The following is a 50,002-nucleotide window of genomic DNA, read 5'->3' as shown; positions in this document are numbered from 1 at the left end:
ACACCCCTCCCTGACGGTCGACCGCCCCGCCTTGGTGGGGCGGCGTCACCATTCGGTGACGAACTAACCGAATCTGGTATAACACCCAGCGTTCCCCGCTAAAAATCGATCCCCAGTTTGTACCGCCCGCTCCTGCCCTCCTGGTCGAGCTCGAGCTTGAAGCTCAGGTTGTTGCGCTGGTAGCGGGCCTCGATCTTGGTGGCCTGGTTCTTGCGCTCCAGGGTCCAGCGGCTCCAGCCGGCTTTGGAGAGGAAGTCGTGGAAGTAGGCGTAGATGCGGTCGAGGTCGGCAGTGCTCTCGAACTGGACCTCGCTCGAGCCACCGCTCTTTTCCTCTCTTTTGAGAATGCGGCTGCCGGGGTAAGCCGGCAGGCCGAGCCGGCTGTTGAGCAGGGTGGGGGATCTGTCGGGTTCGGGTGCGGGCGTGGGCTGCACCATCAGCACGCACGACGAGAGTAAAAGCAGCAAAGGCACAAACAAAAGTCTCATGAGCTCGAGTCTAAGCGGCGAAGATAAACGCTTGCTGAGCTATGGCTTTGAAGGCACGTCTCCGACGCTTCGGAGCGAATTGGCCCAAAGCACGATAGACTTTGGGGCATGGAACTGGCGATGATCGGCCTGGGACGAATGGGCGGCAACATGGCCCGTCGCCTGCTGCGGGCGGGCTTTGACGTGGTGGGCTACGACCAGGCCCCCGAAGCGTCGCGGGGGCTGGAGGCCGAGGGCCTCACCGTCGCTCCCTCGCTTTCGGCCCTGCCTACCCTGCTCCGTTCCCCGCGCACGCTATGGCTGATGCTCCCGGCGGGGGACGTCACCGAGGCGGCGCTGAAAGAGCTGGCGGGTGCGCTCGAGCCCGGCGACCTGGTGGTCGACGGCGGCAACGCCTACTACAAGGACTCGCAGCGGCGCGCGGCCTGGCTGGCCGAGCGGGGTATCCTCTTCGCCGACGTGGGGGTCTCGGGCGGGGTGTGGGGCCTCGAGAACGGCTACGGCCTGATGCTCGGCGGTGCGCCGGAGGTGGCGCGGCGGCTCGAGCCGGTACTGCGGGCTTTGGCCCCCTCCCCCGACCTCGGCTGGGTCCACGCCGGACCGGTGGGGGCCGGACACTTCGCCAAGATGGTCCACAACGGCATCGAGTACGGCATGATGCAGGCTTTGGCCGAGGGGCTCAACCTGCTGCGCAGGAAGCGGGAGTTCGGCTTCGACTTAGCCCGTCTCACCGAGGCCTGGCGGCACGGGACGGTGATCAGGAGCTGGCTCCTCGACCTCACGGCGCAGTATCTTGCCGGCGACCAAGACCTCGCCGACATCGCTCCGGTGGTGGCCGACTCGGGCGAGGGGCGTTGGACGGTGCTCGAGGCCGTCGAGCTGGGCGTGCCCATCCCGGTGATCACCCAGTCGCTCTACACCCGCTTCGAAAGCCAGGACGAGGAAGACTACGACGAGCGCTTGCTGGCGGTGATGCGTAAGATGTTCGGTGGGCACGGGGTGAGGAAAGCCCAAGCTGAAGGGGAGCACGGACAATGGTGAGACTTATGGCGTTTGGTCTTCGGCTTTCGGCCCTCGAGGCGCTCAGGGGGCGCTCATGATCGATCTGGTGATCTTCGGCGCAACCGGCGACCTGGCCGCGCGCAAGCTATTTCCGGCGATCTACGAACTCGAGGCCGCGGGCTACCTGCCCGAGGAGCTGCGCATCGTGGGGGTGGGCCGCAAGCCCTGGAGCGAGCACGAGTTCGAAAAGAGCGTGCGTGAAGCCCTCGCCGAGTTCCAGCAGAACCCCGAGGCCGAGGTGGTGGAGCGCTTCATCCGCCGCACCACCTACCGCCAGATGGACTTCTCGCCCCAGAGCTTTGAAGCCCTGGCCAAAGACAGCGCTCCCTCGAGCATCTTCTACCTTTCCCTCCCCCCCGACGCCTTCCCCGTGGTGGGTACCGGGCTGGGCGAGGCCGGGCTGGCCCGTGAGAAGGGCAACCACTTCCGTCGCCTGGTCATCGAGAAGCCCTTTGGCCACGACCTCCAGAGCGCCCTCGAGCTGCAGGCCACCCTGACGAAGTACTGGGACGAGAGCCAGATCCTGCGCATCGACCACTTCCTGGGCAAGGAGACGGTGCAGAACATCCTGGTCTTCCGCTTCGCCAACTCCTGGCTCGAGCCCTTGTGGAACGCCCAGCACATCGCCCAGGTGCAGATCACCGCCGCCGAGAGCATCGGCATCGAAGGACGGGGGGCTTTCTACGACAAGGTGGGGGCGGTGCGCGACATGATGCAAAACCACATGATGCAGCTGCTCACCCTCTCCGCCCTCGAACCCCCGCCCCGCCTCGAGGCCGACCTGCTGCGCAATGAGAAGAACAAGGTCTTGCGCTCGGCCCGTCCCCTCTCCTCCGGCGACATCGTGCGCGGCCAGTACACGGGCTACCTGGAGGAGGCCGGGGTGAGGAGCTCCAACACCGAGACCTTCGCGGCGCTGCGGCTATACCTCGACAACTGGCGTTGGAAGGGCGTGCCCTTCTATCTGCGCACGGGCAAGGCGATGAGCAAGAAGCGCACCACCATCGCCGTGCAGTTCCGCGAGCCGCCTACCCAGCTCTTCACCGACACCCACTGCGACCCCGGCTCGAGCTGGGTGGTGCTCGAGCTTCAGCCCAACGAGTCGCTGCACCTGGAGATGCAGGTCAAGACTCCCGGCTTGCAATTCGGCTCCAGGCCCGTGGTGCTCTCCACCCCCTACAGCAACGGTGACGCTCACGAGCTCTCGGCCTACGCTACGCTGATTTTGGACGCGCTGGAGGGTGACGCCAGCTTGTTCATCCGCTTCGACGAGGTGGAGTGGGCTTGGCGCCTGATCGAGCCCGTGCTCGAGGCCAACCAGCCCGTCGAGCGCTACTCCGTGGGCTCCGATGGCCCTGCCGGACAGCACTACCTGATGGAAGATCACCACCGCTGGCGTAACCTCTGAGTACCCGCAGCTATGAGCATCCACGTCCAGACCTTTCCCACCCCCCAGGCCGCCTCCGAGGCGCTCGCCCGCCTGCTGGCCGAGCGCCTGTCGGCCGGGGGCCGCGCGGTGCTGGGCGGGGGCAACACCCCGCTGGCCGCCTACCGAGCCTTCGGCCAGGCCGACCTTTTGTGGAACCGCCTTCAGCTCATTGCCTCCGACGAGCGCTGCCTGAGCGAGGGCCACCCCGAGCGCAACGACGTGCAGATCGCCAAGGCTATCGGCACGACGGTTCTACCTTACACGCTGCACTCCTTCCAGGCCGAACTGGGGCCCGAGCGCTCCGCCGAGCTGAGCGAGGGACTGGTAGAGTCCTTGCTGCCCTTTGACCTGGTGACGCTGGGCCTGGGGGAAGATGCCCACACCGCCAGCCTGTGGCCGCACGTGGACCTGGGCAGCGAGCGCCTGGTGCTGCCGGTTCATGGCGCCCCCAAGCCTCCGCCCGAGCGGGTCTCGCTGAGCCCCAAGGCCCTTTCGCAGACGCAATTGGTGGTGTACTTGGTGACCGGGGCGAGCAAGCGCGAGGCCCTGGCGCGCTTCCTGCGCGGTGAGGACGTGCCTCCGAGCCGGATTCGAGCGCCCGAAGTGCTGGTCTTCGCCGACGAGGCCGCGTATCCTGGCGAAGTATGAACCTTGTGGTTTTGTGCACCGTTCCCGATGAGGACTCCGCCCACCGCATCAGCCATACGCTGGTGGCGGAGGGGCTCGCCGCCTGCGTGAACGTGCTGCCCCGCCTGACCTCGGTCTACCGCTGGGAGGGTGAGGTGACGAGCGGCGAGGAGCTGCTGCTGATCATCAAGACCCGCCAGGAGCGCTACGCCGCCCTCGAGGCGCGCGTGAAGGAACTCCACCCCTACACCGTACCCGAGGTCATCGCCCTGCCCATCCAGCACGGCTCCAAGGACTACCTGGACTGGCTGCTCCAGAGCACCCGGTAACCACCTACCCGGCGAGTATGCTGTTCTCGCGCTCGACCTCCCCATGATTCGCGCCAAACAACTCGCCAACGGCATGACCTGCGGTCCCCTCCAGGCGCAGGTTTGGGTAGATGTCGAGACGCCAACCCCGGAAGAGGTGGCCTTTCTCACCGCGCAGTACCCCATCAACCCCCTCGCCCTCGAGGACGCCCAGGAGATCGGGCACTGGAGCCGCTTCGAGCAGTACCCCAAGCACCTGTTCCTCATCTTCCGCACCCTCGAGACTCCCCACACCGCCAAGAGCCGCACCGAGCGGGTGAGCTACTTCTACTTCCCCCAAAGCCAGGTCCTGCTCACCTACCGCAACGAACCCGTGGAGTACATCGAGAGGGCCTGGGAAAGCTTCCGGGGCGGGAGCTGCTTATGGTTGTGGCAACAGCTCCTCGACCGGGGGGTAGAGACCTTCTTCGCCTACGTCGAAGCCCTCACCGACCGCCTCGAAGACCTCGAGGAACTCGCGCTCGACGGCAACGACACCAACCAGATTCCGCGCCAGGTCTTCGCCAACCGGCGGGAGGTGCTGCGCATAAGGCGGCTGGTGTCGCAGGCCCGCGAAGCCCTGCTGCACCTCGAGCGCCTCCCCGAACTCGGCAGCGATGCCTACCTCTTCCGTGACCTCACCGATCGCATGGGCCGAGTCTACGAGGGCCTCGATGCCGCTCGAGACGAACTTTCCAACGTGCTCGAGGTCTACCTCTCCGCCCAGAGCAACCGCCTGAACAAGGTCGTGCAGGCCCTCACGGTCATCTCGGTGCTCTTCCTGCCCATGACCTTGTGGGCCGGGATTTACGGCACCAACTTCGACAGCTTCAGCGAGTACCACTGGCCCTATGGCCGGCTGTTCTTCTGGGGCGGGCTGGTGGTGATCGCGGGTTTGCTGGCTTGGTGGATGAAGCGCCGGGGCTGGTGGTAGCTGCTCACCCCTCGCTCTTCCAGGGTCGTTTGCTCCTGGCTTCCTGTGCTAGACTCTTTCGGTGCGGCCACACGGGGATGGCAAAACCCAGCCGACTACACCCGAGCGCGACCCGCAGGCGGTGAGGGCGATGTTCAGCCAGATCGCCCCGCGCTACGACCTGCTCAACCGCCTCCTCTCCGCCGGGGTGGACCAGAGCTGGCGGCGGGCTGCCGTGCGTGAAGCCCTGAAGCACTCCCCCAAACGGGTGCTCGACCTGGCTTGCGGCACCGGCGACTTGACGCTGCTGCTCAAGAAAAGCGCCCCCGAGGCCGAGGTGGTGGGCGGGGACTTCGCACCGCCCATGCTCGAGCTCGCCCGCGCCAAAGCCCAAAAAAGCGGGTTGCAGGTGCGCTTCCAGGAAGCCGACGCGCTGAACCTGAACTTCCCTGACGAGCACTTCGACGCTATCACCATCGCCTTTGGCTTTCGCAACTTCGCCGACTACGAGCGCGCCCTGGCCGAGCTCTACCGGGTGCTGCGGCAGGGTGGGCGGCTGTGCATCCTCGAGTTCCCCCCGCCCCCCAAAAGCGGGCTGGGCGTGCTTTACCGCTTCTACTTCACCCGCGTGCTGCCCTATGTCGGTGGCTTGATCTCGGGTAACGCCGCCGCCTACCGCTACCTGCCCGCTTCGGTAGAGCGCTTTCCGGCTCCCGAGGTGCTGCGAGGGATGATGGAAAAAGCCGGTTTCAGGGTGCGATACAGGTTGTTCACCGGCGGAATTGCCGCGCTGCACGTGGGAGAGAAGTGAGGATGGCAAGGAGTAAAATGGCCCTGCGTTCAAACAAGAGTAAAACCCGCACCAAACCCAACATCCCCACCCCGAGCGGCTTGGTGATCGATCCCCAGCGACTGTTGTTCGAGGGCCTCGAGGCCGGTTCCTTCCCCAACCTCGAGCACCTCAGCCTGGCCCGCGAGTTCGCCCGCGAGAGCGCCGAGGGCCGCTGCTACGAGAACGGCCTGATCCGGCTGTGGCACGGTCCTCAGGGGCTTTACTACGAGTTCAAGGAGTTCCCCGTGGCCTTCTACGGCAGGCTGGGGGTGGTGAGTGGGGAATACCTGAGCGAGGCCGAGGCCCAGGAAATCTTCTGGGAAGACATCAGCAAGGCCACCAAGGGCTACGGTGAGACCGTGGTGTTCTACACCGAGCGCCTGATGCAAAGCGAGCAGGACTTCTACATGGCCTATACCTACGAGAACTTCCGCATCGAGCGCGGTGAGGCCCGTTTCAGCCTGCCCCTGTTCATGCGCTTCGAAACCGAAGAGGGCCTGCGGCTGCTGATGCGGCTCGAGCAGGAGTACCTTTGCTTCTGGTTGCCCAAGGGCCAGCCACTGCCCAGGGGCCTGCTGGCTTGAGCAAACGCCGAACCCCGATGTAGACCTATCGTGTTCATCACGCTGCACCGCCAGCGTAAATTACCGCCTACGGCAAGCGGCAGCCATAGGCGGTATTCGTGGGAAGCACTCTAGTGCATGTGGCCTTCAGGAGCGTGCACGTGGCCGTGCTCGAGCTCTTCCTGGGTGGCGGCGCGGATGCTGGAGATGGTCACGTCGAAGTTGAGGGTTTCGCCCGCGAGGGGGTGGTTGAAGTCGATGGTGACCTCGTCCCCCTCCACCTCCATGATCCAGAAGGGCAGCACCTGGCCGTTTTCGTCCTGGGCAAAGAGCTGCACGCCGGGCTCGAGGGGAGCGTCCGGGGGGAATTGGTCGCGGGGGATCACCCGCACGCCCTCGGGGTCTTCCAGGCCATAGGCCTTCTCCGGGGGAACGCTGACCTGGAGCGAGTCGCCGACCTTTTTGCCCTCGAGGGCCTCCTCGAGGCCGGGGATGATGTTGCCATACCCATGCAGATAGGGCAGCTCGCCCTGGTCGATGATCTCCCCCTCGACCCTGAGGACGTAACGAATGGTCACCACGTGGTCTTGCGTTGCAATCATCAGCACACCCATCCTGCCCGGCGGCAACGGAATCTTCCGCGGGCATTCAAACGCCTGAGTTTACCACCCTGGCGCAACGTAAATGGTCGCCGCCTCGCTTTTGGGTTTTGTGCCTGCCTGCACGCCATTTGACCGCCGCGGCCGTATGCTGGGGGACATGTTTGTCGAGCACGTCATCGGCAAGACGCCTCTGGTCAGGCTGCATAGGGTCGTCGAGCCCGGCATGGCCGAGGTTTTTGTGAAGCTCGAGGGCTCCAACCCCGGCGGTTCCATCAAGGACCGCCCCGCTTGGTACATGGTGCGTGACGCCGAAGAGCGCGGCATCCTCAAACCCGGCTCGGGACAGGTCATCGTCGAACCCACCAGCGGCAACACGGGTATCGGCCTGGCGATGGTCGCCGCCAGCCGGGGCTACCGGCTCATCCTGTGCATGCCCGCGCAGATGTCCGACGAGCGTAAGCGCACGCTGCGGGCTTATGGAGCCGAGCTGGTGCTCACCGACCCCGAACGACGCATGCTGGCCGCGCGCGAAAAGGCCCAGGAGATCGCCATCGAGACCGGGGGTTTCATGCCCGACCAGTTCGCCAACCCCGCCAATATCCGCGCCCACTACGAGACTACCGGCCCCGAACTCTTCGCTCAGATGGAAGGCCGCATCGACGCCTTCGTCTACGGTTCGGGCACCGGGGGAACCATCATGGGCGTGGGGCGCTACCTGCGCGAGCGCATTCCCGGCATACAGATCATCGCCTGCGAGCCGGCCCGCTCCAACGTGCTCTCCGGCGGCCAGATGGGGCAGCACCAGTTTCAGGGCATGGGGCCGGGGTTCATCCCGCCCAACCTCGACGTGCGGATGCTCGACCGGGTGATCCAGGTTTGGGAGGAGGAAGCCTTCCCGCTGGCCAGGCGCCTGGCCAGGGAGGAGGGGCTCTTCCTGGGCATGAGCAGCGGCGGTATCGTCTGGGCCGCCCTTCAGGTGGCCAGGGAGCTGGGCGAGGGCAAGCGGGTAGTCTGCATCAGCCCGGACTCCGGCTCCAAATACCTCACCACGGCGCTTTACGCCGAGGAGGACTCGAGTGTGGCCAGGCCATCGGTGGCGGAGGAGCAAGGACGTTAAGGGTCGGTCGTACGCAAGCTGCCCTCCCCGAAATCCAAACTCCTCCCACTGCCCGTACAGCAGGGTGGAACCAAATGGCGCGCCAGGTTCTCGAAACAGGAGGACAGACATGAAGCGTTGGATTGGCGTTCTGGCGGTGCTTGCCGCCCTTGGTATCGGTGTGGTGCTGGCCCAAAGCGTCATGAAAGCCCCACCCAATGACCCTTACGTCAACGTCAGTGAGGCCCTCAAGGGTGCGCTGCCCAACTTCATCCCTGGCTTGGGCACACTCTACGTAGACCCCAAAAATCTGCCCGAAGGGCCCTTCCTGGCCTACGACAAGTCAGGACGTCTGGTGAAGGTGGTGTTCATGGTGCCGCTGGAAGAGCTGGGCAAAAAGAAGTACATAGACATCGGCACGGCTGCGCTCAAGGGGCTTGGCGTGACGGCCAAGGTTGATCATGTCAACATCATCCCCTCCGGTGCCCACCCCGGCGTGGAGAAGCCCCACGTGCACATCGAGCTGGTGCTGGTGAGCCTCGAGCAGGAAAAGAAGCTTCTCGAGGGCGAGCCCTACTGAACCCATCCTCTCTCAGGCCCCTCCTCGTTGCGGGGAGGGGTTCGATCAGGTGCCCTCCTGCCAGGAAGCCAGGTAGCGCTCCTGCTCGGGGGTGAGCCGGTCGATGCGAACGCCCATGGCCTCGAGCTTGAGCTGGGCGATTTCCTGGTCGATGGCCTCGGGAACGGGATGGACGCCCACCTCGAGCTTCCCCCCCTTGAGCATGTACTCCACCGAGAGGGCCTGGTTGGCGAAGGACATGTCCATCACCGCGCTGGGGTGACCCTCGGCAGCGGCCAGGTTGACCAGGCGGCCCTCGGCCAGCAAGTTGATGCTGCGCCCGCCCTCCACGGTGTACTGCTCGATGAAGGGGCGGCCCACACGCTTCTCGCGGGCGGCGGCCTCGAGCGCGGGAATGTTGATCTCGACGTTGAAGTGGCCTGAGTTACAGAGGATGACCCCGTCCTTCATCAGCGCGAAATGCTGCGCGTCGAGCACGTTGATGTTGCCGGTGACGGTGATGAAAATATCGCCGATGCGGGCGGCCTCGAGCATGGGCATGACCACGTAGCCGTCCATGGTGGCCTCGAGGGCCTTGAGCGGGTCGACCTCGGTCACCACCACGTGCGCTCCCATGCCCCGTGCGCGCGAAGCCACGCCCCGCCCGCACCAGCCGTAGCCCGCCACCACCACGGTCTTACCCGCCAGAAGCACGTTGGTGGCGCGGATGATGGCGTCCAGGGTGCTCTGACCGGTGCCGTAGCGGTTGTCGAACATATGCTTGGTCTGGGCGTCGTTGACGGCGATGACCGGGTAGGAGAGCACCCCCTCGGCGGCCATGGCCCGTAGCCGGATCACGCCGGTGGTGGTCTCTTCGGTGCCGCCAAAGATGCCCGGCAGCAGGCCGCGGCGCTCCTTGTGGATGAGGCTCACCAGGTCGCACCCATCGTCCATGGTGAAGTGGGGCTCGTGGGCCAGGGTGGCCTCGAGGTGGGCGTAATACGTCTTGGTGTCCTCACCCTTGATGGCGTAGACCGGGATCTCATCGTGGACCACCAGCGAAGCCGCCACGTCGTCCTGGGTCGAGAGCGGGTTGGAGGCGCACAGAGCCACCTGGGCTCCGCCCGCCTTCAGGGCCCGCACGAGGTTAGCGGTCTCGGTGGTCACGTGCAGGCAAGCCGCGATGCGAACGCCCTCGAGCGGCTTCTCCCGGGCGAAGCGCTCGGCGATCTGCCGCAGCACCGGCATCTCCTGCGCGGCCCAGTCGATGCGATCCCGCCCCATTTGGGCGAGTTCCAGGTCCCGAACGTCGTAGTCCTTGACGGCCACGGTTTCCTCCTTAGCATCCCGGTGTGGGTGCCTCCAGTGTACCGGGTCGTAAGGCGTTAAAGACCCCGCCGGTGTCTTGTGTAGGGCGCTACGCGATCTCCACCGTCTCCTGCACGATCACCCCGCGCTCGAGCACCTCTCGGGCCAGTTCGCGGGCGGTGGCCAGGTCGTGGTCGCGCCAGTTGCCGCACTCGAGTTCCGAAACCCCCGGAATGCCCTCGCCGTGGTTGAGCACGTCCTGCAGGCTTTGCTCGAAGGCTTCCCTGACCCGCTCGGGGCCGATCTCACCCAGCGCCACCATGTAGAAGCCGGTGCGGCAGCCCATCGGGGAGATGTCCACGATGCCCTCGAGGTGGGCACGCATGTACCCGGCGAGCAGGTGCTCGAGGGTGTGGATGGCCCCGGTGGGCATGGCCCCCTGGTTGGGCTGGATAAAGCGCAGGTCGTACTTCTCGATGCGGTCACCTCTGGGCGTGAGCTTGACCCCGGCCAGCCGCACGTAGGGCGCGCGCACCTTGGTGTGGTCGAGACGAAAGGATTCGACGCTCACATAATCCGACATGGCCACAAGTTTAGGGCTTCGGGGGTGAGGCAGGGAGCCTCGAGGTCACGTTTGTCGTTGGCAAGGGCAGGCCATGGGTTCAGCTGCGCAGTTTGCGCCACAACTCAGGCGTGAAGAGCGAGAAGACCGCGATCAGTTCGATGCGACCGGCCCACATCTGGAAGATCATCGTCAGCTTGGACAAAGGGTGCAGCTCGCCGTAGTGGGCCATTGGTCCCACCGTACCCAGCCCCGGCCCGATGTTGCCCACAGCGGCGGCGGAAGCCGTGAAGGCCACGACGAAATCTTCCTCGAGCATCCCCAGCACCACCGCCCCGAAACCAAAGAGCATCACATAGAGGGTGATGAAGGCCGCCACCGAGCGCATGGCGTCGTCGGTAAGGCTTTTCTTGCCTACCCGCAGGGGCAGCACCGCTTGGGGGTGCAGCACCCGCATGAACTCACGCCGCACGATGGCCCCCACCACCAGCCAGCGAATGACCTTGATGCTCCCCCCCACGCTCCCAGCGCTCCCCCCCACGAACATCAAAGACACCAAGATGACCTGGGCCGGGACGACCCACCGCGCGAAGTCGGCGCTGGCGAAGCCGGTCCCGGTGATCAGCGAGGTGACCTGGAAGTAGGCGTGGCGCAGGGCAGGCTCTATGTCGTAGTTGTGGCGCAGGTAGAGGGTGAGGGCCAAGGCCAGTCCAGCGAAGAGCACGATCAGGCCATAGGCGCGGAACTCGGGGTCGCGCAAGGGCGCGCGCAGTTCGCGCCCGAAGAGCACCCGGTATTGCAAGAGCAGGTTGACCCCGGTGAGAAACATCGCCCCTGCCGCCACCCACTGGATGAGGGGACTGTAGGCAGAAAAGCTCTGGGGGTTGGGGCTGAAGCCTCCTGCGGATACGGTGGAGAGGGCGTTGGTGATTGCCTCAAAAGGGGACATACCGCACAACAGATAGGCCACCAGGATCACCGCCGTGAGGGTCAGGTAAACCCTTAAGATGGCCTGGGCGGTCTGCCGCAGCTTGGGGGTGAGCTGTTCTTTTTGCACCCCGGTGATCTCGGCAAAAAACATCTGCCGACCGGCCACCGCCAGGTGGGGCAACACCACGATGAACAGCGCCAAAATACCCATGCCGCCAAACCACTGGATCAGGCTACGCCACAAGAACAGCCCATAGCCCCAGGTGCTGAAGTCGGTGAGCACCGTGGCCCCGGTGGTGGTGAAGCCGGACATGGCCTCGAACAGGGCATCGAGGTAGGACATCCCGCCCGAAACCCAGAAGGGCACCGCCCCCAGCACCGGGATCATCAGCCACAAAGCCGCCACCGTGAACAGGGCCTCGGCCCGACTGGGCTCGCCGCGGACGCTTCCCAGACGGCGAAAGAGCAGCCCCGTGCCGATCCCCAGCGCCGCCCCCAGCACAAAACCCAGCGCGTCCTCGCCGTAGAATCCATCCACCACGCCCAGCAGGCCCATGACGGCGCCCAGGCCCAGAAAAGCCGTCCCCGTGACGTAGGTCGCCACCGGGATGGGCAAGAGGGGAGCCTCAGCCGACCTTCGCCAAGACCGCATCGGTGACCTCACGGGCGGAGAGAACGAGAAGCTTATCACCTGGGTTGGCGCTGAGGTTGGGCTCGGGCAAGAAGACCCGGCGCTCGCGCTCGAGGGCTACGGCCACCGCCCCTTGGGGCAGCTCGAGCCGACTCAAGGGCTTGGAGCGGAAGTCAGGGGGGAGCTCGAGCTCCATGAGCTCCACCCGGTCTTCGATCAGGGCCAGGTGGTCGATGTTGTCGGGCAACAGCCAGTCGAGCACCTCGCGCACGGCGGCCAGGCGTGGGGTCATGGGGATGTCGATGCCCACCCGCTCGAAGAGGCGGCGGTTCTCGGTTCGGTTGACGCGGGTGATCACCTTGGGCACACCCTGCTGCTTGGCGATGAGCGACACCAACAGGTTTTTCTCGTCGTTCTCGGTGACGGCCACCAGCACGTCGGTGCGGTCGAGCCCCTCCGACTCTAAGAGCTCGAGGTTGGTACCATCGCCCTCGAGCACCCAGGCTCCGGGCAGGTTCTCGGCCAGCCAGGCGCAGCGCTCGGCGTTGTGGTCGATGATGGTGACCTCGAGGCGGCGCGCCAGGAGCTCCTTGGCCGTCATGTAACCTACGTTCCCCCCGCCCACCACCATCACCCGCCGCACCCCCCGGCTGCGCTTGGAAGCGAAACAAGCCTGGATGGCGTCGAAGCCGGAGTGGGTGGTCATGAAGAACAGGCGATCTTCGGGCTCGAGGAGCAGGGTTTTGAAATCAGGGTCGGTGGAGGCGATGAACTGTTCCTCCCGCAGCACCCCGGCCAGGAACACCCCCTCGGGCCAGTCCAGCAGGGCTATCTCCTTCCCGGCATAAGGGCCGCCCTCCTGCACCCGGTATTCCACGAAGTGCAGGCGACCACCCGCCACGGACTCGGCATCAACGGCGCCGGGTACCTGGATCACCTCGACGATCTCCTTGGCCAGCGAGCGCTGGGGCCACAACACCTTGTCGATGCGCGTGCCCAGGATCTCGACGGCACGGGGGTCATTGAGGATGTCCATGTAACTGGCCTTACCCACGAAGCACAGCGTCTCCTTGCTGCCCAAACCCTTGGCCAGCATACAAGCCAGCAGGTTGACCTCGTCCCAATTGGTTGCGGCCACGAAGACATCGGCCATGTCCACCTTGGCCTCGCGCAGGATCTCGACGTCGGTGGCCGAACCCACCAGCACCTGTACGTCGAGCTGGGCCAGCTTCTCGCGGGTTTCGGCCTCACGGTCGATGACCACGATGTCGTGGACGGTGTGAAGGGCTTTGGCGATCTGGCCGCCGATCTCACCTGCGCCTGCAATGACGATGTGCATAGCTCAGCTCCGCTGAAGGCCCAGGACCAAACGCCAGACGTCGAACGCCCAAGGGGGCGTACGACGCGGGGCGCATGGCGCAGGGCACTGCATCAAAACGACCTCAGCTTACAACCGGATAAGGCTGTCTGCCACGCCCATAACCGGGACATTGGGCTTCCAGGACAGCGCCCGGGTCATCTCCCCGTAGAGGTCGTAGGTCTGGGCCTGGGTGATCCTTACCTCGATGAGGTCGCCAATCTTGACCGTGCCGTCGGTTTGGGCGTAGACCAGCCCGTCGATGCCCGGGGCGTCGTACTTGCTGCGGCCCACCACCTGCCCCGGCAACTCGCCGTACTCATCGACGATGACCTCGAGCACCTGCCCCACCCGCGCGCGGTTCTTCTGGAGGCTCACGCGGCCCTGCAACTCCATGAAGCGGGCCCTGCGCTCCTCCTTGACCTCCTCGGGGACGTGGCCCCCTAAGGCGTTGGCGTCGGCTCCCTCCACCTCGGAGTAGGTGAAGCAACCCACCCGGTCGAGCTTGGCCTCGGCGATGAAGTCGAGGAGCAATTGGAAATCCTCCTCGCTCTCGCCGGGAAAGCCCACGATGAACGTGGAGCGGATGGCCAAGTCGGGGGCAATGGAGCGCCACTCCTGGATGGTCTTGAGGTGGCTCTCGGCCCCGCCGGGGCGGCGCATGGCCCGCAGGATGCGGGGGCTGGCGTGCTGGAGGGGGACGTCGAGGTAAGGCAGCAGCTTGCCCTCAGCCATCAAGGGGATCAGCTCGCGCACGTGGGGGTAGGGGTAGACGTAGTGCAGGCGCACCCAGGCTCCCAATTCGGAGAGTTCGCGCACCAAGTCCACCAGGTGGGCCCGCACCTTCTTACCCGCGTAGTCAGACTCGCGGTGGCGGAGGTCCACGCCGTAGGCCGAGGAGTCCTGAGCGATGACCAAGAGCTCCTTGGTGCCGGTGCTCACCAGCCGGGTGGCCTCGAAGAGCACGTCGGCGGCGTCGCGGGAGACCTGCAGGCCGCGCAGCTTGGGGATGATGCAGAAGCTGCACTTGTGGTTGCAGCCCTCGGCGATCTTGAGGTAGGCGTAGTGGCGTGGGGTGAGCTTGACGACGGGCGGGACGAGCGCGGTGAAGGGGTTGGCGTCGGGCGGGGCGACTTGGTGCACGGCGGCGAGCACCCGCTCCACCTCGCCGGGACCGGTGACCTCGAGCACCTGGGGGTGCGCCGCCTTGACGACCTCGGGCCTGGCCCCCAAGCAGCCGGTGACGATCACCTTGCCGTTTTCAGCCAGGGCCTCCCCGATGGCCGAGAGCGACTCCTCGACGGCCGGGGTGATGAAGCCGCAGGTGTTGACCACCACCACATCGGCCCCCTCGTAGGTGGGGGAGGTCTCGTAGCCCTCCGCGCGCAAGCGCGAGAGGATCTGTTCGGAATCAACCAGCGCCTTGGGACAGCCCAAGCTCACGAAGCCAACCTTACCTGCCATACGCTCCTTCGGGTTCGCCTTGGCGAACCGGCAACTTCCCGAGTATAGCAGGTACCTTCCCAGCCTCGGTGCTTCAGATCCCCGACTCCCGCCAGTCTTCCACCGCCAACCCCACGACCCGCCGATACCCCCGCACGTTCCCCGAAACCACGATCAGCCCATGCACCAACGCGGTTCCCGCTACCAGCGCGTCGTAAGCCCCAATAGGCTGGCCCTGCCGCTCGAGCGCGGCGGTGGCCCGCGCCTCCGCGAGGCCGTAGGGCAAGACCCCAACGGCCTCGAAAAGGGCGGCTACGATCGGCTCCACCCTCGCCCTGCGTTCGGGCTTGCGTTGAAGCCCGAACTCGATCTCCGTGGCGGCGTGGCCTTGAACCGCCCCAACACCGTCGGGTGACGGCGGACGAAGAAGCCGATCGTGTCCGCGTCGAGGAGATAACGCATCAGAACAGCTCCCGCGTTTCGGGGGCTTTGAGGTCGGCCCGGCTCAGCCCGAAGGCCTCGGGGTCATAGGGACCGGAGAGCTCGAGGGTCACCTGCGGCCAGCCTCGCCCTCTTCTTTCCTCACAGGGCACGAGTTGCGCGGCAGGCTTCGCTTTGCGGGCAATGACGACGGTCTCTCCCCGCTCCACGGCCTCGACGAGCCTGGAGAGGTGGGTTTTTGCTTCATGCAAGTTGACCTCCTGCTTAGCTAACCCTCTGGCTCAAGGAACCGCTGGCGAGCAAACGAAGGAAAATCAGTGAGCCTTGGGCCATCGTCCCCGACGCAGATATCCACTATGGGCCATGAGCCGTGGGGCAGGTCATCTGGGCCGCGCCACCAGCGCCCCCGCCACCAGCAGCGCCGCCCCCAGCGCGAACCCCAGCCCCAGCGACTCGCCCAGCAGCGCCCACCCCAGCAGCGCCCCCACTGCGGGCTGGGCGAAGAAGGCGATGCCGCTGAGCACCGAGCCCGCTCGAGCCACCGCGTAGACCCACAGCGTGAAGGCCACCGCCGTAGACACCACGCCCAGGTAGAGCATCCCGGCGGCGATCCCCAGGCTCACCTCCCCTACCGGCTGACGGGCCAGCTCCCCGGGAACCAACGGCAGCAGGGCCAGGCCCCCCACCAGGCTGGCCCAGGCTGAGACCAGCGCGGGGTCGTAGCGGCGCACGGTCTGACCGCCGATGAGGCCCAGGATGCCCCAGGTGAGGGCGGCCAGCAGCAGCCAGAGGATGCCGGGCAGGTTGGCCTCGCCGCTGCCGGAGAGCGCCCAGACCCCCAGCAGGGCGATTCCCAGACCCAGCCAGGCCCGGGCCGTAACCCGCTCGAGGCCCAGCAGCGAGGCCAGGGCCACCGTGACCAAGGGCGAGGCGGTGGTGATCAGCGATCCCAGCGCGGCCCCAGCCAGAGCAGTGCCGATGAACTGCGCGGTGATGGAGAGGGCATAGCCCACCAGCCCCATCGCCAGCACCCGCCCCCACAGCACGCGAGGCAACCGCCAGTCGCGGCCCAGCAGGCGCAGGTATAAAAGCATCGCCATGAAGGCGATCGCCATGCGTATAGCCACCAGGGTGATGGGTGGGACGACCTCGAGCACCACCTTCGACACCACGTACATCCCGCCCCAGATCGCCGATGCCAGCACCCCAGCCACGAATCCCCGCTGTACGTCGCTCATAGTCCCCCAAGAGTCTATCGGGATTGCGACGAAGGGGCATATGTCAGGGGCTCGAACGTGCTACGTTAACCCGGTTATGGCAGACGAAACTGACCCGAAGACCCAACGCCAGTACGAGGAAAAGCCCACCCGGCGCATGGTGGACCTGGATCCCGCCGGGCTCATCAGCCGCAAGGCCCCCGACCAAGCCAAGCGACAGTTCCTCAACTACAGCTTCTACAAGCTCGAGCCCGCCTTCCGCCGCCTGAGCAAGGAAGAGCGCGAGGCGGCCAAGGCCGAGTTCGCCCAGGTGTGCGAGTGCTGGGCCCAGCGCGGCGATGGCTTCATCCTGCGCAGCTACAGCCTGGTGGGGCTGCGCGCCGACGTGGACTTCATGCTCTGGCGCATCTCCTTCGACGTACGCGACTTCCAGGCCATGCAGCGCGAGCTCAACCGGACCGTCCTGGGCGGCTACCTGAGCCAACCCTACTCTTTCCTCTCCATGCAGAAGCGCTCGATCTACGTCGATCGCTTCAACCCCGAGGGCGAGGGGGTCCACCTGCGGCCAGGCGAGGGCAACTACCTCTTCGTCTACCCCTTCGTGAAGACTCGAGCCTGGTACAACCTCTCCCCCCAGGCCCGCCAGGGCATGATGGATGAGCACATCTACGTCTCCGCGCCCTTCACCGGCGTCACGCTCAACACCAGCTACTCCTACGGCATCGACGACCAGGAGTTCGTGGTGGCCTTCGACTCCAACTACCCCCAGGAGTTCGTGGACCTCGTCCAGCGCCTGCGCTTCACCGAGGCCAGCCTCTACACCCTGCGCGATACGCCGATGTTCACCTGCGTGAAGAAGGACATCCGGGAGGCGTTGGACGACTTAGCCTGAGCACCCGGCGACGGTCGATGGCTGCTGAACACAAGGCGTATAGCGTCTTGCCCATCGCGCAAGGCGCATGACATACGAGCCTAAAAGGACCCAAGCATGAACGTACTCCTGATGGCCTACGGCACCCCCTACCGGCGCAGCGAGATCGAAGCCTACTACACCGACATCCGCCGGGGCCGCCCCCCCACGAAGGAGCTGCTGGAGGAACTCGAGCAGCGCTACCGGCTCATCGGGCGCAGCCCCCTCAACGAGATCACCTACGCCCAGGCGGTGCGGCTCGAGGCCGCCCTCAACGCCACGCTGCCCCTCTATCCCGAACCCCTCGGCGCTTCGCCGGGGGCGCGGGTGCGCGGCCCGGCGCGGGTCTACCACGGCACCAAGCACTGGCACCCCTTCATCAAGGAGGCCGTGCAGGCCATGGCCGAGGACGGCGTAACGCGGGCAGTGGGCATCGTGGCCGCTCCCCACTACTCCTCCCGCAGCATCGCCGAGTATCAGGAAAAGGTGGAGCAGGCCCTCGAGGAGCTGGGACGACCCTTCGAGGTGCGCTACGTGGAGCACTACTACGACCACCCCGGCTACGTGCAGGCCGTCGCCGTGCGGGTAGGCGAGCAGCTGTGGCGGCTGGTGGACCCAGAGCACGCCCTCTTCCTCTTCACCGCGCACTCCATCCCCGAGCGGGCCGCGCAGGACGGGCGCTACCAGGCTCAGGTGCAGGCCACCGCCGAGCTGGTGGCGCAGCGGCTGGGCCTGGCGCACTGGGACACCGCCTGGCAGTCGGCAGGACGCACCCCCGAGCCCTGGATCGGGCCCGACGTCAACGAGCGGCTCGAGCAGGCCGCCGCCGAGGGCTATAAGGAGGTGGTGGTGACGGCGGTGGGCTTCCCCAGCGATCACCTCGAGGTCTACTACGACCTCGACTACGAAGCCCAAGCCACCGCCCAGCGCCTGGGGCTGCGCCTGCTGCGCACCCGCAGCCTCAACGCCGACCCCGATTACATCGAGGTGCTGCGCGACATGGTGAGCCGGCGGTGGGCGGAGTTCCGATGAGCCGCCTGGTGATCGTGGGGGGCGGGATGGCCGGGCTGGCCGCGGCCTACTACGCCCACCGGGCCGACCCCAACCTGGAGATCGGCCTGCTCGAGGCCGCCGAGCGGCTGGGGGGCAAGGTCAGCACCGTGGCCGAGGAGGGCTTCTTGCTCGAGGGCGGCCCCGACGCGGTGGTGCGCTACAAGCCCTGGGCGCTGGCCTTGATGAAGGAGCTGGGGCTGGAGGGGCAGGTCGTGGGCACCCTCCCCGCCCGCCCCTCGGCCCTGATCCACGACGGGGAGCGGGCGCTGCCCATCCCCGCCGGGCTGCAGATGGTGGTGCCGGGCGACCTGAGGGCCCTGGCCCTCACGCCCCTGCTCTCCCCCTTCGGCAAGGCCCGCGCCCTGCTCGACCTGCTGCTGCCCAAGGGCTCGCCGGGCGACGAGCCCTTCGGGGCCTTCATCCAGCGGCGCCTGGGGCGTCAGGCCTGGGAACGGCTGGCCGCGCCCCTCTCGGGCGGCATCTACGGCGGCGACCCCTACTCCCTCTCCACCCTGGCGGCCTTCCCCCAGCTCAAGGCCCTCGAGCAGGAGCACGGCAGCCTGGTGCGCGGGGCGCTCCAGCAACGCGGCCAGCGGGGAAGCCGGGAAGCCGGTCAGCTCTTCGCCTCGCTGGAGGGCGGCCTGGGACAGTGGGTGCGGGCGCTGGAGCAGCACCTCAGCGGCGTGACGCTACGGCTGGGCACCGCCGCGACCGGGCTCGAGCGCCGGGGCGAGGGCTGGCGCATCCACACCCCGGAGGGCTGGCTCGAGGCCGACGCCGTGATCCTGGCGACCCCGGCCAGCGCGAGCGCCCGGCTGCTGGAACCCCTCCACCCCTCGGCGGCGGAGGCCCTGCGACAGATCCCCTACGGCGACTCGGCCACGGTCTCGCTGGCCTTCCCCCTCGAGGGCCTGCCCCCGCGCATAGGCCACGGGATGCTGATGGCGGCGGGCCGGGGCTTCGCGGTGCGGGGCTTCACCTGGACCGACCAGAAGTGGAAAGGCCGTGCCCCGGAGGGCTACGGGCTGGTGCGGGCCTACTTCTCGGGGGTGAAGGCCGAAGCGGATGAGCTGATTCGGCTGGCCCTGGCCGACCTGCAGCGGCTGTGGGGCAGGGTGCCCCCGCCTGAGCGCAGCTGGGTCTTCCGCTGGCAGGAGGGCCTGCCGCACTACACCCTGGGGCACCAGCAGCGCGTGGCAGCGGCGATGGAGGCCGAATCCCTGCCGGGGCTCTTCCTGGCCGGAGCTGCCTACTTCGGGGTGGGCCTGCCCGAAGTGGTGCGGATGGGTCAGGAGAAAGCGGCCAGGGCCGTGGAATTTCTGAGGTAGCTATCGCAACCGGTCCCGGCCCAGGCCCTCGCACAGCTCCCCCCGCAAACCCCTTGTAGGGTGGGCTGCTCCGGTAGATTTCCCACAGCAGGTAAGGACTGCAGTTGGTTTACATTGGTCATCCCCCTGAGTCAGCGGTATTAACCCTCCTCCGGCGCAGCGATCTGTCCCGCCACGTAGACTACGTTCATGCTGTACAGCCGTGAAAAACTTCAGCAGCTCGAAGCCACCACCCTCGCCCCCTATGCCTGCACCTCGGCGCACAGCCGGGGGCGCGAGTTTGCGGAGAGCGAATCGGCCTTCCGCACGCCTTTTCAGAAGGACCGCGACCGGGTGATCCACACCACCGCCTTCCGGCGGCTGGAGTACAAGACCCAGGTCTTCGTCAACTACGAGGGAGACTACTACCGCACCCGCCTGACCCATAGCCTCGAGGTCGCCCAGGTCGCCCGCTCCATCGCCCGGGCCCTGGGGCTCAACGAGGACCTCGCCGAGACCATCGCCCTGGCCCACGACCTCGGCCATCCCCCCTTCGGCCACGCAGGCGAGCGGGTCTTGAACGAGTTAATGCGCGATCACGGCGGCTTCGACCACAACCGCCAGTCGCTGCGCATCGTGACTTACCTCGAGGAGCGCTACCCCGGCTTCAGGGGCCTCAACCTGACCTGGGAGACCCGTGAGGGCCTCATGAAGCACGAGACCCTCTACGACAGCCCACAAGAGGGCGTGCGCCTCGAGCGCAGACCCAGCCTCGAGGCCCAGGTCGTGAACCTGGCCGACGAGATCGCCTACAACGCCCACGACCTCGACGATGGACTGCGCTCGGGTCTGCTGCAACCGGCCCAGCTCGGTGAGGTGAGGCTCCTGGCTGAGCTGGCCGAAGAGCTGGGCTTCAGGCTCGAGAGCTTGAGCGAGTTCCAGCGCCGCGTCTTCATCCGCGAGTTGCTGGGCCTGATCATCACCGACTGCGTCAAAGCCACCCACGAAGCCCTGGAAAAGCACGCCATCACCAGCCTCGAGGCCGTGCGGGCTCACCCCTCGCTGTTGGCGCGCTACTCCGAGCAGCTCAAGCCCCGCCTGGCCGAGCTGCGCCGCTTCCTCTTCGCCAACCTCTACCGCCATTACTACGTCGTGCGCCAGGTGAGCAAGTCGAAGCTGGTGCTCGAGCGGCTCTTCGAGAGCTACACCCGCCAGCCCGACCTGCTGCCGCCGGGCGTGCGCAAAGCGCAGGACGGCCAGGGCCTGCACCGGGCGGTGTGTGACTATCTGGCCGGGATGACCGACCGCTATGCCCTAGACGAGTACGCCAAGCTCTTCGAGCCCTATGGGCGATGAGGAGCAACTTGCACGCCAGGCCTGCGGGTTATCCGCGTCCGTTGAGCGCTTCTTCTCCCGGCATCCTCAGCCAGCACCCCTCACCGCATGCTTGCGGTGAGGGGTGCTCGTGGGAATCACGCCTAGCCGCACTTGCTGTAGCCACAGCTATAGCACTTGACGCAGCCCTCCTCACGCACTAAGTTCTCGTCGCCGCACTCCGGGCACTTGCCCGCCCGGTGCACAGCCGCAGGCTGTCCCGATAGGGGATCGTCCGCCCGGTGCACGGGCCCTGCCCGTCCCAACAGGGGATCGTCCGTGGGCTTGGCGGGCTTAGCGCTCAGGATGTAGGCAGGCGGGGTCAGGGGACGCTGGGGGGTTTGGAGGACCACATCCCGATGTACAGCCGCAGGCCGCCCCGATGGGGGATCGCCCTCGCTCGAGGTAGCGCGACGGCTTTCCTCGAGGACCACGGCTGCGCTGGTCTCCAGGGCCACCGCGATGAGGTCGGCCTTGGAAGTCACGAAGCGGCCCTGGTAGTTGCCGTAGAGGCCACCGTTGATGCCGCGCAGGGTCTTGATGAGGGCCTCAGCGGGCACGCCGTACTGCAAGGCGATGGAGATGACCCGGCCCAGCGCCTCACTGTCGGCGTTGGCCTCGTCGCCGGCCTTGCCCGAGGTGAGGATGACCTCCACCGGGTGCTCACCCTGCAGGTTGACCGTCACCAGGAAACCCCGGCGGGTCCCGTCGGCGGCGGTGAGCTTGACCATGTCGGTATAGCCCACCAGGCGGCCCGTGCGCTCAAAGACCGGCTGACCCACCTTGTTCACAGGCGGGCTCGGCACGTCCAGCAGCGCCGGCTGCACCACCGTGCTCCCCTCGGCGTTTTGCGCCTGGCGCTTTTCGTCTTGCGAAGCCTTCTCTTCCTTGCTCACCGAGAGCACCTGGAACTGACGGCTGCCGTCGCGGTAGACCGTGATCCCCTTGCAGCCGGTGAGGTAGGCTTCGGTGTAGGCGGCCTCTACGTCCTCCACGGTAGCGTGGTTGGGGAGGTTAATGGTCTTCGACAGCGAGTTAGCCGCGTAGCCCTCGGCGTCGAAGGCCCGCTGTACCACACCCTGCATGCGCACGTGGTCCAAAGGCGGCACGTCGTGAGCCCCCTCGAACACGGCGGCAATGCCCGCGGGGATACCGCGGAGGCCCTTCACGGTGCCGTGGTTGGCCTGGATGGCCTCGATGAGCCGGTCCCAGTCCCACTTGCCCTCGGGCGTGGCGAAGGCCTCGCTGGCGGGGTACTGCTCCATCAGCTCGACGAACAGTGGGTGCAGCAAAGCCTTGTACTGCCCGCCGATGCGCCGCCACATGAAGGGCGAGAACACGGGTTCGATGCCGCTCGAGACGCCCATGAGCATGCTGGTGGTGCCGGTGGGGGCCACCGTGAGCACCGCCACGTTGCGGCGGGGGCGGATGCCCAGCGCCTCAAAGGCCGCGGGGTTGTCGCGGTAGAGGGGGAACACCCCCCGCTCCTCGCCGAGCTGCTCGGAGGCTTTGATGGCCTCCTCGCGCATGGCGCTCATCATCTCGGCCACCGCCTGGCGCCCGGCCTCCGAGGCGTAAGGCAGGCCCAGCTTGATGAGCGCATCGGCCAGGCCCATCACCCCCAGGCCCAGCCGGCGCAGGGTCTGGCTGGCGACGCGGTTGTCCTCGAGGGCGAAGACGTTCACGTCGAGCACGTTGTCGAGGAAGCGGATGCAGGTGCGCACGTCCTTGCGGAATTCGGCGAAGTTGAACCGCCCACCCTCGACGTAGGCCGCCAGGTTGATCGCGCCCAGGTCGCAGGGCTCACCCACGGTGAGCGGGATTTCCCCGCAGGGGTTTGTGCTTTTTATTACGTACTTTTCCCCTAGGTTCTTCAGCGCCGAGAGCTCGTTGATGCGGTCAACGAAGATCAGGCCCGGCTCACCGGTGGCCCAGGCGTGCCAGGCGATCTCGTGCCACAGCCACTTCGCGGGCACGCCCAGGCCTACAGGGGCACCGGCTTTGTCCTGGAAGGAATCTGCCCCCAGGCGGTAGACGGGGATGGGGCGGGCGCCGTCGGCCTCGCGATCGGGGAGGTCGGGGAGAATGCCCGTGTACTCCCCTTCCACCGCCACAGGGTAGTACTTGCCGGGCACCTCGACCGGCTCAACGTTCCACAGGCCGTCGGCCTGGAGGGTGCTCCAGAAAGCCTCGGTGACCAGGATGGAGATGTTGAAGGTGGAGATGTCGCCCTCGGCGGCCTCGCGGTCGAGGTCCTTGGCGGTGAGGAAGTCGAGCAAGTCGGGGTGGTCGATGGAGAGGGTGGCCATGCCCGCCCCGCGCCGGGTGCCCCCTTGGCGCACCACCCTGAGCACCGGCGAGTACACGTAGCGCAGCGTCGCCACCGGGCCGCTCTTCTCCGCCCCCAGGTTGGCCCACTCCAGGAAGTTGTCGAAGATTTCCACCAGGAAGCTCACCGGACCGCTGCTGGTGCCACCCGAACCCTTGATGGGAGCACCTTCCGGGCGCAGGGCGCTGAAGTCAACGTGGGGTTCGGCGTGGGTAGTGGCCAGTCGAATGGCCTCTCGCGCCGTGTCGATGATGCCGCCCATGTCGTCGGGGATCACCATGGCAGCAGCGGGCTTTTCCCGCACGGTCATAACCCCGTGGCGGCGGGCCAGCGCGGCGAGCTCGGGGCTCACCAACCCGTACACCACGCGGGTCCAGTTACGGATGGTAACGCTCTCCTTCTCGCCATCGGGGTTGATGGGTGGGCGCATCAGCCCGCGGATGAAATCTTCGACGTCGGCGTGGGCGGCGCTCAAATAGGCGAAGCCGCGCACCGTGCCGCGGGAGCCTGCGCTTTTACGGGAGACATAAGGGTCGAGGTTGACCCCGTTACCCCCGCCCACCTTGGTCACCAGGGCGAGCTTCTTGGCCACCTCGAGCACCCCCTCGAAACTCGCGGGCTCGTGCTCGGTGGCCCCCTGCACAAAGCAGTTGAGCACGTTGCCGTGCTGGGTTCCCGCCCCCGCCAGCACCCGCCCGCCAGGGCAGAAGCGCTTGGAAGCCATCAAGCGGTAGAACTGCTCGCTCCAGTAGGCGCGGTTGTGCTCAGACTCCGGGAGGGCCACCCAGTCGGCCACCCGGCGAAACATGCCAAATACGTCCCCGTCACCATCCTGCATATACTGCCGCTTGGCAATTGAGCGGGCGTGATCGTCAAAAACTGCAGGTTCAAAGGCGTCCATGCTCCCTCCAAAAATTCACAACACCACCCCAGGCCCGTTCACACGGCCCTATATATTGGGGTTCCTACTGGCGATACTACTACCTATAGTGGGCAAGCCGCAAGGTGCGATCATTACAATCTTTAGGGGAACGCGCACAGGATACCGTTCACCTCATCGGGAAAGCAAGTGGCGAGGGCCTTCGTCTAAGTACCCGGGTTCGGCCATCCCACATTGCGCTTGCCGTGGGAGCCCTAGCCAAGTCGGCGGGCGGACACTTCGCGGTGCGCGATGGGGCCAGCTCAAAGCCCAGGCTCTGTTGGATACACCCACTCTATTATGTTAACACAGTAAACGCACCTCAGTCTTTGGCTGCAAGCACATTTGATGCAGAAGCCCTAACCCCGAAGCTGCCACACCGCCAGCGAGAAGGGCTCCTGGGTGTAGCCCTGGAGGCTGCCGCCGTGGCAGAGCACCTCATTGCCGCTGAGCAGCTCGAGCGCCACTTCACCTCGAGGCCAGATCCCGTGCAGGGGCACCGTCACCCTCCAAGGCTCATCGGAGGCATTGACCGTAACCACCACGCCCTGCTCCCCCTCCGCGCGGGCAAAGGCCAGGTGGCGATCCTGGGCGTAAAGCCGCAGGTAGCGACCTCGCCGCAGCAGCGGGAGTTGCTGGCGCAGGCGGCTCATGCGCCGGACCGCTTGGTAGATGCCTCTCTCCCATTGCTGCTCGTTCCAAAGCATGCCCCGGCGGTTGTCGGGGTCGTGGTCACCGAGAAGGCCGATCTCGTCGCCGTAGTAGACCGTGGGTGCACCGGGCAGGGTGTAGAGCAAGGCCAAAGCCAAGGCGGCGCGCCGCGCGTCGCCGCGCATGAGGCTGCGCAAGCGGGGAGTGTCGTGGGAGGACATGATGTTCATCTGCGCCAGCACGATCTCCCAGTCGTAGCGCTCGAAGAGGTGTTCCAGGCGGTGGCTGAAGGCCAGGGCCTGCAGCGTCTCCACCCGCCCCAACCCGCTCTTGGCCGCAAGGTCGCGGTCGAGGATTCCATCGCCTACAAAGCCCAAGATGGCCCGCCCCAGCGGGTAGTTCATCACCGCGTCGAACTGGTCGCCCTGGAGCCACCGGCTGGCGTCGTCCCAGATCTCCCCCACGATGTAGGCATCGGGGTTGATGCTTTTGACCCGTCGGCGGAACTCCCGCCAGAAGGAGTCGTCGTCGATCTCGTTGGGCACGTCCAGTCGCCAGCCGTCGATGCCCAGGCGAATCCAGTGCTCGGCCACCGCGAAGAGATACTCACGCACTTCTGGGGTGCCGGTGTTGAACTTGGGCAGCTCGGGGTTGTCCCACCAGGCGGCGTAGTTGGCCTTGCGCTCGTAGGCGTTTAGGGGCCAGCCGTAGATGTGGAACCACCCGAGGTAAGGCGACTTGGGGCCGTTCTCGAGGACGTTCTGAAAAGCGAAGTGCCCACGTGAGCAGTGGTTAAACACCGCGTCGAGCACCACCCGGATTTCGCGCTTGTGGGCCTCCTGGAGCAGGTGGGCAAAGGCGGCGTTGCCCCCCAGCATCGGGTCGACCTGGAAGTAGTCGGTGGTGTGGTAGCGGTGATTGGCGGTGGAGGCGAAGATGGGGCAGAAGTAAATGGCGTTGAAGCCCATGTCCTTGATGTAATCGAGCTTTTCGGCCACGCCCCAGAGGTTGCCCCCCTTGAAACCGCGCAGGGTGGGCGGCGAGTCCCAGCTTTCAAAGTGCGAGGCCAGTGGGGTGGGCATCCCCAGCGGGCCCGCACCCCGTGCGAAGCGGTCCGGGAATATCTGATAGAACACGGCGTCTTTTACCCAGTCGGGTGTCATGCGGCTCCCTCCAGGCCCGCCCGTGCGGGTGGGCGTTTCGGTATACCCGTGTAAGTCTAAGCGATCGGCGCGGCCGCTGCGACGGCTCGAGCGCCCGCGCCGTCAGAGGAGGCCCTCGAGCACCCGCGCGAGTTCGATGTGCAGACGGTGTGATCCGCGGTGCACGCTAAAGTGGCCCAGAAAGGGCGCTCCGGCCAGGTAGAGATCGCCCAGGAAATCCAGGGCCTTGTGGCGCACCGGCTCGTCGGGGAGGCGGGGAGTGTTGAGGCTAGAGGTCTGGCTGTAGACCAAGGTGTTTTCCAGGCTCGCTCCGTGGGCCAATCCCTGGGCCCGCAGGGCCTCGAGGTCCTGTATGAAGCCGAAGGTGCGGGCCTCGGCCACCTCCATCAAACGGCTGGGCGGGCTCTCGAAGCGGCGGTAGCCGATGAGGGGGTGCTTGAAGGTGATGGTCACACTCAGGCGGAACTCGAGGGCGGGCTCGGCCACCAACTGCCCCTGCTGCTCCTGCAGCCGCACGGGACGCGGCAGAGGGCGCGGCGGGAGGGGGGTGGCGGGAAGGGGCTCGAGCGCCTTCAGCCATTCCCGGGCGCTGCCGTCGAGGATGGGAATCTCCGGCCCCTCGACCTCGATCAGCAGGCCCCGCCAAAGCTCCTTGAGCCACAAGGCCCCCAGCAGGTGCTCGACGGTGGCCACTCGAGCAGTTCCCACCCCCAGCGCCGTGCAGCGCAGGGTATCCACCACCGCGCTCGCCCTGGCCGGGATTTCCAGCCCGTTGACCCAAAAGCGCACCGGCCCCTCGGCCTGGTGAAAGCGCACCGTGGCTCTTTGACCGCTATGCAGGCCAACCCCCGAAAGCTCAATCATCCCGTACCCTCAAAAGCGCTCTCAAACGTCGCTCCACCGTTGCCAGCCAGTCCAGCAGGGCCAGCCTGCGCCAGTGCTCGCGTAGGGGCTTAGAAGGAATACCCCCGGCCCAGGTCTCCCCCGCCGGAACATCCTTGCTGATGCCGCTCCCGCCCGCAATGCGAGCCCCACGCCCGATGCGGACGTGATCGGAGACCACCACCTGCCCGCCCATCACCACCCCATCCTCGATCACCACGCTACCGGCGATGCCGCTGAAACCCACCATCACCACACCCCGCCCGATGCGGACGTTGTGGGCGATGTAGCAGCGCCCACCGATCTTGCTGTAAGCCCCTACCACGGTGTCGCCCACCAGGCTGCGCTCGAGGATGGTCCCCGCCCCGATCTCGGCCCCTTCCTCGATGACCACACCCCCGGTGTGGGGCAGGCGCTGGCCGTCCTGGAAGCCAAAGCCCACCGCGCCCAACACCGCGCCGGAGAGGATGCGGCTCTTGGGACCCAAGCGGGTGTTGCGGTGCAGGGTGACGTGGGCCTCGAGCAGCGCCCCCTCTCCCACCCGACAGCCGGGCCCGACATAGCTGTACGGCCCGACCACCGCCCCCGCCGCCACCTCGGCCCCGGCGCAGATGGTGGCGAAGGCCCCCACCCGCGCGGTAGGGTCCACCCGGGCCCCCGCTTCGACGAGGGCGCTCGGGTGAATGCCAGGCGCAGCCCAGAGCTCGGGCGGCTCAAACAAGGCCAGCAGTTTAGGCCAGACCGCCCCTAGCGAAGCCACCCGCACCACACTGCGGCCCTCGAGCGGCGGCAGCTCCTCGGACAGGACCAGCGCGGCCCCGCTCTGAAGGGCCTGGGGCAGGAATTGGGGCTCCCGCACGGCGACGAGCTCGCCAGGCCGGGCCATCTCGGGGGGCGCGAGGTGCGAGACCTCGAGGTCGGGCCCCTCGAGCCGCCCCTCGAGCGCGCGTGCAACTTCCGACAGGCGCATCGTCTCGCGGGATCAGCTCAGCGCCGGAGCACGTTGTCGGAGGAAACCAGCGCATCCTTGAGCACGTGCAGCATGTCCAGCGCCTTACCCGTGCCCACCGCCACCGCCTCCACCGCGTTCTCGGCCACCACCACGGGCACACCCGTGGCGTCTTGCAGCAGCAGGTCGAAGTTTTTGAGCAGTGAACCGCCCCCCGAGAGCAGGATGCCCCGGTCGATGATGTCGGAGATGAGTTCGGGGGGAGTGGTCTCGAGGATACCCTTCACGCCCTGCACGATCTTTTCCAAGGGCTCTTGCAGCGCATCGACGATGTCCTGATCGGCGACCTCGATGGTCTTGGGTAGCCCCGTGATCAGGTCGCGCCCGCGTACCTCGGCCACCAAGCGCTCATCCTCGGGCATGAGCTTGGCCGCCCCGATCTTGATCTTGAGGTCCTCGGCGGTGCGCTCGCCGATGAGCAGGTTGTACTTGTTGCGGATGTGGCGGATGATCGCCTCATCGAACTCGTTGCCCGCGACCCGCAGGCTCGTCGAGTGCACGATGCCCCCCAGGCTGATGACGGCAATGTCGGAGGAGCCACCACCGATGTCGACGACCATGCTCCCGGTGGGTTCGGCAATCTTGATCCCCGCGCCAATCGCCGCCGCCAACGGTTCATCGATGAGGAAAGCCCGCTTGGCCCCGGCTTCCACGATGGCCTGCACCACCGCGCGGCGTTCGACCTCGGTGACACCAGAGGGCACCCCTACCATCACCTGGGGCCGGGAGAAGCGCGGCCCGGTGAGCACCTTGGCCAGGAAGAGCTTGAGCATCTTCTCGGTCAGGGTGTAGTCGGCGATCACCCCATCCTTGAGGGGGCGCGCCGCGACGATGTTACCCGGCGTGCGACCCAACATGCGGTAGGCTTCAGCCCCCACCGCCTTGACTTCCTTACTGCCCTGCACCACTGCGATAACCGAGGGTTCCCGCAGCACAATACCCTTGCCCCGCACATAAATCAGCACCGACGCGGTGCCGAGGTCAATGCCAATGTCCTGTCCGCCCAAGGAGAAGAGTCCAGCCATATCGCCCCATTCTATAGGGATTCAGAGGACACCGTACATCTTCAAGGGCTGGTCGATAAGCGCTTTAGGCAAGGCGCAAGACCCCCCGTTTTGCGTATGGCGGCTGCATTCGGCGTATGCCTACTTCGCGAACTCCACCGCCCGGCTCTCGCGTACCACCGTCACCTGCACCTGACCGGGGTAGTTCATGTCGCGCTCAATGCGCCCGGCGATCTCCCGCGCCAGCAGGGTGGCCTTGGCGTCGGTGATCTTGTCGGGCTTGACGATGACGCGCACCTCGCGCCCGGCCTGCACAGCGAAAGCCTGGTCCACGCCGGGGAAGCTCATGGCGATGCGCTCGAGCTGCTCCAGGCGCTGGATGTACTCCTCGAGGCTCTCGCGCCGAGCTCCAGGACGGGCGGCACTGATGGCATCGGCGGCAGCAGCCAGCACCGAGTAGAGGGTCTCGCCGTTTTCGGGGTCGTGGTGGTGAGCGATGGCGTCGATGACCTCTTTGGGCTCGCCGAAGCGGGAGGCCAGGGTGATGCCGATCTCGACGTGGGTGCCCTCGATCTCGCGGTCTACGGACTTGCCGATGTCGTGCATCAGACCCGCCCGCCTCGCCAGCGCCGCGTCAAGGCCAAGCTCGCTGGCCATGATGCCGGTGAGGTGGGCGACCTGCACGGAGTGCTTGAGCACGTTCTGGCCATAGGAGCTGCGGAAGTGCAGGCGACCGAGCAACTGCACCAACCCCGGCTTGAGGCCGACCACGCCCGCCTCGAGCGCGGCTTCTTCCCCGCGCTCGTAGATGTAGGTCTTCATCTCGTTCTTAGCCTTCTCCACTACCTCCTCGATGCGGCTGGGGTGGATGCGCCCGTCGGCCACGAGCTGCTCGAGGGCCATCTTGGCGATCTCGCGGCGCACCGGGTTGAAGCTGGAGAGCAGCACAGCTTCGGGGGTGTCGTCGATGATGAGGTCTACGCCGGTGAGGGCCTCAAAGGTGCGGATGTTGCGGCCCTCGCGCCCGATGATGCGGCCCTTCATGGCGTCGGAGGGGATGGGCACCACCGACACCGCCAGCGCCGCCGCCGTCTCGGAGGCCTGGCGCTGCATGGCCTGGGCCAGCAGTTTCTGGGCCTCGCGCTTGACCTCGAAGCGGGCCTTCTCCAGGCTGGCCCGCACCCGCTGGGCGCGTTCTTCCTCGAGTTCGGCTTCCAGGCGGGTGAGCAGCAGGTTACGGGCTTCCTCTTGGCTCATGCCCGCAACCTCCTGCAGCTTGAGGTCGATCTGGCGCTCACGGGCAGACAGTTCGGCTTCCCGTGCATAGAGCGCCTTTTCCTGAAGGTCGAGCTTTTCCTCCTGCTCGTCGAGACGGGCGGCGCGGGCGTCGAGCTGCTCGCCGCGGCGGGCCAGCCGCTCACCCTCGCGTTTGAGCTCCTCGCGCTCGGCCCGCACCGCCGTGAGGTCGGACTGCAGGCGCTCGCGCTCGAGCTTCAGCGACTCGCGCTCGGCGGCCAGCGCCGTTTGCAGGCGCTCGCGCTCTTCGGCGATACGGGCACGCACCCGGTTTTCGGCGTCGGCGCGGATGCGCTCGGCCTCGGCCTGAGCCGCCTCACGGGTGGAGCGGGCTTCGTTCTGGGCGGTGGCGGTGAGCTCGCGGGCCTGGGCGCGGGCGTTTTCCAGCAAGGTCTGAGCTTGCGAACGCGCGGTCTCCAGGGTGGTCTGGGCGTCCTTGCGGGCCGCGTCCAGCATGGCCTGGGCCTCCTGACGGGCGGCCTCGAGCGCGCTCTTGTCCAGTTCGGCAATCCGATTCGCACGCTGCCAGAGCATCACCACCGCTACCAGCAGCACCACCACGATCAACATCAACGCAATGTCCAATGGGGTCATTAACAACCTCCTCGAGGAAGCACCAACCGACGTACAGCCGAGAACTACCTCCACCCAAAAGCGTCCGAGCGGCATTGTCCCAACAGGGGATCGTCCGCCCGGTGCACGGGCCCTGCCCGTCCCAACAGGGGATCGTCCACCTGAGAACCAGGTTCAAGCCCGGCCAACCACGAAAAATCCCCCAGGTGCGCCGCAGCGCATCGAGGGGGTTGGGGGGAGTAAAGGGTGAGTAGCGGGCAGTCATGGCGTCAGGTTGGGGAACCCTCGCCCCGACCTGAGCGGCACGATAGGATCAGATTGATTCAATCCAGGCTTGCCAAATGCTTCAATCCAAACCTCAGCGTTCTCAGGTAGGGCTACCCGGCTACTAGGCTTCGGCTTCGGCGGGGGCTGGGGTGGAGGGGGTCTCTTCGTCTTCACCCGCTACCAGGTTGAGCGGGAGGTTGCCAGACTGGGCGAGCACCTTCTCGCGGATTTCCTGAGCCATCTTGGGGTCGCCTTTGAGGTACTCGGCGGCCTTTTCTTTGCCCTGCCCCAGACGAACTTCGCCATAGGACAACCAGGAACCCGACTTCTGAATCACCTCGGCAGCCACCGCCACCGTGACCAGATCGGCCAGGGGGTCAATCCCCTTACCATAGTAAAGCTCAATCTCGGCTTCACGGAAGGGTGGGGCTACTTTGTTCTTGGTTACCTTAACCCGCACCCGGTTGCCTACCGCGTCGTTACCGACCTTGATGGGCTGGCCCTGGCGGCGCACGTCCAAGCGTACCGAGGCGTAGAACTTCAGGGCCCGTCCCCCCGGCGTAGTCTCGGGGTTGCCGTACATCACCCCCACCTTCTCGCGGATCTGGTTGATGAAGATGGCGGCGGTGTTGCTCTTGGAGAGGGCGGCGGTGAGCTTGCGCATGGCCTGGCTCATCATGCGCGCCTGCAGGCCCACGAAAGCGTCGCCCATCTGGCCTTCGATCTCGGCCTGGGGGGTGAGGGCCGCCACCGAGTCGACCACGATCACGTCCACAGCCCCCGAGCGGGTGAGGAGTTCGACGATCTCGAGAGCCTGCTCTCCGGTGTCGGGCTGAGACACCAGCAGGTTTTCCACGTCCACCCCCAGGCTGCGGGCGTAGTTCGGATCGAGGGCGTGCTCGGCGTCTACGAAGGCGGCTACCCCACCGGCCCGCTGGGCCTGGGCCACGATGGAAAGCGAGAGCGTGGTCTTACCGCCCGACTCGGGACCGTAGATCTCGATGATGCGCCCACGGGGAATGCCCCCCACCCCCAGCGCCAGGTCCAGGGCCAAGCTGCCGGTGGAGATCACGTCGATGTGCTGGCGGCTGGCCGCGCCCAGACGCATCACCGCGCCCTTGCCAAAATGCTTCTCGATGGCCTTGAGCGCGTTGTCCAGCGCTTTTTGTTTCTCCTTGTCCATGGTCATGCCTCACGTCCTTTCAGTTCAAACTCACGCAGCACGTGGTAGAGCGAGCCCCTTGGAGAGAGTTCGGATCGCACCAGGCTGATCTTGCGTACCTCAAAGGCCTGGTCCAGCACCACCGGACCGACCCTGGGAGCGGGACCTTTGCGGCGAGCGAGGGTGATGTGGGCCTTAAAGGGTTTCGCGTCGCCCAGGTCGGGCAGGGCTGCCCGCAATCCCACGGCCAGGGGCTCGAGGCCCGCCCCCTCGGCCTTGACGAACCACACCCGAGGGGTGCCGTCGGCGGGGAAATAGCCGGTCCCGCCGATGCGCAGGCTGAAGGGCGCCACCTGCCGGGCTACCGCTTCCCCCACCCTCGCCACCTCGTCCAGGCGTTCCCTGCTCACCTCGCCCAAGAACATCAGGGTCAGGTGCAGTTGCTCGGGGGGGGTGGGCTTCCAGTTCTTGTAGCCTTTGAGCTTACGCTGGGCCTCCTCGAGCAAGGGCCGCAGGTTCCGCGGAACGAAGATGGCGTAGAACAGCCGCAGGGTTCCGGGCCCGGGGGCTATGTCGTGAATCCTCACCGCTGCACCTCGACGCCCAGCAGTTCCTGAGTCAGCATGAACAGCGCGGCATTGGCCGCCCGCTGGCGCACCGCATCGCGCGAAGGAGCGGGCAGGCGATAGGGCCGGGCCGCGGAGCCCGTGGGCCCGGCTAGGCCCACGAAAACCGTTCCGACGGGGTGGCCCTCGAGCTCGTCCGGGCCGGCCACCCCGGTGGTGGCGAGGGCATAGGTGGCCCCCAGGGTATTTCGGACTGTCTCTGCCATGGCGATGGCACAATCCCGAGAAACCGTGCCCCGCTCGACTATTTCCTCGGGTACTCCATAGCGCACCTTAGCCTCCGGGCTGTACGATACCACGCCGCCCAGGTAAACCCGCGAAGCGCCGGGAACCTCGCTCAGCAACGAGCCCAGCAGGCCCCCGGTGAGCGACTCCATGGTGGCGAGGGTTGAGCCCCTTGCCTCGAGCGCCCCCAACAGCACCTGGGCCAGGGTGTCGTCGTCCTCGCCCCACACCGCGCGGCCCAGCCTGGGGCGGATGGCCTGGGCCAACCGCTCGACCTCCGCGGGTTCTCCCCGGATGACCACCTCGACCCCGTGGGGCTTGGCGTAGGTGCCCACCTCGGCCTGGCCCTGCCGCACGAACAGTTCGCCCAGCTCCTCGGTGATGGCCGACTCTCCCAGGCCAAAGGTTTTGAAGACCTTCTGGGCATAAGCCCGAGAAGGCAACCCTAGCTGGGGCAAAACCCGCTGCCACATGGGCCGCCATTCGGCGGGCGGGCCCGGCAGGGCGATGAGGTCGAAACCTTCCTTGCGCACCCACCAGCCCGGCGCGGTGCCGCGCGGATTGGGCAACCAGCTCGCCGAGGGGATCTTCATGGCCTGCTTGCGGTTGGCCTCGGGCATCTTCCAGCCGCGCCGGGCGAAGAGGTCCTCGAGCCAACGCAGCACCTCGGGGTCGAGTTCCATCGGCTCGCCCAGAGCGGCGGCGATGGCCTCGCGGGTCACGTCGTCGGGGGTGGGCCCCAGCCCACCGGAGAGCACGACCAGGCGAGCACGGCTCAGGGCTGAGGCAATTTCGGCGCTGAGGGCCTCCAGGTCGTCGGATACGCGCAGGGTGCGCCGCAGCTCAACGGCGTAGGGGCGTAGGCTACGGGCGATCTCGGCGGTGTTGGTGTCCACCGTTTCGCCGTACAGAAGCTCGCTCCCCACCCCGATGATTTCTGTTAAAAACATAATCAGCTCCTGATAGTATAACTAATACTTAATCGGCTGTCCAGCGCCCAGCCCGATCATACCGCGGCGAAAGCGACGCGCCCAACCGCAGCCCCATCAGGTTGCGGCCTGGGGCGAGGGAGGCCACAGCGCCAGCACCTCCCACTCCTCGCGGCTGAGCTCAACGCCCTCGGGAAACATCTCGCTCACGTGACGGCGCAGTCGAGGAGCGTGCTCGGTCAGGTAGCGGTCGAGGGCGGCGCGGTCGTGGGCCTCGTAGCGGACGCGGTAGCGCCCAGGGGCCGAGCGGCTGAAGCTGGCCCCGGCGAAGGCGCCGGTCTTTAGCAGGTCGGGGATGTGTCGCTCGCACATGTAGCGCTCGTAAGCCGCGCACAAATCCGCACGCACCGTGGCCGTGATCTCGTAAGTCACCATCCCGGTCCTCCGCTTCGCTCATCGCAGGGGCAGCTCGAGCGCCCGCACCGAAGCCTCGCCCACCCACAGCTCTTCACCGGCTTGAACTTCCTTGCGCAGCAGCGCCAGGCCCAGCGGCCCCTCCTGGGGAGAAAGGGCCACCGTGCCCACCCTGCCCACCGCCTTCTCGCCGCGCCGCACCTCGGCTCCTGGCCCGAGCCCCTCCCCTCGCAGGGCCATCAGGCGGTAACGGGTGTTGCCCCGCGCCTCGAGGCGGGCCATGATCTCCTGGCCCAAATAGCAGCCCTTCTGGTAAGAAACCCGCTCCTCCAGGCCCACCTCCTGCGGTAATTCGCCCAAGGCCTCGAGGTTGCCCGCCACCCCCCGCTCGATGCGCCACAGGTCGTAGGCCCCAGAGCCCACCTCGACCCCACCGGCGCTCAATACCCGCTCGCGCAGCGCCTGGAGGCCTTCCAGCGGCACGATGAGCTCGAGGCCGTGGACGTGACGGGCCAGCAGCGCTCCCCCCTGCTCTACGAAGCTTCCCACCCGAGGCGCTTGCAGGACTTCGGCAGCCCGCGGGCCGATCAGCTCGAGCCGTGCGTAGCCCGGTAGCTCGGCGACTTCGACCTGATCGAAGATGATGTAGCGCAAAAAACGCTGGCGCAGCTCGGCGGGGCGATCGGTCGCCAACCACAAGCTCTCGGGGCGGTTAAAGACGCTGCCCAAGAACTCGATCTGACCCCGAGGGTTGAGGAAGAGGGTCTGAAGCCAGCCGCCCTGGGCCAGGCCCTTGACGTGCGAGGTGCACTGGTTGTGCAGGAAGTCCGTGCGGTCGGACCCGCGCAGCTCGAGCAGGCCCCCGTCGTGCCGGATTAGACCCGCCCCCTGACGCAGCGCGTCCAGTTCGGCCTCAGGGGGCATCGTGACGAGGCTTTTCATCCCCTCGAGTCTAGGGATGTGAAGCCACCGGCGGCGTAAGCCCCGGCTCAATCCCAAGCTACAGCGCAGGCCGCAATACCCGCACCCGGATGGCGCTCTCCTCGGCAGGCTCCTGCGGTTTTGCCGCCGGGGCGACACCCCCCGGACACAGCGCCAGCAGGGGCTTGGGGTCCAGGCCCAGCGCGAGGGCGTAGCTGCGCAAGTATCCCCGGGCCAGCACCGGCTCGGGAAGCCGCTCCCAGGCTTCGGCCTCGAGCGCCTCCACCACGGCAGGACGCAACTTCAGCCGACGCGCCAGGTCCCCAATCTCCAAGCCCCTCGCCCTCCGGGCCTCCCGCAGCCGCTCTCCAAACCCGCCCATGTCTACCCCCTTGACCTCCATTATCCACTCAAGCGCGCGGAGCAGCTCCCGTCTGGGCTTCAGCGTAGGATAATTCCATGACCCCTATCTCGACCTTTTCTCTCGTAGCCCGCGACCCTCAAAGCGGCGACCTCGCGGTGGCCGTGGCCAGCAAATTCCTGGCGGTGGGGGCGGTGGTGCCCTGGCTCGAGGCGGGTGTGGGCGCGGTGGCGACCCAGTCCTACGCCAACCCCAGGTTCGGACCCCAGGGGCTGGCGCTGATGAAAGCCGGAGCTGGGATGGAAGAGATCCTGGCGACCCTCCGCAGGACCGACCCGGGCTTGCACACGAGGCAGTTCGGGATGGTCAACGCCCAGGGCGAGAGCCTCTCCTTCACGGGCAACGAGTGCCACGGCTGGGCCGGGGGCAAGTCGGGCGAGAATTTCGCCGCCCAAGGCAATATCCTCAGCGGTCCCGAGGTGATCGACGCGCTGGTAGATACTTTCCTAAGCACCAGTCTGCCCTTCCCCGAGCGCCTGTGCGCCGCGCTGCTGGCCGCCGACCGGGCCGGGGGCGACCGACGCGGGCGACAATCGGCCTCGCTGACGGTGGTGGGGATCGGCAAGGGCTACGGCGGGATGGACCGCTGGATCGACTTACGCGTGGATGACCACCCCGACCCCTGCCTCGAGCTCTCCCGGTTGCTGGAGATCCACCGGCTGCTCTTCGACAGGAGCGAGAAGGCCGAGCCGCTTGGCCAGGAGGACATCGCCTGGATTCAGCGAACCCTCACCCGGCTGGGCCACTACTCGGGTGAGGTAACGGGAAGCTGGGACGAGGCCACAGAAAAAGCCTTCCGGGCGCTGGTGGGCATCGAGAACCTCGAGGAACGCTATGACGGCGGGCCCTACCTCGACCCGGTGGTGCTGCGCTACCTGAGGAACAAGCTAGGAGAGTAGGGTTTTCCGCCTGCCCGCAAGCACTGGATGCGATCCTCAAAGCTGTTGCACCACGGCGACCCCCCGCTCCTTGGCTTTGTACATGCGGCTGTCGGCCAGTTGGAGCAAGGCAGTCTGGTCGGCGGCCTCCTCGGGGAAGGTCGCCACGCCGATGTTGAGTCCCATGCACAGCCCCTCCAGGCAGATGGTTTGCACCAGGTTGGCGTAGCGCTGGGCTGCTGTGATGCTCCCCGGCAAATCGGCGTGGGGCAGAATGGCGGCGAACTCATCGCCACCCCAGCGAAACAGGCTGTCGCCCTTGCGCTGCTCGAGCAGCAGGGCTTGGGCCACGCGCACCAGCGCCTCGTCACCGCGGGCATGGCCCAGGCGGTCGTTGACCTGTTTGAAGCCGCACAAATCCATCACCAGCAGCGACAGCGGATAGCCGTGGCGTCTGGCCCGCTCGAGTTCCTCGCCCAGGCGGCGGTCGAAGGCGCGGCGGTTAGGCAACCCGGTGAGGGCATCGGTGAGTGCGGCTTCCTCGAGCAGCTTGCGGTTTCTGACCTCGTGCAGGATGGCGGCTACGGGAGCGCTGAAGAAGTGAGCCACCCCCTTCGAATAGCTATCGAAGGCTACCGGGTCGTGAAAGTTGTCGAGGTTGAGCAAGGCCAGCACCTCCCCCTGGTAGGGGATGGGCATGGTCAGGTTAGCCTGCAAGCGGTCTATAGCCGCGACCCGCTCGAGGGTGTCGTCGGGGGTGGTGCTGCGGCTGAGCTCAGCGATGGAGAGCCGATCGGTGCTGATGATGCGCGGCTCTCCCCGCTGCCAACCCGACCGGTCCCCGCCATACCAGATCAGGTGATCGGCCTCGGTGAAGTGCAGCCTAGCCAAGGGCGCCAGCTCAAAGCCCACCACGGCCTGAAAGTAGAAATTCTCTCCTTTGCGCACCAAAAGGCTGCCCTTTTCAGCACCCGGTACCAACCGTACCGCGGCCTCCAGCACCTGCTGGTAGACCCGAGCGGGCGGGGCTTCGACGGTATCGCGCGCCAGCTGCAGCAGAGCTTCCAGGCGCTCGTGGGTCAGCGCGGCCTCCAGGGCCAGGCCGATGGTGCGGCAAGCCGCTTGGAGCAACTCACGCTCGGCTTTGCGCCAGGCTCGAGGCTGCGGCTCGCCCAGGTAGAGCAGCACCCGCTGCCTTTGAGCGCCCGGCAGCGGGATGGGGTGGAGCACCAGGCCCTCTAGCCCCTCCAAAAGCGCCTCCAGAGGTGCGCCCTGGTAGGCCGAAGCGCGCTCGATGAACACCGGCTGGCCATCGCGATAAGCCTGCCAGACGAGGCTAGGGCCAAAAGGAATGCCGCTTTGGCTATCGCTGCCGTTCGAACCCTGGCGGGCCACCAGCAGCATTTGCGCGCCTTGCTGCATCAGGACCCCACCGTAGGGCAGGTTGAGGATGGGCATCAGGATTTCCAGCGCGCGCTCGAGGATGGCCCGAGGGGATTTGAGGGGCACCAGCGAGATGACCAGGTGGTTGAGCAGCTCGGTTTCCAGCTGTTCGGCCAGCCGTGAGAGCTGGGCGCTGACCGCGCGGGCGAAGCGCTCCAGGCCCTGGCGTTCGTCCTCGAGGAAGGGCCGGGCGCGCTCGAGGTTGAGCACCGCCACCACCTGATCCCCCTCCCACAGGGGCAGGGCCAGTTCACTGCCCCTGGAGGCGGAGGTGGCTGGAATGTAGTCCGGATCCCTGTTCACATCCCTGACGTACTGGGGCTGAGCGGTAGCGTAGGCCCGCCCAACCACCCCGGTAGCCGCGATGGCGTCGGGCAGGTGGGAAGTACCCGAGAAAGCCAGCCTACGAAAGCCCTCTCCGCTGGGTACCCAGATCGAGGCATGACCCTCTCCCTGGCGCTGTAACAACTCGGGGAGGGCGGCGAGCACTGCCTCGCGGGTGGGGAGCTGACCGAGCTCCTCGAGCACCCCTACCAGCAAAGCGAGCTGACGTTTGCTCCGGGCTTGTCTCCGTAGCACGCTATAGAGCCGCAGTCTTGCACGGCTACCCAGAAAAAGGCCTGTTAACAAGGCCATAGCCAACCAGGGTAAGTTAGATGCCTTAATCACTAGGGCCCCGATCCCTAAAGCGAGCCCGCCGGCAATCACCCCTCCCAACAGGCCATACAGCACGGCCAAAGCCGCCACCCCCATCATCAGGACACCCCATAGCGCTCAGCCGAACGTAGCCAGTACGTTGGGATCCAGGCCAGCACCGACGCCACGCCAGCACAATGACCCAGGCCATGAACACCCTGCCCTGCATTTGGGGCAAGTATACAAGCTTTTGATCAAATTTTTCACAAAACATCAACTTTACCCGCCAATGCCGTAGCTACCCCCCCATGCCGGGGCCTATTTCACGGGTATATGCCACATGGTGTTTTGCATCCAGAATACAAGCAAGCCTCGGTTGGGGTCGGCAGGTCTCCGTACACCCCAATGCATGGCCAATACGGGGGAGAGGCCCTAGTCGTAGCCCCGGGCCCAGCGGGTGAGCAATTCGACGACCTCGAGCGAATTTCCCAATCGGTAGGGGGCCAAGCTCTCCCCACCACCCACCTTGACCGCCGTACCGCCGAGTCTCAACACGGCGGCAAAGCCTTCCTCGTCGGTGCGGTCGTCGCCGATGAACACCGGGTGATGGGAAGGGTGATCCAGCATCAGCTGCTCCACCGCCCAGCCCTTGCCGTAGCCGATGGGCCGGTATTCACACACCTTCTTGCCCGGCATGGCCTCCCAACCCTCGGGCAGCGGCACCGCGGCTAGTAACTCAGCGGCTTTGGATTGCTGGGATTCCGGAGCGTCGCGGTAGTGCACCGCCAGGGTCCAGCCCTTGTCCTCCAGCCACAGCCCCTCGAGCGGCGGCAGCCTCGAGACGATGCGCTGGATGGCCTCGCGGTCGCGGGGCGGCTCGGGTCGCCCCGGCCACTCCAGCCCGTGCAGACCGATCACCCGCAGCCCAGGGAGCTCGAGGAAATCCAGGACTTCCTGCGCCCGACGCCCGGTGAGGACCATGATCTGGTGCTTCGGGTGGTGCTGCAGCGCCCGGAGCGCCTCCCGTGCACCACGCTGGGGGAAGGCCTGGCTGGGGTGGATGGCAATCGGGGCCAAGGTGCCGTCGTAATCGCAGATAACCAGCAGGGGCTGCCGGGCCAGCAGGGCCAGTTCCTCCGGGATCATCGGGCCTCCTCCAGCACGTGCAGGAAAGCCTTGGTCCACGTCGCCAAGTCGGAGCGGTGCAGTCGGGCTTTGAGGCACTCCAGGCGCTGCCGCCGCTCGGCCAGGGGCATGGACAGGGCCTGGCCGATGGCCCGCACCAGCCCGTCGTGGTCGTAGGGGTTGACCGACAAGGCTTCGGGCATCTCGGCGGCGGCCCCGGCGAACTCGGAGAGGATGAGCACCCCCTCCTCGGAGACGGCGGCGAACTCCTTGGCCACCAAATTCAGACCGTCGCGCAGGGGCGTGACCAACATCACGTCGGCAGCCAGGTAGTAGGCCACGAGCTCGAGGCGACCCAAGCCCCGGGTGATGTAGTGCACCGGGGTCCAGCCTGCCTGGCCATAAGCGCCGTTGATGCGGCCCACCAGACGCTCGAGCTGCTCGCGCAACTGCCGGTAGGCGTCCACCTGCTCGCGGCTGGGCACAGCGATCTGCACCAGGGTGAGCTGGCCATGGGCTTCGGGATGGCGTCCGAGGTATTCCCCGAAAGCCTCCAGCCGCTCGGGGATACCCTTGGTGTAGTCCAACCGGTCCACCCCCAAAATGAAGCGGGTGCCCACCTGCCGGCGCAGTTCCTCGGCGGCCTGGCGCACCTCGGGCGTTTGGGAAAGCTCGGCAAAGCTCTGGGCCTCGATCCCGATGGGAAGGGCCTCAACCCTCACCTCGCGTTGGGGCATCTGCACCACGCGGCCATCGTTGTCGTAGCCCAGCACGACGCGGCAGCAGGAGCGGAAGTGGCGGGCATACTCGGGGGTATGCACCCCCACCACGTCCGCACCCAGGATGCCCTCGAGGATCTCCCGATCCCAGGGTAAGGTACGAAAGACCTCGCTCGAGGGCCAGGGAATGTGCCAGAAAAAGCCGATCCTGGCCTCGGGCAGCGCCTCACGCACCAGGCGGGGCACCAGGCAGAGCTGGTAGTCGTGAATCCAAATCAAGTCGCCGGGCCGGTAAACCCGCACCACCGCCTCAGCAAAACGCTTGTTGACCCGCTGGTAGGCCCTCCAGTAGCGTTCCAAGTAGCGCACCCGGTTGAGGAAATAGTGGCTCATAGGCCACAGCGCCCGGTTGGAGAAGCCGTAGTAGTAGTCCTGGAGTTCACTCTCACGCAGGGGGAGGCGCTCGAGGCGGTAGCGCCCCTCCCCCGGTGGCAGTTCCACGCTGCGAATCTCGCTTTCCCCGTCACCCCAGGCGATCCAAATTCCCCCCCGCTCGCGCAGCACCGGGTCGAGCGCAGCGGTGAGGCCCCCTACCGCCGCCTTCCAGTGCAGTTCGTTCCCCTCGCGCACCGGGCTATAGGGTTCGCGGTTGGACAGCACGATCAGGCCCACGCGAGCTCCTCGCCTTCCAGCACGCTCTGATAGACCTCGAGGTAACGCGGCAGGATGTGCTCGGGCCGGAAGTGCTGCACCGCCCGCTCACGCGCTGCCCGCCCCATCTCAGCCTTGCGCTGGGGGTCGGCGAGGATGCCGAGCACGGCCTCGGCCATGGCCTCGGTGTGACCCACCGGGAGCAGGTGGCCGCTCTCGCCTTCCACCACCACCTCGGGCAACCCGCCAGCCTGGCTGGCCACCACCGGCACCCCGCAGCTCATGGCTTCCAGCGCTACCAGCCCAAAGGACTCCTCCTCCGAGGGCAGCAAGAACACGTCGGCCACGGCCATGAATTTCTCGATGGCCGGGGTGAACTCGATGAACTGCACCCGTCCGGCCAGCTCGAGCTCCAACGCCAGCTCCTGGCACTCCTGCCGCAGGGGACCGTTGCCGATCATCAGCAATCGGGCGGGGCGCTGGCTGGCGACAGCGGCGAAGACGCGGATGACATCCTGGGGACGCTTGACCGGACGGAAGTTGGAGACGTGCAGCAGGATGGCCTCTTCGGGCTGGGCGTACTTGAGGCGGCTCGCCGGGTCGGGATCGGGCTTGAAACGCTCGGTGTCCACCCAGTTGTAGATCACGTGGATGGGCCGCTCGATGCCCAGGTTGCGGCGGGTATCCTGCTCCAGCGAGCGCGAAACCGCTGTCACCGCGTCCGATTCCTGCACCGCGTGTTTGGTGGTGTAGGCGAAGGCGGGCTCGAGGCCCAGCAGCGTCACATCGGTGCCGTGCAGGGTGGTCACCACCTTGATGGGCAGGCCCATCTCGCGGGCCATTAGGGCGCTGGTGGCGTGGGGGATGGCGTAGTGGGCGTGGACGATTTCGATGCCGTGGCGCTCGACCACCTGGGCCAGGGCGTTGGAGGCGGTGAGGATGGTCATGGGCTCCTTGAACAGCGGGTAGTCGCCCCCGCTGATCTGGTGGAAGTGCAGGGTGCCCTGGCCCGACTTGCGGCCCATGCGGGTGAGCCAGCCCACCACGCTCTCACGGCTCTTCCTAAGCCACTGGCCCCAGCCCCTGGGGTTCTCTCCCAAGTCGCGGACCTGGGCGGGTGCGTGATCCCCCGCGATGGCCATGCGGTCGTCGGTGAGGCGGAAGGGGCGCTCGGTGGCGACGATGTGGACCTGGTGTCCCAAGCCCGCCAAGGCGATCGCTAGCTCGGTAGCTACCACACCCGAGCCTCCGGCGCTGGTGTGGCACAAAATGGCAATCTTGCGTCGGCTTTGCATAACTCCCTCCCTCCGCCGCAATGATGCCAGATCCAGCGGTTATTGCCCTGAAAGCAGCCTGAAGCCCCTCTGAACACCGGCTGAGGGGAAGCTGAGGATTTGGCTCACGCTGCGGCTTTGTGCCATTAATTGCCCTATGGCCGTACCTGCCGACGGACTGTGGTTCAAGGACGCGGTGTTCTACGAGCTGCACGTGCGTAGCTTCCAGGACTCCAACGCCGACGGGATCGGGGACTTCCCCGGGCTCACCAGCCGCCTGGACTACCTCCAGAAGCTGGGGGTGGACTGCCTGTGGCTCATGCCCTTCTACCCCTCCCCCCTGCGCGACGACGGCTACGACATCGCCGACTACAAGAACGTCAACCCCGACTACGGCACCCTCGACGACTTCCGCCGCTTCCTCGAGGAGGCCCACGCCCGCGGCCTACGGGTGATCGCCGACCTGGTGGTCAACCACACCTCCGACGCCCACTTCTGGTTCCAAGAAGCCCTCAAGGGCCCCGACAACCCCTACCACGACTACTACGTCTGGAGCGACACCCCCGACCGCTACAAGGAAGCGCGCGTCATCTTCATCGACACCGAGCACTCCAACTGGGCCTGGGAGCCGAGGGTGGGCAAGTTCTACTGGCACCGCTTCTTCTCCAGCCAGCCCGACCTCAACTACGACAACCCCCGCGTGCAGGAGGAGATGCTCGACGTGGTGCGCTTCTGGCTCGAGCTAGGCCTGGATGGCTTCCGCGTCGACGCCGTGCCCTACCTCTTCGAGCGCGAGGGCACCAACTGCGAGAACCTGCCCGAGACCCACGCCTTCCTGGCAAGGCTGCGCCGCTTCGTGGACCAGCACTTCCCCGGGCGGCTGCTGCTGGCCGAGGCCAACCAGTGGCCCGAGGACGTCATCCACTACTTCGGCACCGCCGAGAACCCCGAGTTCCACATGTGCTTCAACTTCCCGCTGATGCCGCGCATCTTCATGGCGCTGCGCCGGGAGGAGCGCCGCCCCATCGAGGAAATCGTGGGGCGCCTCCCCCCCATCCGCGAGGACTGCCAGTGGGCCATCTTCCTGCGCAACCACGACGAGCTGACGCTCGAGATGGTCACCGACGAGGAGCGCGACTACATGTACAGCGAGTACGCCAGGGAGCCGCGCATGAAGGTGAACCTGGGCATAAGGCGGCGGCTGGCACCCTTGCTCGAGGGCGGGCGGCGGCAGCTCGAGCTCGTCCACTCGCTGCTGTTCACCCTCCCCGGCAGCCCCATCCTCTACTACGGCGACGAGATCGCCATGGGCGACAACATCTACTTAGGCGACCGCCACGCGGTGCGCACCCCCATGCAGTGGAGCATCGACCGCAACGCCGGCTTCTCCCGCGCCGACGCCAGCCGCCTCTACAGCCCCGTGATCGTCGACCCACCCTACGGCTACCAGGGCGTCAACGTCGAGGCCCAGGAGCGCAGCCCCACCTCCTTCCTCAACTGGATGCGCCGCATCCTGGCCGTGCGCAAGCAGTACCGCGTGTTCGGCCGCGGCGAGATGATCTTCCTCCGCCCGCAAAACCCGAAGGTGCTGGCCTACGTCCTGAGCTACCAGGACCAGGAGGTGCTGGTGGTCAACAACCTCTCCCGCTTCTCCCAGCCCGTCGAGCTCGACCTGCGCCCTTGGGCCGGCAAAGTCCCCGTCGAGATGATCGGCGGCACCCCCTTCCCGCCCATCGGCGAACTGCCCTACTTCGTCACGCTGGGGCCGCATTCGTTCTTCTGGTTCCGGCTGGACGGGCAGTGACGGGGTGGCGTCAGCGGAAGGCCCGTGCAAAACCCGCCCCCGACTATCAACCATCGACATCCACGGGCTGCCGCCCCGTGGCCCACGCCAGGAAGCCTAGCCCCGCCAGCGCTGCTACTACCGAGGCTGAGAGCACGCCGATCTTGGCCTGGTTCAGCAGCGTGGCCGAGCCCTCGAAGGCCAGCGTCGCCACAAAAAGCGACATGGTGAAGCCGATGGCGCCCAGGAAGCCCGCGCCCAGGATCATGGGCCAGGTGACGCCCGCGGGGAGGGCAGCGATGCCGGAGCGCACGGCCAACCAGCAGACGCCGAAGATGCCCAGCGGCTTGCCCAGCAACAGCCCCAGCGAAGCCCCCAGAGCCACCTCGCCAAAGCTGGCTCCGGTGAGGCTCACCCCCGCATTGAAGAAGGCGAACAGCGGCATGATGAAATAGGCCGACCAGGGGTGCAGGGTGCGCTCGAGCCGATGCAGGGGGCTCTGGGCGTGGCGCAGGGTGTCCTCGAGGGAATCCATCTCGGCCTCGAGGTTCTCGGGGTCGCGGCGGGCGGCCTCGTCGAGGGTGGTCCGCAGGTCGGGGAGGGCGACCGCGCGGCGCAGGGGGACGGCGAGGGCGAGGAGCACCGCGGCCACCGTAGGGCTCACGCCGGACTCGAGCATGAAGTACCACATGAATGCCCCCACCAGCAAATAGGCGAAGAGATTGCTCACCCTGGCTCGTCCCATCAACAAAGCCACGCCGAAAAAGCCCAGCGAAACCAGCAGGGCGGCGAAATTGAGACCTTTGGTGTAGAAGAAGGCGATCACCAGCACCGCCCCCAGGTCGTCGACGATGGCAAAGGCAGTGAGGAACACCTTGAGCCCCAGCGGCACCCGCTTGCCCAAGAGCGACAGCACTCCGATGGCAAAGGCGATGTCGGTGGCCATGGGCACCCCCCAACCTGCCAGGCCATCACCCCCTGCGTTGGCGAAGACATAGATCGCCGCTGGCACCAGCATCCCGCCGATGGCCGCCAGAATGGTCAGTAGCGAGCGGCGAGGGTCGGAGAGTTCGCCCTGCACGATCTCGCGTTTGATCTCCAGGCCCACCAGCAAGAAGAAAAAGGCCATCAGCAGGTCCTTGACCCAGCTCGAGAGGGGTTTTTCCAATCCCCCCTCACCAAAGGAGATGCCGATGGGCAGCTCTTTGAGGCCGAAATACCAGCTCGAGGCCGCCGAGTTGGCGATGACGAAGGCAGTCAGCGCAGCCGCAAACAGGATGAAGCCGCCGCGGGCCTCACTGTTCCAGAAGTCGATAAAGGGTCTGACAATCGCGCGCATGGTTCCTCCCATACTAAAAGCGGAGCCCCTTTAACAGTCTCCGCCTTGCAGGCTGCCCTCCCGCTGACGAGCAGCGAAATTTGCCTGGAGTATACCAACAGCTCAGGCGGGTCGCCGAGCAAACTGGGGCCGGGGTTGAAGCGGCAGGCGTACCACGACGGTGGTCCCTTTGCCCGCCTGACTATCCACCTGGACCTCACCCCTGTGCTGCTCGATGATCCAGCGGGCAATCGACAGCCCCAGGCCGCTCCCTCCCTTGTTGCGGCTGCGGGCTGGGTCGGCGCGGTAAAAGCGCTCGAAGATGTGGGGCAGGTCTTCGGCGGGAATGCCGATGCCGGTATCGCTCACCGTGAGGCATATCCATTTCGGCTGCACCTGCAGGGCCAGCCGCACCACTCCCCCTTCAGGGGTGTACTTAATGGCGTTATCCAGCAAGATCAGCACCAGTTGCTTGAGGTGGTCCCTCTCACCCAGCACCCACCCCTCCTCCAGGCTCTGAGCCTCGAGCCGCTGACCCTTGAGCAGATAGCGAGCTTCGGTCAGAGCTTCCTGCGCCACGGCCTTAAGGTCTACGAGCGACTCCCGCAGAGGCAGGCCCGCGTCGTTACGGGCCAGGGTCAACAAGTCGTTGACCAGACGCGACAACCGCACCACCTCGCGCTCGGCCATCTGCAGGGTTTTCTCCCGCTCAGCATCGGGCATGTGAGGATAGCGCCGCAAGAGCTCGAGGTTGCCCTGAATAGCCGCCAGCGGAGCCCGCAGCTCATGGGACGCGTCGGCCACGAAGCGCTTCTGGGCACTGTCAGCCTCCTGAAGGCTGGCAAGCATCTGGTTAAAGGTTGTAGCCAGACGCGAGAGTTCGTCGGCCCCGGCACTGCCTTCGACCCGGCGCGAAAGATCACGCGAGCGGGCAATCTGCTGGGCTGCCTGGTTGAGCCGGTCGATAGGCCGCAGGCCGATGGCGGCCAGGGCCAGGCTCAACCCCAGCACCCCCAGCACCGATAGCACGATCAGGGCCACGAGCAGCAAGCCCAGTCGACGCACCGAGCGGTCCAGGTTGCCCAGGGGGGTCAGCGCCTCGAGGTAGCCCAGCACCTCTCCGTCGCGTTCCAGGCTCCGCACCAGCGTGCGCCAACGCACGCCCTCCGCCTCGATCAAACCAAAGGTCACTCCTTTGGGCGTCATACTGGCTTCTTCCCACCATGGCAGCACGCCCCACAGGCGCTGTGGGACCGGGGGCTGGGCCAGTGCGCGGATGGGGTCGGTGAGCGGCAGGACAGGCGCCTGACGCGAGGTGCGCTTGAGCTGGCCGCCGGGGCCGTAGAGCCGGAAGGCGACCTCGAGTTCGGAGAGGTCGGCCTCGAGCACGTAGGAGTTGCCTGCCGCGCGCCAGCCCGCGGCCACGTGGTTGGCCGAGAGCAGCAAAACCTGGTCGAGCAGGCGGTACTGTCCGCGCACGTAGGCTCCCCAGCCCAACAGCGCCACCAGCGCCACGATGAGGGCGGTGGTGCTGCCATACCACAGGGCCAAGCGCAGGCGGATAGACACGGCTCAACCCCTCCACACTGCCCTACCCTTCGGTAGGTGGGGTGCGCAAGACATACCCTACCCCCCGAATGGTCTGGATCAGGCGTGGCTCACCGCCGGCCTCGAGCTTCTGCCGAAGCTGCTTGATATACACCTCGACCACGTTGGGGTCACCGAAGAAGTCCTCCCCCCAAACGCGGTCGAGGATGCTGCTTTTGGAAAACACCCGCTCGGGGTTTTCCGCCAAGAGTTGCAGCAGGCGGTACTCCAACCCCGTGAGCTGGATCTCCCTGGATCCGCGAAAAGCGGTGTGGGCCAGGGGTTCCATCCTCAAGTCGGCGTAGGTGATCACCTCGGGCTGCCCCTCGTAGCTGCGCATCCGCGCGCGGATGCGCGCCAGCAGGATCTCGAAGCGCACCGGCTTGAGTACGTAATCGTCGGCTCCGGCCTCGAGGCCCATGACCTGATCGTCGGGGGCATCTTTTCCGGTGAGCATGATCACCGGGAGCTTTTCATTGGCCGACTTCAGCCGCCGCAGCACCTCGAGGCCCGAGAGCTCGGGCAACATCCAGTCCAGCACCACCAGATCGGGCATCTGTTCCCGCGCCATCCTCAGGCCCTCCTCCCCGGTGGTCGCGGTGTCCACGGCATAGCCCTCATAAGAGAGCCCGACCTTAAGGAAGTGGGTGATGCCCTCATCATCGTCGATGATGAGAATACGTTTCAGGACGATCACCTCCCCCTTTTTGATGATACACGCAGCCTCACTCAGCTAATCCTCAGCCTGGGCTCAGCCACCCTTTAGCTCCAGGACAGAGCCTATTCAGGAGAACCGCCTAGACTGCCCGCGGGAAGAAGGTGGCCTGCATATGGACTACAAGCGCATCCTCATCCCCGTCTACATCGGAGAAAACAGCCAACAAGTCGCAAGGGAAGGCCTAGAAATCGCACGGCGTTTCCGGGCCAGAGCCTGCTTTTTGTTTGTCAAGGATAGCACCCTGCAACATTACCTCGGCCTCACATCCTACCCTTCTGCCCACCTAGCCCGCCCCAAGGAGGAGGTTGACCGAGCCATGGACGCTATCGGCCAGCGCACCCTCGAGGACAACCTTGCCCTGGCCCGCCGGATGGGAGTAGAAGCCGAGGGTATCCTGCTGGAGGGCGATCCCCTGCAAGCCATCCTGGCCGAGGTATGCCCCGGCGACCTCGTCATAGTGGGCTGCCACGAACGCGGTAGCTTGGATCACCCCAGCCTGGGCTCGCTCGCCCAAGGGCTGCTGGAGCAAGCCCCCGTTCCAGTGCTTACCGTACGTCTGAGCCGGGCTATGGCAAAAGTTTAGGAGCATCGCGGCGGGTTTCGTCAACCCCCGGCTCGCATCTCCCACCACTAGCAGGAGTCAACCGGGCTTTGCGAAGATAGCCCTTGTAGACAAATGCAGAGTATCTTTCTACAAGTTCGACGTGCTGCCGAGCCTCAGTGGCCCAGCACATCCAGCTCTGTCTGCCTGGCGGTGGTGATCTCGATACCCCTGGCGGTGCTATAGACGTTGATTTCGCTGCGCACGCCGTATTCAGGGAAGTAGACCCCTGGTTCGATGGTGAAACCCAGGCCGGGCAGCACCGCTCGCTCATCCAGGGTCTCGAAGTCGTCGAAGTGGGCAGCCTCCCCGTGGACGGCCTGGATGCCCAGGCTGTGCCCGGTACGGTGTTTGAGGTTGGCCTCGTAGCCCGCGCCGATGAGCACCTCGCGCACCACCCGGTCCACCTCGTTACCCCGCACGGCCTGCCCAGCCGACAGGCGGCTGCGCAGCAACTCCACCCCGGCATCGCGCGCAGCCAGAACCGTCTTGAAAGCTCGCAGGAACTCGGGAGTGGGCGAGCCGTAAAAGGCCATCCAGGTGATGTCGGCAAAAGGGTTATCTCCCGGCACCTTGCACCACAAGTCCATCAGAATGGCATCGCCGGGCTCGAGGGTCTTGGAGCGGGTGGCCGAGGGCACGTAGTGCGGGTCGCCTGCGCCCGGCCCGAAACCCACGATGGGTGGGTGATCGGGGTCCATGCCTTGTTCTTTAATGAAGCGGTTCATGTATTGCTGTAGCTGGTATTCGTCGAGGGGCTCCCGACGGGCGATATACTGGCTTATCAAGGCCAAAGCCGCATCCTTACACTGGGCGAGCACCTCGGCGGCCTTGCGGTGATTGGCCAGTTGCCCGGGGGTCCAGCTCAGGAAAAGCTGCAATACGTCCCCCGAGCTCACCACCTCCACCCCCAGCGAACGGATGAGCTCGAGGGTTCCGCCATCGACCCTGGAGACATAGGGGATATTGCCATTGGGAGAATACTCCATGGCCACCCGCTTGGCCCCAGCGAGCAGCTTGCGCAGTTCCTGGGACAGGGTCTGTCGGCTGTTGTACTTGTGCAACGCGTACCCTACCCGCGGGAAGGAGCCAAACTCGATATCGTGCACCAGCACCTGGGGTTCGCCTCGAGCCGGTATCCACAAAAACCAGCGCCGGGTGAGCAGGTTTCCCCCGTAACCGAACACCCTGGCGGCGAAGGGGTTGGTACCCCGGAAGTCGTACAACAGCCAGCCATCGATCCCAGCTTCGCGCAGGAATTCCTGAACCTCAGGGAGTTTCTGTCCAATCATATTGGCTCCTTCACGTTTCAATTCTCAGTGAGCAGCTAAGCCCACTGCAACAAGCCTGAAGGAGCTGGGGTCCTGGCGGGGCTGGGTTTCAATCCTCAGTGAGCAGCTAAGCCCACTGCAACCTTCCCCTGTAGC

At 66.2% G+C, this 50,002-nt stretch carries 45 protein-coding genes and 1 pseudogene; 16 read left to right on the top strand and 30 right to left on the bottom strand.

The annotated features are described in order from the left end of the window. Window positions 1-98: 98 nt before the first annotated feature. Window positions 99-488, bottom strand: a complete 390-nt coding sequence (locus B047_RS0103865) for a hypothetical protein (protein WP_018465640.1) — start codon at window positions 486-488, stop codon at window positions 99-101. Window positions 489-566: 78 nt separating this feature from the next. Between B047_RS0103865 and gnd the strand changes: the two genes are divergently transcribed. From gnd to B047_RS0103830, 7 genes are all read left to right on the top strand, one after another. Further along, a complete protein-coding gene (gene gnd / locus B047_RS0103860; protein ID WP_275052765.1) occupies window positions 567-1,529 on the top strand; it encodes a phosphogluconate dehydrogenase (NAD(+)-dependent, decarboxylating) in 963 nt (320 codons plus the stop codon). Between the two features lie 55 nt (window positions 1,530-1,584). Then, window positions 1,585-2,958 carry a glucose-6-phosphate dehydrogenase gene (zwf, locus tag B047_RS0103855; RefSeq protein ID WP_018465638.1) on the top strand — a complete coding sequence of 458 codons (1,374 nt, stop codon included), beginning with the start codon at window positions 1,585-1,587 and terminating at the stop codon, window positions 2,956-2,958. A 12-nt stretch (window positions 2,959-2,970) separates the two neighbouring features. Further along, window positions 2,971-3,627 (top strand): 6-phosphogluconolactonase, encoded by a 657-nt coding sequence (locus B047_RS0103850; protein WP_018465637.1) that lies wholly within the window; start codon window positions 2,971-2,973, stop codon window positions 3,625-3,627. Beyond that, window positions 3,624-3,935 (top strand): divalent-cation tolerance protein CutA, encoded by a 312-nt coding sequence (gene cutA / locus B047_RS0103845; RefSeq protein ID WP_018465636.1) that lies wholly within the window; start codon window positions 3,624-3,626, stop codon window positions 3,933-3,935. Before B047_RS0103850 ends, cutA begins: the two co-directional genes overlap by 4 nt. Window positions 3,936-3,978: 43 nt before the next feature. Then, window positions 3,979-4,887 (top strand): magnesium transporter CorA family protein, encoded by a 909-nt coding sequence (locus B047_RS0103840; RefSeq protein WP_018465635.1) that lies wholly within the window; start codon window positions 3,979-3,981, stop codon window positions 4,885-4,887. 61 nt (window positions 4,888-4,948) lie between these two features. Further along, entirely contained in the window at window positions 4,949-5,677 is a 729-nt protein-coding gene (gene ubiE / locus B047_RS0103835) for a bifunctional demethylmenaquinone methyltransferase/2-methoxy-6-polyprenyl-1,4-benzoquinol methylase UbiE (protein ID WP_275052678.1), read from the top strand. A gap of 17 nt (window positions 5,678-5,694) precedes the next feature. Continuing rightward, window positions 5,695-6,282, top strand: coding sequence for a hypothetical protein (locus tag B047_RS0103830; protein ID WP_018465633.1), 588 nt, complete (start codon window positions 5,695-5,697; stop codon window positions 6,280-6,282). Window positions 6,283-6,392: 110 nt separating this feature from the next. Here B047_RS0103830 and B047_RS0103825 read toward each other — a convergent pair whose 3' ends face one another. Next, entirely contained in the window at window positions 6,393-6,863 is a 471-nt protein-coding gene (locus tag B047_RS0103825) for an FKBP-type peptidyl-prolyl cis-trans isomerase (RefSeq protein WP_026234556.1), read from the bottom strand. A gap of 157 nt (window positions 6,864-7,020) precedes the next feature. Here B047_RS0103825 and cysK point away from each other — a divergent pair, with 157 nt between their 5' ends. Both cysK and B047_RS0103815 read left to right on the top strand, forming a co-directional pair. After that, on the top strand, window positions 7,021-7,980 hold the full coding sequence (cysK, locus tag B047_RS0103820) for a cysteine synthase A (RefSeq protein ID WP_018465631.1): 960 nt from the start codon (window positions 7,021-7,023) through the stop codon (window positions 7,978-7,980). Between the two features lie 109 nt (window positions 7,981-8,089). After that, window positions 8,090-8,539 (top strand): hypothetical protein, encoded by a 450-nt coding sequence (locus tag B047_RS0103815; RefSeq protein WP_018465630.1) that lies wholly within the window; start codon window positions 8,090-8,092, stop codon window positions 8,537-8,539. 45 nt (window positions 8,540-8,584) lie between these two features. On the opposite strand, the gene ahcY is transcribed toward B047_RS0103815, so the two are convergent. The 8 genes and pseudogenes from ahcY to B047_RS0103775 all read right to left on the bottom strand — a co-directional run bounded on the left by ahcY (window position 8,585) and on the right by B047_RS0103775 (window position 16,428). After that, window positions 8,585-9,847 carry an adenosylhomocysteinase gene (ahcY, locus tag B047_RS0103810; protein WP_018465629.1) on the bottom strand — a complete coding sequence of 421 codons (1,263 nt, stop codon included), beginning with the start codon at window positions 9,845-9,847 and terminating at the stop codon, window positions 8,585-8,587. Window positions 9,848-9,935: 88 nt separating this feature from the next. Then, on the bottom strand, window positions 9,936-10,409 hold the full coding sequence (locus tag B047_RS0103805) for an S-ribosylhomocysteine lyase (RefSeq protein WP_018465628.1): 474 nt from the start codon (window positions 10,407-10,409) through the stop codon (window positions 9,936-9,938). Window positions 10,410-10,488: 79 nt separating this feature from the next. Beyond that, a complete protein-coding gene (locus B047_RS0103800) occupies window positions 10,489-11,970 on the bottom strand; it encodes a TrkH family potassium uptake protein (RefSeq protein WP_026234555.1) in 1,482 nt (493 codons plus the stop codon). Further along, window positions 11,945-13,288, bottom strand: coding sequence for a Trk system potassium transporter TrkA (gene trkA, locus B047_RS0103795; RefSeq protein WP_018465626.1), 1,344 nt, complete (start codon window positions 13,286-13,288; stop codon window positions 11,945-11,947). The genes B047_RS0103800 and trkA overlap by 26 nt, the downstream gene beginning before the upstream one ends. 108 nt (window positions 13,289-13,396) lie before the next feature. Next, window positions 13,397-14,770: a 30S ribosomal protein S12 methylthiotransferase RimO gene (gene rimO / locus B047_RS0103790; RefSeq protein WP_018465625.1), complete on the bottom strand. Its 1,374-nt coding sequence runs from the start codon at window positions 14,768-14,770 to the stop codon at window positions 13,397-13,399. A gap of 73 nt (window positions 14,771-14,843) precedes the next feature. Further along, a pseudogene (locus tag B047_RS17155) lies at window positions 14,844-15,143 on the bottom strand (PIN domain-containing protein); the annotation flags it as partial. A gap of 67 nt (window positions 15,144-15,210) precedes the next feature. Beyond that, complete coding sequence (locus B047_RS17465) at window positions 15,211-15,441, bottom strand: type II toxin-antitoxin system Phd/YefM family antitoxin (protein WP_084784925.1); 231 nt, start codon at window positions 15,439-15,441, stop codon at window positions 15,211-15,213. 129 nt (window positions 15,442-15,570) lie between these two features. Further along, a complete protein-coding gene (locus B047_RS0103775; RefSeq protein WP_018465622.1) occupies window positions 15,571-16,428 on the bottom strand; it encodes a DMT family transporter in 858 nt (285 codons plus the stop codon). Between the two features lie 76 nt (window positions 16,429-16,504). Here B047_RS0103775 and B047_RS0103770 point away from each other — a divergent pair, with 76 nt between their 5' ends. The 4 genes from B047_RS0103770 (at window position 16,505) to B047_RS0103755 (ending at window position 21,033) form a co-directional block, all read left to right on the top strand. Then, a complete protein-coding gene (locus B047_RS0103770; protein ID WP_018465621.1) occupies window positions 16,505-17,299 on the top strand; it encodes a chlorite dismutase family protein in 795 nt (264 codons plus the stop codon). 96 nt (window positions 17,300-17,395) lie between these two features. Continuing rightward, entirely contained in the window at window positions 17,396-18,349 is a 954-nt protein-coding gene (hemH, locus tag B047_RS0103765; protein ID WP_018465620.1) for a ferrochelatase, read from the top strand. Then, a complete protein-coding gene (hemG, locus tag B047_RS0103760; protein WP_018465619.1) occupies window positions 18,346-19,698 on the top strand; it encodes a protoporphyrinogen oxidase in 1,353 nt (450 codons plus the stop codon). Before hemH ends, hemG begins: the two co-directional genes overlap by 4 nt. A gap of 189 nt (window positions 19,699-19,887) precedes the next feature. Beyond that, window positions 19,888-21,033 (top strand): deoxyguanosinetriphosphate triphosphohydrolase, encoded by a 1,146-nt coding sequence (locus B047_RS0103755; protein ID WP_018465618.1) that lies wholly within the window; start codon window positions 19,888-19,890, stop codon window positions 21,031-21,033. Window positions 21,034-21,155: 122 nt separating this feature from the next. Here the strand turns inward: B047_RS0103755 and B047_RS0103750 are convergent, their stop codons facing one another. From B047_RS0103750 to B047_RS0103695, 12 genes are all read right to left on the bottom strand, one after another. After that, a complete protein-coding gene (locus B047_RS0103750) occupies window positions 21,156-24,281 on the bottom strand; it encodes an adenosylcobalamin-dependent ribonucleoside-diphosphate reductase (protein WP_026234554.1) in 3,126 nt (1,041 codons plus the stop codon). Between the two features lie 377 nt (window positions 24,282-24,658). Then, the gene (locus B047_RS0103745) at window positions 24,659-26,113 is read right to left on the bottom strand and encodes a glycoside hydrolase family 13 protein (protein ID WP_040779169.1); all 1,455 of its coding nucleotides are present in this window, start codon (window positions 26,111-26,113) and stop codon (window positions 24,659-24,661) included. Window positions 26,114-26,215: 102 nt separating this feature from the next. Further along, entirely contained in the window at window positions 26,216-26,977 is a 762-nt protein-coding gene (lpxC, locus tag B047_RS0103740; RefSeq protein WP_018465615.1) for a UDP-3-O-acyl-N-acetylglucosamine deacetylase, read from the bottom strand. Continuing rightward, window positions 26,970-27,965 carry a UDP-3-O-(3-hydroxymyristoyl)glucosamine N-acyltransferase gene (locus tag B047_RS0103735; RefSeq protein WP_018465614.1) on the bottom strand — a complete coding sequence of 332 codons (996 nt, stop codon included), beginning with the start codon at window positions 27,963-27,965 and terminating at the stop codon, window positions 26,970-26,972. The genes lpxC and B047_RS0103735 overlap by 8 nt, the downstream gene beginning before the upstream one ends. Window positions 27,966-27,982: 17 nt before the next feature. Then, window positions 27,983-29,029, bottom strand: a complete 1,047-nt coding sequence (gene mreB / locus B047_RS0103730; RefSeq protein WP_018465613.1) for a rod shape-determining protein — start codon at window positions 29,027-29,029, stop codon at window positions 27,983-27,985. A gap of 120 nt (window positions 29,030-29,149) precedes the next feature. Next, a complete protein-coding gene (rny, locus tag B047_RS0103725) occupies window positions 29,150-30,898 on the bottom strand; it encodes a ribonuclease Y (RefSeq protein WP_026234552.1) in 1,749 nt (582 codons plus the stop codon). A 367-nt stretch (window positions 30,899-31,265) separates the two neighbouring features. Continuing rightward, a complete protein-coding gene (gene recA, locus B047_RS0103720) occupies window positions 31,266-32,327 on the bottom strand; it encodes a recombinase RecA (protein WP_026234551.1) in 1,062 nt (353 codons plus the stop codon). Between the two features lie 2 nt (window positions 32,328-32,329). Then, window positions 32,330-32,893 carry an RNA 2',3'-cyclic phosphodiesterase gene (gene thpR, locus B047_RS0103715; protein WP_018465610.1) on the bottom strand — a complete coding sequence of 188 codons (564 nt, stop codon included), beginning with the start codon at window positions 32,891-32,893 and terminating at the stop codon, window positions 32,330-32,332. Beyond that, entirely contained in the window at window positions 32,890-34,107 is a 1,218-nt protein-coding gene (locus B047_RS0103710) for a CinA family nicotinamide mononucleotide deamidase-related protein (RefSeq protein WP_018465609.1), read from the bottom strand. The genes thpR and B047_RS0103710 overlap by 4 nt, the downstream gene beginning before the upstream one ends. A gap of 96 nt (window positions 34,108-34,203) precedes the next feature. Next, window positions 34,204-34,521 carry a DUF4286 family protein gene (locus tag B047_RS0103705; protein ID WP_018465608.1) on the bottom strand — a complete coding sequence of 106 codons (318 nt, stop codon included), beginning with the start codon at window positions 34,519-34,521 and terminating at the stop codon, window positions 34,204-34,206. Window positions 34,522-34,539: 18 nt separating this feature from the next. Then, the gene (ygfZ, locus tag B047_RS16200; protein WP_018465607.1) at window positions 34,540-35,442 is read right to left on the bottom strand and encodes a CAF17-like 4Fe-4S cluster assembly/insertion protein YgfZ; all 903 of its coding nucleotides are present in this window, start codon (window positions 35,440-35,442) and stop codon (window positions 34,540-34,542) included. A 58-nt stretch (window positions 35,443-35,500) separates the two neighbouring features. Next, on the bottom strand, window positions 35,501-35,824 hold the full coding sequence (locus B047_RS0103695) for a helix-turn-helix domain-containing protein (RefSeq protein ID WP_018465606.1): 324 nt from the start codon (window positions 35,822-35,824) through the stop codon (window positions 35,501-35,503). A 56-nt stretch (window positions 35,825-35,880) separates the two neighbouring features. On the opposite strand from B047_RS0103695, the gene B047_RS0103690 reads away from it, so the two are divergent. Further along, the gene (locus tag B047_RS0103690) at window positions 35,881-36,741 is read left to right on the top strand and encodes a DUF1028 domain-containing protein (protein ID WP_018465605.1); all 861 of its coding nucleotides are present in this window, start codon (window positions 35,881-35,883) and stop codon (window positions 36,739-36,741) included. 36 nt (window positions 36,742-36,777) lie between these two features. On the opposite strand, the gene B047_RS16195 is transcribed toward B047_RS0103690, so the two are convergent. From B047_RS16195 to bshA, 4 genes are all read right to left on the bottom strand, one after another. Then, complete coding sequence (locus B047_RS16195) at window positions 36,778-38,742, bottom strand: sensor domain-containing diguanylate cyclase (protein ID WP_018465604.1); 1,965 nt, start codon at window positions 38,740-38,742, stop codon at window positions 36,778-36,780. A gap of 489 nt (window positions 38,743-39,231) precedes the next feature. Further along, window positions 39,232-39,945, bottom strand: coding sequence for a trehalose-phosphatase (otsB, locus tag B047_RS0103680; RefSeq protein WP_018465603.1), 714 nt, complete (start codon window positions 39,943-39,945; stop codon window positions 39,232-39,234). After that, window positions 39,942-41,315 carry an alpha,alpha-trehalose-phosphate synthase (UDP-forming) gene (locus B047_RS0103675; protein WP_018465602.1) on the bottom strand — a complete coding sequence of 458 codons (1,374 nt, stop codon included), beginning with the start codon at window positions 41,313-41,315 and terminating at the stop codon, window positions 39,942-39,944. Before B047_RS0103675 ends, otsB begins: the two co-directional genes overlap by 4 nt. Then, a complete protein-coding gene (gene bshA, locus B047_RS0103670) occupies window positions 41,306-42,589 on the bottom strand; it encodes an N-acetyl-alpha-D-glucosaminyl L-malate synthase BshA (RefSeq protein ID WP_018465601.1) in 1,284 nt (427 codons plus the stop codon). The genes B047_RS0103675 and bshA overlap by 10 nt, the downstream gene beginning before the upstream one ends. Window positions 42,590-42,725: 136 nt before the next feature. Here bshA and treS point away from each other — a divergent pair, with 136 nt between their 5' ends. Continuing rightward, a complete protein-coding gene (gene treS, locus B047_RS0103665) occupies window positions 42,726-44,372 on the top strand; it encodes a maltose alpha-D-glucosyltransferase (RefSeq protein ID WP_018465600.1) in 1,647 nt (548 codons plus the stop codon). Window positions 44,373-44,418: 46 nt separating this feature from the next. Here treS and nhaA read toward each other — a convergent pair whose 3' ends face one another. From nhaA to B047_RS0103650, 3 genes are all read right to left on the bottom strand, one after another. Further along, window positions 44,419-45,690: a Na+/H+ antiporter NhaA gene (gene nhaA / locus B047_RS0103660; RefSeq protein ID WP_040779272.1), complete on the bottom strand. Its 1,272-nt coding sequence runs from the start codon at window positions 45,688-45,690 to the stop codon at window positions 44,419-44,421. A gap of 102 nt (window positions 45,691-45,792) precedes the next feature. Further along, complete coding sequence (locus tag B047_RS16190) at window positions 45,793-47,238, bottom strand: sensor histidine kinase (protein WP_018465598.1); 1,446 nt, start codon at window positions 47,236-47,238, stop codon at window positions 45,793-45,795. 22 nt (window positions 47,239-47,260) lie between these two features. After that, entirely contained in the window at window positions 47,261-47,953 is a 693-nt protein-coding gene (locus tag B047_RS0103650) for a response regulator transcription factor (protein WP_018465597.1), read from the bottom strand. Window positions 47,954-48,086: 133 nt separating this feature from the next. Here B047_RS0103650 and B047_RS17150 point away from each other — a divergent pair, with 133 nt between their 5' ends. After that, complete coding sequence (locus B047_RS17150) at window positions 48,087-48,557, top strand: universal stress protein (RefSeq protein ID WP_018465596.1); 471 nt, start codon at window positions 48,087-48,089, stop codon at window positions 48,555-48,557. Between the two features lie 134 nt (window positions 48,558-48,691). Here B047_RS17150 and B047_RS0103640 read toward each other — a convergent pair whose 3' ends face one another. Next, a complete protein-coding gene (locus tag B047_RS0103640; protein WP_018465595.1) occupies window positions 48,692-49,867 on the bottom strand; it encodes a M24 family metallopeptidase in 1,176 nt (391 codons plus the stop codon). Window positions 49,868-50,002: the final 135 nt, after the last annotated feature.

Origin of the sequence: Calidithermus timidus DSM 17022, assembly GCF_000373205.1 — a bacterium.
Classification (GTDB): domain Bacteria; phylum Deinococcota; class Deinococci; order Deinococcales; family Thermaceae; genus Calidithermus; species Calidithermus timidus.
The sequence above is the reverse complement of the archived record's forward strand: the minus strand, read 5'-3'. Positions and strand labels throughout refer to the sequence as shown.

What these genes read in the sequence shown, in the direction of transcription:
- zwf (WP_018465638.1), top strand. Translation starts at nt 1,585, where the DNA reads ATGATCGATCTGGTGATCTTCGGCGCAACCGGCGACCTGGCCGCGCGC.
- otsB (WP_018465603.1), bottom strand. Translation starts at nt 39,945, where the DNA reads ATGATCCCGGAGGAACTGGCCCTGCTGGCCCGGCAGCCCCTGCTGGTT.
- B047_RS0103745 (WP_040779169.1), bottom strand. Translation starts at nt 26,113, where the DNA reads ATGACACCCGACTGGGTAAAAGACGCCGTGTTCTATCAGATATTCCCG.
- B047_RS0103800 (WP_026234555.1), bottom strand. Translation starts at nt 11,970, where the DNA reads ATGCGGTCTTGGCGAAGGTCGGCTGAGGCTCCCCTCTTGCCCATCCCG.
- trkA (WP_018465626.1), bottom strand. Translation starts at nt 13,288, where the DNA reads ATGCACATCGTCATTGCAGGCGCAGGTGAGATCGGCGGCCAGATCGCC.
- nhaA (WP_040779272.1), bottom strand. Translation starts at nt 45,690, where the DNA reads ATGCGCGCGATTGTCAGACCCTTTATCGACTTCTGGAACAGTGAGGCC.
- mreB (WP_018465613.1), bottom strand. Translation starts at nt 29,029, where the DNA reads ATGGCTGGACTCTTCTCCTTGGGCGGACAGGACATTGGCATTGACCTC.
- bshA (WP_018465601.1), bottom strand. Translation starts at nt 42,589, where the DNA reads ATGCAAAGCCGACGCAAGATTGCCATTTTGTGCCACACCAGCGCCGGA.
- ygfZ (WP_018465607.1), bottom strand. Translation starts at nt 35,442, where the DNA reads ATGAAAAGCCTCGTCACGATGCCCCCTGAGGCCGAACTGGACGCGCTG.
- hemG (WP_018465619.1), top strand. Translation starts at nt 18,346, where the DNA reads ATGAGCCGCCTGGTGATCGTGGGGGGCGGGATGGCCGGGCTGGCCGCG.
- B047_RS0103825 (WP_026234556.1), bottom strand. Translation starts at nt 6,863, where the DNA reads ATGATTGCAACGCAAGACCACGTGGTGACCATTCGTTACGTCCTCAGG.
- cutA (WP_018465636.1), top strand. Translation starts at nt 3,624, where the DNA reads ATGAACCTTGTGGTTTTGTGCACCGTTCCCGATGAGGACTCCGCCCAC.
- B047_RS0103750 (WP_026234554.1), bottom strand. Translation starts at nt 24,281, where the DNA reads ATGGACGCCTTTGAACCTGCAGTTTTTGACGATCACGCCCGCTCAATT.
- cysK (WP_018465631.1), top strand. Translation starts at nt 7,021, where the DNA reads ATGTTTGTCGAGCACGTCATCGGCAAGACGCCTCTGGTCAGGCTGCAT.
- B047_RS0103815 (WP_018465630.1), top strand. Translation starts at nt 8,090, where the DNA reads ATGAAGCGTTGGATTGGCGTTCTGGCGGTGCTTGCCGCCCTTGGTATC.
- B047_RS0103775 (WP_018465622.1), bottom strand. Translation starts at nt 16,428, where the DNA reads ATGAGCGACGTACAGCGGGGATTCGTGGCTGGGGTGCTGGCATCGGCG.
- B047_RS0103840 (WP_018465635.1), top strand. Translation starts at nt 3,979, where the DNA reads ATGATTCGCGCCAAACAACTCGCCAACGGCATGACCTGCGGTCCCCTC.
- B047_RS17150 (WP_018465596.1), top strand. Translation starts at nt 48,087, where the DNA reads ATGGACTACAAGCGCATCCTCATCCCCGTCTACATCGGAGAAAACAGC.
- B047_RS0103805 (WP_018465628.1), bottom strand. Translation starts at nt 10,409, where the DNA reads ATGTCGGATTATGTGAGCGTCGAATCCTTTCGTCTCGACCACACCAAG.
- B047_RS0103695 (WP_018465606.1), bottom strand. Translation starts at nt 35,824, where the DNA reads ATGGAGGTCAAGGGGGTAGACATGGGCGGGTTTGGAGAGCGGCTGCGG.
- B047_RS0103640 (WP_018465595.1), bottom strand. Translation starts at nt 49,867, where the DNA reads ATGATTGGACAGAAACTCCCTGAGGTTCAGGAATTCCTGCGCGAAGCT.
- B047_RS0103830 (WP_018465633.1), top strand. Translation starts at nt 5,695, where the DNA reads ATGGCCCTGCGTTCAAACAAGAGTAAAACCCGCACCAAACCCAACATC.
- rimO (WP_018465625.1), bottom strand. Translation starts at nt 14,770, where the DNA reads ATGGCAGGTAAGGTTGGCTTCGTGAGCTTGGGCTGTCCCAAGGCGCTG.
- B047_RS0103865 (WP_018465640.1), bottom strand. Translation starts at nt 488, where the DNA reads ATGAGACTTTTGTTTGTGCCTTTGCTGCTTTTACTCTCGTCGTGCGTG.
- B047_RS0103755 (WP_018465618.1), top strand. Translation starts at nt 19,888, where the DNA reads ATGCTGTACAGCCGTGAAAAACTTCAGCAGCTCGAAGCCACCACCCTC.
- rny (WP_026234552.1), bottom strand. Translation starts at nt 30,898, where the DNA reads ATGACCCCATTGGACATTGCGTTGATGTTGATCGTGGTGGTGCTGCTG.
- lpxC (WP_018465615.1), bottom strand. Translation starts at nt 26,977, where the DNA reads ATGATTGAGCTTTCGGGGGTTGGCCTGCATAGCGGTCAAAGAGCCACG.
- hemH (WP_018465620.1), top strand. Translation starts at nt 17,396, where the DNA reads ATGAACGTACTCCTGATGGCCTACGGCACCCCCTACCGGCGCAGCGAG.
- treS (WP_018465600.1), top strand. Translation starts at nt 42,726, where the DNA reads ATGGCCGTACCTGCCGACGGACTGTGGTTCAAGGACGCGGTGTTCTAC.
- B047_RS0103735 (WP_018465614.1), bottom strand. Translation starts at nt 27,965, where the DNA reads ATGCGCCTGTCGGAAGTTGCACGCGCGCTCGAGGGGCGGCTCGAGGGG.
- B047_RS0103690 (WP_018465605.1), top strand. Translation starts at nt 35,881, where the DNA reads ATGACCCCTATCTCGACCTTTTCTCTCGTAGCCCGCGACCCTCAAAGC.
- B047_RS0103850 (WP_018465637.1), top strand. Translation starts at nt 2,971, where the DNA reads ATGAGCATCCACGTCCAGACCTTTCCCACCCCCCAGGCCGCCTCCGAG.
- B047_RS0103770 (WP_018465621.1), top strand. Translation starts at nt 16,505, where the DNA reads ATGGCAGACGAAACTGACCCGAAGACCCAACGCCAGTACGAGGAAAAG.
- B047_RS0103710 (WP_018465609.1), bottom strand. Translation starts at nt 34,107, where the DNA reads ATGTTTTTAACAGAAATCATCGGGGTGGGGAGCGAGCTTCTGTACGGC.
- B047_RS0103705 (WP_018465608.1), bottom strand. Translation starts at nt 34,521, where the DNA reads ATGGTGACTTACGAGATCACGGCCACGGTGCGTGCGGATTTGTGCGCG.
- recA (WP_026234551.1), bottom strand. Translation starts at nt 32,327, where the DNA reads ATGGACAAGGAGAAACAAAAAGCGCTGGACAACGCGCTCAAGGCCATC.